At 39.9% G+C, this 44,092-nt stretch carries 36 protein-coding genes and 1 tRNA gene; 20 read left to right on the forward strand and 17 right to left on the reverse strand.

Annotated elements, in window-relative coordinates:
- Window positions 1–214: 214 nt before the first annotated feature.
- Window positions 215–940 (reverse strand): triose-phosphate isomerase, encoded by a 726-nt coding sequence (tpiA, locus tag H6G76_RS26760; RefSeq protein WP_190708019.1) that lies wholly within the window; start codon window positions 938–940, stop codon window positions 215–217.
- A 519-nt stretch (window positions 941–1,459) separates the two neighbouring features.
- Here tpiA and H6G76_RS26770 point away from each other — a divergent pair.
- Entirely contained in the window at window positions 1,460–2,941 is a 1,482-nt protein-coding gene (locus H6G76_RS26770) for a GTP-binding protein (protein ID WP_190707919.1), read from the forward strand.
- A 200-nt stretch (window positions 2,942–3,141) separates the two neighbouring features.
- Here H6G76_RS26770 and H6G76_RS26775 read toward each other — a convergent pair whose 3' ends face one another.
- Window positions 3,142–4,788, reverse strand: coding sequence for a mechanosensitive ion channel (locus H6G76_RS26775; protein WP_190707921.1), 1,647 nt, complete (start codon window positions 4,786–4,788; stop codon window positions 3,142–3,144).
- A gap of 325 nt (window positions 4,789–5,113) precedes the next feature.
- Between H6G76_RS26775 and H6G76_RS26780 the strand changes: the two genes are divergently transcribed.
- From H6G76_RS26780 to H6G76_RS26795, 4 genes are all read left to right on the forward strand, one after another.
- The gene (locus H6G76_RS26780; protein WP_190707924.1) at window positions 5,114–5,566 is read left to right on the forward strand and encodes an SRPBCC family protein; all 453 of its coding nucleotides are present in this window, start codon (window positions 5,114–5,116) and stop codon (window positions 5,564–5,566) included.
- 359 nt (window positions 5,567–5,925) lie between these two features.
- Window positions 5,926–6,171, forward strand: coding sequence for a hypothetical protein (locus tag H6G76_RS26785; protein ID WP_190707928.1), 246 nt, complete (start codon window positions 5,926–5,928; stop codon window positions 6,169–6,171).
- Window positions 6,152–6,421 carry a hypothetical protein gene (locus tag H6G76_RS26790; RefSeq protein WP_190707930.1) on the forward strand — a complete coding sequence of 90 codons (270 nt, stop codon included), beginning with the start codon at window positions 6,152–6,154 and terminating at the stop codon, window positions 6,419–6,421. The genes H6G76_RS26785 and H6G76_RS26790 overlap by 20 nt, the downstream gene beginning before the upstream one ends.
- A gap of 282 nt (window positions 6,422–6,703) precedes the next feature.
- Window positions 6,704–7,774, forward strand: a complete 1,071-nt coding sequence (locus tag H6G76_RS26795) for an LOG family protein (RefSeq protein WP_190707933.1) — start codon at window positions 6,704–6,706, stop codon at window positions 7,772–7,774.
- A 247-nt stretch (window positions 7,775–8,021) separates the two neighbouring features.
- Here the strand turns inward: H6G76_RS26795 and H6G76_RS26800 are convergent, their stop codons facing one another.
- Window positions 8,022–9,857: a HEAT repeat domain-containing protein gene (locus H6G76_RS26800; protein WP_190707935.1), complete on the reverse strand. Its 1,836-nt coding sequence runs from the start codon at window positions 9,855–9,857 to the stop codon at window positions 8,022–8,024.
- 363 nt (window positions 9,858–10,220) lie between these two features.
- Between H6G76_RS26800 and H6G76_RS26805 the strand changes: the two genes are divergently transcribed.
- Window positions 10,221–11,540, forward strand: coding sequence for a D-alanyl-D-alanine carboxypeptidase (locus H6G76_RS26805; protein ID WP_190707938.1), 1,320 nt, complete (start codon window positions 10,221–10,223; stop codon window positions 11,538–11,540).
- A 218-nt stretch (window positions 11,541–11,758) separates the two neighbouring features.
- On the opposite strand, the gene lptC is transcribed toward H6G76_RS26805, so the two are convergent.
- The 3 genes from lptC to metG all read right to left on the reverse strand — a co-directional run bounded on the left by lptC (window position 11,759) and on the right by metG (window position 15,414).
- Complete coding sequence (gene lptC / locus H6G76_RS26810) at window positions 11,759–13,012, reverse strand: LPS export ABC transporter periplasmic protein LptC (protein WP_190707941.1); 1,254 nt, start codon at window positions 13,010–13,012, stop codon at window positions 11,759–11,761.
- Window positions 13,009–13,641 carry an NYN domain-containing protein gene (locus H6G76_RS26815; protein ID WP_015112605.1) on the reverse strand — a complete coding sequence of 211 codons (633 nt, stop codon included), beginning with the start codon at window positions 13,639–13,641 and terminating at the stop codon, window positions 13,009–13,011. Before H6G76_RS26815 ends, lptC begins: the two co-directional genes overlap by 4 nt.
- 171 nt (window positions 13,642–13,812) lie before the next feature.
- Window positions 13,813–15,414 carry a methionine--tRNA ligase gene (metG, locus tag H6G76_RS26820; protein WP_190707944.1) on the reverse strand — a complete coding sequence of 534 codons (1,602 nt, stop codon included), beginning with the start codon at window positions 15,412–15,414 and terminating at the stop codon, window positions 13,813–13,815.
- A gap of 374 nt (window positions 15,415–15,788) precedes the next feature.
- Between metG and H6G76_RS26825 the strand changes: the two genes are divergently transcribed.
- The 3 genes from H6G76_RS26825 to H6G76_RS26835 all read left to right on the forward strand — a co-directional run bounded on the left by H6G76_RS26825 (window position 15,789) and on the right by H6G76_RS26835 (window position 18,934).
- A complete protein-coding gene (locus tag H6G76_RS26825) occupies window positions 15,789–16,514 on the forward strand; it encodes a 1-acyl-sn-glycerol-3-phosphate acyltransferase (protein WP_190707947.1) in 726 nt (241 codons plus the stop codon).
- 313 nt (window positions 16,515–16,827) lie between these two features.
- On the forward strand, window positions 16,828–17,655 hold the full coding sequence (locus H6G76_RS26830; protein ID WP_190707951.1) for an alpha/beta fold hydrolase: 828 nt from the start codon (window positions 16,828–16,830) through the stop codon (window positions 17,653–17,655).
- Window positions 17,656–17,782: 127 nt separating this feature from the next.
- On the forward strand, window positions 17,783–18,934 hold the full coding sequence (locus H6G76_RS26835) for a hypothetical protein (RefSeq protein ID WP_190707954.1): 1,152 nt from the start codon (window positions 17,783–17,785) through the stop codon (window positions 18,932–18,934).
- Window positions 18,935–18,951: 17 nt separating this feature from the next.
- Here the strand turns inward: H6G76_RS26835 and H6G76_RS26840 are convergent, their stop codons facing one another.
- Window positions 18,952–19,656 (reverse strand): Uma2 family endonuclease, encoded by a 705-nt coding sequence (locus H6G76_RS26840; protein WP_190707956.1) that lies wholly within the window; start codon window positions 19,654–19,656, stop codon window positions 18,952–18,954.
- A 177-nt stretch (window positions 19,657–19,833) separates the two neighbouring features.
- Here H6G76_RS26840 and H6G76_RS26845 point away from each other — a divergent pair, with 177 nt between their 5' ends.
- From H6G76_RS26845 to H6G76_RS26875, 7 genes are all read left to right on the forward strand, one after another.
- Complete coding sequence (locus tag H6G76_RS26845) at window positions 19,834–21,318, forward strand: leucyl aminopeptidase (RefSeq protein ID WP_190707959.1); 1,485 nt, start codon at window positions 19,834–19,836, stop codon at window positions 21,316–21,318.
- Between the two features lie 252 nt (window positions 21,319–21,570).
- Entirely contained in the window at window positions 21,571–22,596 is a 1,026-nt protein-coding gene (gene plsX, locus H6G76_RS26850) for a phosphate acyltransferase PlsX (RefSeq protein WP_190707962.1), read from the forward strand.
- A gap of 88 nt (window positions 22,597–22,684) precedes the next feature.
- The gene (locus H6G76_RS26855; protein ID WP_190707965.1) at window positions 22,685–23,677 is read left to right on the forward strand and encodes a beta-ketoacyl-ACP synthase 3; all 993 of its coding nucleotides are present in this window, start codon (window positions 22,685–22,687) and stop codon (window positions 23,675–23,677) included.
- Window positions 23,678–23,763: 86 nt separating this feature from the next.
- The gene (gene fabD, locus H6G76_RS26860) at window positions 23,764–24,645 is read left to right on the forward strand and encodes an ACP S-malonyltransferase (RefSeq protein ID WP_190707968.1); all 882 of its coding nucleotides are present in this window, start codon (window positions 23,764–23,766) and stop codon (window positions 24,643–24,645) included.
- A gap of 123 nt (window positions 24,646–24,768) precedes the next feature.
- Window positions 24,769–25,407 carry a 1-acyl-sn-glycerol-3-phosphate acyltransferase gene (locus tag H6G76_RS26865; RefSeq protein WP_190707971.1) on the forward strand — a complete coding sequence of 213 codons (639 nt, stop codon included), beginning with the start codon at window positions 24,769–24,771 and terminating at the stop codon, window positions 25,405–25,407.
- A gap of 99 nt (window positions 25,408–25,506) precedes the next feature.
- Window positions 25,507–26,544 (forward strand): AI-2E family transporter, encoded by a 1,038-nt coding sequence (locus H6G76_RS26870; protein WP_190707974.1) that lies wholly within the window; start codon window positions 25,507–25,509, stop codon window positions 26,542–26,544.
- Window positions 26,545–26,629: 85 nt separating this feature from the next.
- Complete coding sequence (locus H6G76_RS26875) at window positions 26,630–26,923, forward strand: DUF2288 domain-containing protein (RefSeq protein ID WP_190707977.1); 294 nt, start codon at window positions 26,630–26,632, stop codon at window positions 26,921–26,923.
- Between the two features lie 53 nt (window positions 26,924–26,976).
- Here H6G76_RS26875 and H6G76_RS26880 read toward each other — a convergent pair whose 3' ends face one another.
- The 3 genes from H6G76_RS26880 to H6G76_RS26890 all read right to left on the reverse strand — a co-directional run bounded on the left by H6G76_RS26880 (window position 26,977) and on the right by H6G76_RS26890 (window position 28,997).
- Window positions 26,977–27,531, reverse strand: coding sequence for a YdcF family protein (locus H6G76_RS26880; protein ID WP_190707980.1), 555 nt, complete (start codon window positions 27,529–27,531; stop codon window positions 26,977–26,979).
- 274 nt (window positions 27,532–27,805) lie between these two features.
- A tRNA-Arg gene (locus H6G76_RS26885) sits at window positions 27,806–27,879 on the reverse strand.
- 32 nt (window positions 27,880–27,911) lie between these two features.
- The gene (locus H6G76_RS26890; RefSeq protein WP_190707983.1) at window positions 27,912–28,997 is read right to left on the reverse strand and encodes a tocopherol cyclase family protein; all 1,086 of its coding nucleotides are present in this window, start codon (window positions 28,995–28,997) and stop codon (window positions 27,912–27,914) included.
- A gap of 333 nt (window positions 28,998–29,330) precedes the next feature.
- On the opposite strand from H6G76_RS26890, the gene H6G76_RS26895 reads away from it, so the two are divergent.
- A complete protein-coding gene (locus H6G76_RS26895) occupies window positions 29,331–30,035 on the forward strand; it encodes a hypothetical protein (protein WP_190707986.1) in 705 nt (234 codons plus the stop codon).
- Between the two features lie 592 nt (window positions 30,036–30,627).
- On the opposite strand, the gene H6G76_RS26900 is transcribed toward H6G76_RS26895, so the two are convergent.
- Together H6G76_RS26900 and H6G76_RS26905 are read right to left on the reverse strand one after the other, a co-directional pair.
- Window positions 30,628–31,461, reverse strand: a complete 834-nt coding sequence (locus H6G76_RS26900; RefSeq protein WP_190707989.1) for a metallophosphoesterase — start codon at window positions 31,459–31,461, stop codon at window positions 30,628–30,630.
- Window positions 31,462–31,701: 240 nt separating this feature from the next.
- Entirely contained in the window at window positions 31,702–34,176 is a 2,475-nt protein-coding gene (locus H6G76_RS26905; RefSeq protein ID WP_190707992.1) for a dynamin-like GTPase family protein, read from the reverse strand.
- A 426-nt stretch (window positions 34,177–34,602) separates the two neighbouring features.
- Here H6G76_RS26905 and H6G76_RS26910 point away from each other — a divergent pair, with 426 nt between their 5' ends.
- Window positions 34,603–36,438, forward strand: a complete 1,836-nt coding sequence (locus H6G76_RS26910; protein WP_190707995.1) for an alpha-amylase family glycosyl hydrolase — start codon at window positions 34,603–34,605, stop codon at window positions 36,436–36,438.
- 58 nt (window positions 36,439–36,496) lie between these two features.
- Here the strand turns inward: H6G76_RS26910 and H6G76_RS26915 are convergent, their stop codons facing one another.
- Entirely contained in the window at window positions 36,497–37,444 is a 948-nt protein-coding gene (locus H6G76_RS26915) for an RsmB/NOP family class I SAM-dependent RNA methyltransferase (protein ID WP_190707998.1), read from the reverse strand.
- A 151-nt stretch (window positions 37,445–37,595) separates the two neighbouring features.
- On the opposite strand from H6G76_RS26915, the gene H6G76_RS26920 reads away from it, so the two are divergent.
- Together H6G76_RS26920 and H6G76_RS26925 are read left to right on the forward strand one after the other, a co-directional pair.
- Window positions 37,596–39,041, forward strand: coding sequence for a DUF2157 domain-containing protein (locus H6G76_RS26920; RefSeq protein ID WP_190708001.1), 1,446 nt, complete (start codon window positions 37,596–37,598; stop codon window positions 39,039–39,041).
- Window positions 39,042–39,230: 189 nt separating this feature from the next.
- The gene (locus H6G76_RS26925) at window positions 39,231–39,968 is read left to right on the forward strand and encodes a GDYXXLXY domain-containing protein (protein WP_190708004.1); all 738 of its coding nucleotides are present in this window, start codon (window positions 39,231–39,233) and stop codon (window positions 39,966–39,968) included.
- Here the strand turns inward: H6G76_RS26925 and H6G76_RS26930 are convergent.
- From H6G76_RS26930 to fni, 4 genes are all read right to left on the reverse strand, one after another.
- Window positions 39,965–40,204, reverse strand: a complete 240-nt coding sequence (locus H6G76_RS26930) for a hypothetical protein (protein ID WP_190708006.1) — start codon at window positions 40,202–40,204, stop codon at window positions 39,965–39,967. The two genes, H6G76_RS26925 and H6G76_RS26930, sit on opposite strands and share 4 nt — an antisense overlap.
- 112 nt (window positions 40,205–40,316) lie before the next feature.
- Entirely contained in the window at window positions 40,317–40,484 is a 168-nt protein-coding gene (locus H6G76_RS26935) for a hypothetical protein (RefSeq protein WP_190708009.1), read from the reverse strand.
- Window positions 40,485–40,823: 339 nt separating this feature from the next.
- Complete coding sequence (gene sppA / locus H6G76_RS26940) at window positions 40,824–42,659, reverse strand: signal peptide peptidase SppA (protein WP_190708012.1); 1,836 nt, start codon at window positions 42,657–42,659, stop codon at window positions 40,824–40,826.
- A gap of 70 nt (window positions 42,660–42,729) precedes the next feature.
- Window positions 42,730–43,782: a type 2 isopentenyl-diphosphate Delta-isomerase gene (fni, locus tag H6G76_RS26945; RefSeq protein ID WP_190708016.1), complete on the reverse strand. Its 1,053-nt coding sequence runs from the start codon at window positions 43,780–43,782 to the stop codon at window positions 42,730–42,732.
- Window positions 43,783–44,092 lie beyond the last annotated feature (310 nt).

Consider the following 44,092-nt stretch of genomic DNA (forward strand, 5'->3'; position numbering starts at 1 on the left):
CTGCATCAGTGAAGTCGCTGGAATACGCCATTAGCATTGGATTTTAGATGCTGAGGAGTACCTTAATTCAAAACCTCATAAGATGTCAAATGGGTTCTATAAAACTTTTATTTAGATCTGCTGCATTAATACTCTTTAAACTGTCCCCTGTTCACTCTTCCCTGATTTATACCCATTCCCTGGACGAGCCAGGGAAAAGGCGTTGCACATGAGATTATTGATAATTTACAATCCGGGCAAAACTTGCAGCTTCCAGACTTGCTCCTCCCACAAGCACGCCATCAATTTCTGGTTGAGCCATAATTTCATCAATATTATTTGGCTTGACTGAGCCACCATATTGAATTGGAACATTGGGATTTTTTAACTGACTGCGAATTAAACCAATAACTCGATTGGCTTCTGTTGCTTCACAAGTATCGCCAGTACCAATTGCCCAAATTGGTTCATAAGCAATCACCAAATTATCTTGATCTATATTTACTAGGTCTTTTTCTAACTGAGTAGTAATTAGTGATTCAGTTTCTCCCGCATCTCGTTGTTGTTTGGTTTCGCCTACACAAAGAATTGGAGTCAAACCATGTTTTTGAGCAGCTTTCAGACGTAGATTAACTGTCGCGTCTGTTTCACCAAAGAATTGCCGTCTTTCGCTATGACCGACAATTACATAACGCACACCAATTTCTGTAAGCATGGGGGCGGCAATTTCACCCGTGTAGGCTCCATTATCTTCCCAATGAACATTTTGCGCCCCAAGTTGTACACGGCTGCCATGCAAACTTTTGGTCAAAATGTTTAAATCTGTGAAAGGCGGACACAATAATACTTCTCTTCCTTGGGGAGTTTCATCTAAATGAGGCAAAAACTCTCGTAAGAAATCTTGAGTTTCTGCCTGGGTTTTGAACATTTTCCAGTTACCGGCAATAACGATTTTCCGCACAGGTGATATAGTTAAGTTCCTAAAGCTAATAGATGCATTTTTCACTCTACTACTTTTTGTGACCGAAAATAATGGGATGCAAGCCCCGTCCTAGAAGGACGGCTTTTCTTGGTTTTTAATATACTCTTTCAAAACCTCTAAAAACACACCACTGACAGCAAGAGCAAAATAACTAGGACTCCATCAAGCTGCGCGTGTTGCTGGAGGGAGTCTCCCCCAGCAAACTCGCATTCGTTGTGGGGTTTTTTATATCCAGCTTGTCCATAGCAACGACTAGAAACTCTTTTAAGGCATTAACTATTTGAGAGACAGAGACCTTGGGGGATATTCAATGAGAGCCTGAATATGGTTATCCGCACCGTTAAACTCAAGTATTTAAAAATCCATCTTTTGAGCTACTTCTCAAAGCAATTTTGCTGTTAAATCAAGACTAGCAGACAATCAGCGCGGTTTAGAATTGGCAACTACGATCAGAAATAGGATCAATCTCAAATCCCAAATATACAATATTAATTTGATATGAGTTCAACATTACCCGTGCCTGAGCCTTACCAGCGTGATTCAGCTAATACTGATGCAAATTCCCTTAACTGGGAGGAAGAACTAGATAGTGCCATTTTCAGCTTTGAAGACATTCAGACAGAACTGAATTATAAACAAGCTCAAACAGCACTACGAAACTTAGTAGCTAATCTTGACCTCACACCACAAGAAAAAGCAGGGTTGGAAACAGAACTAGCTGATTTGGAAACTATGTTGGCGAAGTTAGACCGGATGGTAGTCCAAATCGCTGCTTTTGGTATGGTAGGACGGGGTAAATCTTCCTTACTCAATGCCTTGGTAGGACAACCAGTGTTTGAAACTGGCCCTTTACATGGGGTCACGCGTGCTGCACAACGGGTTAATTGGAGTATTCACGAAGAATTAATTGGAACTACAGAACGAGCTTTGCGTGTCACTCTACCAAGTGTAGGACAATCGCAGGTAGAACTAATTGATACTCCTGGGTTGGATGAAATTGATGGTGATACCCGTACCGCTTTAGCAGAACAAATAGCCAAACAAGCAGATTTAATTTTGTTTGTCATTTCTGGCGACATGACAAAGATAGAACACCAAGCCCTATCTCAATTACGAGAAGCGGGAAAACCGATAATTTTGGTGTTTAACAAAGTAGACCAATATCCCGAAGCTGATCGCATGGCAATTTATGAAAAAATTCGAGATGAACGGGTAAAAGAACTACTTTCACCTTTAGAAATTGTTATGTCTGCTGCATCACCTTTAGTCAAAACTGCGGTTATTCGCCCTGATGGTAGTAGAGGCTTGCAGTTGCGTACCGGGAATGCTCAAGTAGAAGAGTTGAAATTAAAAATATTAGAGATTTTGCAGCGCGAGGGTAAGGCTTTAGTCGCACTCAACTCTATGCTGTATGCAGACACTGTAAATGAGCAATTGGTACAGCGCAAACTGATAATTCGTGAACAAAACGCCAATCAGTTGATTTGGAAAGCTGTGATGGCTAAAGCATTAGCGATCGCACTCAACCCTGTCACAGTAGTAGATATACTCAGTAGCATCGTTATTGATATAGCCTTAATTTTGGGTTTATCCAAACTCTACGCTATGCCTATGACCGAAGCTGGTGCTGTCAAACTGCTACAAAAAATTGCCTTAAGTATGGGCGGTATCGGTGTCAGTGAATTACTAGCAAACTTAGGTTTAAGTGGTTTGAAAACCTTACTTGGTATCTCTGCACCCGCTACAGCAGGCGCAACCTTTGGGCCTTACGTAACAGTAGCAATAACCCAAGCAGGCGTAGCTGGCGTGTCTTCTTATGGTATTGGACAAGTAACTAAAGCTTATTTAGCTAATGGTGCAACTTGGGGGCCGGAGGGGCCAAAAGCAGTGATTAGTAAAATTTTGGCTAACCTGGATGAAGCTTCAATTCTCAACCGCATCAAGGATGAGTTGCAATTGAAATTAAAAGTAAAAGCATAAGTTTAGGTTGCCAATAATATTTTCTCTTCCTGTAATAACAAAAAAGAAATTAGAAATACAAAATTTAAGTTTTGAACTTGGAAACTTAATTTTTAGGATTAAATCTCCAAGTTCAAAGCTCTGATAATTTATTGGTCAGGTTCAATTACCGATTTATTAACTAGATATGGCAAGAGTAATTGCCATTCAAATCATTGAATTTAGCTCTTACTTTTAAAAGAATCCAACCACTCTTTTACTTGCTCTCTAGCAATATCTCGGCTGCCTAAGCCAAAAGCTAAAGCAATAGCAACTGCGATCGCACCAAGTAGCAACCCAAATGCTAAATTCACAATATCGCTGGCAACGCCAATTTGTTGTAATGCCATTGCCGACACTAAGGTAATGATGGCAATTCTGGCTATTTGTGCCAAGATTCGCGCTTGATGATCGCCAGAACTACTAATTAGGTTAAAAGCGAGATTTGCCAAAAATAAACCCACCGCAAACACAATTAACCCTGCTATAATCCTCCCCAAAATAATTAAAATTCCAGTAACTAGTGTTGTTAGAGCCGGAATATTTAAAATATTTACGGCTGCTACTATGGCAAACAGCATGATACCTACTAAAGTAACAATGCCAGCAATTTCTGAGGGCGTGCGGATTGGTGTTATTGGAGCATTTTCTGTGTAGACTGCTTGCCTATTTGGTGATGGTAAACCTAGCACAGAAAAAATATTGTTAAAACCTAAACTAGTCAAAATGCCAGTTACTAAATCTGCAACAAACCGCCCTATAAAAAAGGCAATAATTAAGATAGTAGCAGATGTAAAAATAGCAGGTAAAGTGTTAAGTATCTGTTGCAACATTGTAATTGCTGGCACAGATATTGCCTCAATTTTTAAAGTATTGAGAGCCGCGATCGCTACAGGAATCAAAATTAAAACATAGACAATTGTGCCAATAATTGTTGATAGAGATTGGGTACTTGTAAACGAAGAAAGTCCAAGCCGACTACCTAAGTGATCTATGCCAGTTGTCGTTAACAAATTAGTAACTATTCGCCGGACTAGATTAGCGAGAAACCAGCCAAATACTGCAATTAAAATTGCTGCCAAAATATTGGGCAAAATCGACAGAATTTGCGTAATCAGCGATTGAACTGGTAATAGAGCTTGCCTCAACCCTAGAGTATCGAGAACGGGGACAAGAAATAGTAAGAAGATAAACCAATATAAAGCATTGGCGATTGTCTCACTTAAAGAGATGCGATCAAGAGTTATTGGCTCTTCAGGCGATGGCTGATTTAATCGTTCATCCAGATTAAGAGCCTGCAAACTTCGTAAACTCACAATCTTGACGATGCTGGCTACCACCCAAGCAACTCCTAAAATAATTGCTGCACCCACCACTTTCGGCAAGAAGCCAATCAGTTGGTCAAGGAAATTATTCAGTGGTCGAGATGCTACCTCCAGCCCTAGTACTTGTAAGACAGCTACTACCGTTAGTAAAACGATGCTCCAAAAAACCAAACTGGAGATGAATTTCTCTACCTGCGGAACATCCCTGCGGCCCGTCACACCAGCAGCAATTCGATTATCTATCTTCGTGCGGTTCAGGATGCCTCTAGTCACTGCGGCAACGCTAGCAGCAATCAGTATACCAACTAATAAAATTACTGTGGCTCCTAGTAATCTAGGCGTATACTGAATCACCTGTTGCCCAATTCCTTGCATATCCGCAAGTCCTTGGTTGAGTCCTGGTTGCACTGGTGGCAAGCTGGGTGATTGTGCTAAAAGTTGCTGCCCCTTCATTGGCAAACTCATGTCTATCAACTGGGTTATTCCTGTCCAAGTTGTGTTCATGGTTTTCTGAAATTAAGATGATGTATTTACCAAAAATATTTTGTAAACCCAGTAGAGTGGATTTTTTGTCCGAACTGCTGAGTTGACGCGGATTTTGCGTATCAATTTACCAGTAAAAATCTATATGCAACCGATAGCTAGGCTAATTTGTTACAAATAACAAAATATTTTTAATTTTGAATAATATATTTTGAACAAGGCAATAAGCACAAGAGCTTTTCTCTTGTTAAGTATGGAGTCTAGAACTGTTTTAAATGAATGTAGGTTGTTGACAATACAAAATTTTGGTTTAATCTAAGTGCAGCAACAGGATTAGCAATTTGGCATGACTCAAGTTTTTGAACAATCAATTCAAATTAACGCTACTGCTGCGGTTGTAGAGCGTTGTATTACCGATTTAGCTCTGATGCATCGCTGGCTAAATCCTGTGTTACGCTGCGAACCGGTGGGTGAGGTTTGGAGTACAGAAATAGGTAGTCAAAGTCGCTTTGTAATTCAAATTCCTTTAATTAAACCGACTCTCAACAGTGTCGTTGTCGAACGACAACCTGGTTTAATTGTCTGGGAATTTCAAGGATTTTTTCAAGGGCGCGATCGCTGGGAATGTCAGCCAATAGAAAAAGGAACACGCTTATTAAATCGCTTCGAGTTCAATGTTCCCAACCCCATAGTCAGTTGGGGATTCAAGAATTTTGCAGCATCTTGGACAAAAGAAGATATGCAAGCTCAACTGCGTCGGCTAAAACGCGTTTGTGAAGAAGTTCAAATTAATCAGTAGTCATCTAAAGTCTGAAGTGTGTTCGCCCTACAGCCCTAAAGGCATCCTACGGCAGGCGTTCCCGTACCCCTACGGGGAAGCAAGCTACGCGTAGCGTCTCCCTAAGGGAGACGGGTAGAATGAAGTCTGAAATTTTATTCTTCAGACTTTAAATTTCATCTTTTATATCCGTACCTCAGTGTAAATTTATTTCTCTTCTTTTTATCTATACCTAATTTGTCTCCGTGTTTCTCTGCTCCCGATTCAGCAAATGCGCTGAAGTTCTGATTGCCCATCTTCATAAATTCAGCAAAATCACGGTTACTGAGAATTGGGGTTCTGATCAAAACTTCAAATATGCAGTTTATTAGGGTGCATTTATGTCAAGCCCTGCGATGAGATTTATTAAAGTCAATCTAGAAATGGCCAAAGAAGTAGCTCACAAGTGGGAGCAAGCTTCATATAGTCAAACCAGTGCTTACTGCTTGGATATTTTAAGTGAATTAGGATTTCCTAGTGCTGAACTCCCTGTAAACTTACAAACTCGTGAGGAACAGCTGAATTTTATTGCTGGTTTTGCTTCATACGCTTTTGGGGAGGTACAAAATGTCCAAGGTGCTAATTGATGACATTTTGGATGAGCCAGAATTAGCAGAAGAGGCGGCTGTACCAGCAACAGATTGGGAATTGTTATTATTAGCCGAAAAAATTACCAGTTTTGATATTCCTCTTCAGGTTTTTTTACAAGCTGTGGCTATAGCAGCTTACGACTGTGCGTCGGCTTTTCGTTACGCTGATAACTATCTAATCAGCCATAAAAGTAAGCGAAAAAACTTACTTCTGTTGAAGCCTTTGCGTAACTTTGAGAATAATTGAAGTTGCGACATTCCCACACTTTCTCTACGAGCATCATGGGAGGGGGTTGGTTTTTGACAATTATTATTCCTGAATCATTCTAGTTATTTTAAGTTTTTGAACCCAACATTTGCAGCTTGGTTTGCCAGTAGCACGGCGTAAATGTTGGGTTCGGCTATCCTACCAAAAGCTATCTACGGATGCCAATTTTCTAAGTAGCTGCCAGCCTAACTTATTCAGAAAGCATTGTAAATAGCACCCCAAAATTAGGTACAATGTATTCCCATTGTGCCATCTGTTCTCATGACTTCATCTGCGTCGTTTGACACACTAGAGTCTCTGCAAGCCGATATCGCTGAATTATTTGATCGCCTACCGAACTTAAAAAATCGGCAATTCATTCAACAGGCGCTTGCTACCATAGTCCGCCTAGGTAACAGTGAAATTGATCGTCTCGATTGGAAGATATTGTCTTCGTCCTTAGCGGATATGGAGCGAGGCTTCGAGTTATTTCACCACTACCGACACGTCCGTAAAATAACTATCTTCGGTTCAGCCCGTCTATCATCCCAAACGCCAGATTACCAAATGGCGCTTGAGTTTGCCCGTACTGTATCGCAGATGGGATTCATGGTAATGACAGGCGGTGGTGGCGGTATTATGCAAGCGGGTCACGAAGGTGCGGGACGAGAAAATTCCTTCGGTTTGAACATTCAGCTACCATTTGAACAGCAGGCAAACCCCTTCATTGAAGGCGACCCCAAGCTGATTAATTTCAAGTATTTCTTTACCCGCAAGTTGTTCCTGCTCAAGGAAAGTGATGCAGTTGCGTTATTTCCTGGTGGGTTTGGTACTCAAGATGAAGCCTTTGAGTGCATGACTTTAAGCCAGACTGGGAAATTTGGCCCTGTTCCTGTAGTTCTCATAGACCATCCTGGTGGAGATTATTGGCGTTCTTGGAGCGATTATATCGATCAACAACTGGTGCAAAGAGGTCTAGTAAGTCCTGAAGATCCAAACCTTTACACTGTTACTGATAACCTGGAAGTAGCTTACGATGCTATCAGGCGTTTTTACCAAGTTTATCACTCTAGCCGCTATGTATCTAATCAGTTAGTGATTCGCCTCAACTGTGAATTATCTGATGCTGAAGTTGAGAAACTTAATCATGAGTTTAGTGACATTCTGGTAAAAGGAAAAATAGAAAAAACTCAAGCATTGCCTCAAGAAGGTCAAGACGAAACTTTAGAACTGCCTCGCCTAATTTTGAATTTCAACCAACGAGATTTGGGGCGACTGTATCAGATGATTGCCGCTATTAACGAAATGGGTACACCTTCTCAAGAAGAGATAGAGCATCCAGAAAGGAAGTAGTTTTTGATGGTGGGATTGCTGGCGATCGCAAAAATTTTATAGGAATCCGGTTTGATTACTGAACATACTTGTGTAGTCAGGCAATAGGCAATAGGCAATAGGAAAGAAGGAGTCAAGGTATACTGAGTTTTTTTCCCAAATCAAATATGAGTCCTATACATGGGATAAGTATCTTGCCCGTCCCTTGTTTTTGGGAAGAAAAGATACTTGTCTCACAAGAATCATCCCTTAATTCCGCAACACCCCATTAAGAAAGCTTATTCAAGGCTTCTTGAACAATTTTACGCACGATTGAGCTTTCATCCTCTAAGCATTGATTAAGTGGTTCTACTGCACTTAAATTTCCTAAATTTCCCAGGGCTAATGCTGTTGCACCGCGAACCCTAAAATCTTCATCTTTGAGCATCTTAATGAGGGCATTCACAACCCTAACATCGTCCATTTTTTGTAGAGCATAAACAGCTGCTAAACGCACATCAGTATCTACATCCTGCAAAATATTTATGAGAGGCTCAACGGCTCTTTTGTCACCTCGCCGTCCTAGATGAGAAATCGCGCTTTGACGTAACCAGCCATTTTCATTTGCTAATGCCAAAATCAGCAAATCGACCAATAGAGGATTTGCAATCTCAGCTATTGCTGAAAGAATGTTGTTCTGAATTTGGTTTTCAGAATCCTGAAGCAACTGCGTTAATATCTCTATTAAATCTGGATGCTGACGCGTAAAAAGAGTTTCGATAACCTGATGAGTTGCTTGCTCTGTTCGTAGCCAATCTCTCTTGATTGCTTGTAACATACCTTCTCTATCCCTGAGAAATTCAACCAAAATGTCTGTTGTTCTGGAGTCGTCAATTAGCCGTAAAGCCTGAATCACAGCTAATCTGACGTGAGGAAAACTAGAAGCATCTCTCAGATGGCTACCATTGCTACGAAAAATCTCAATTAGAGGTTCTATAGCTCTGACATCGGCAAACTTTCCTAATGCTGAGGCGATCGCACAACAAGTGGTAGACTGATTTTCATTTCTCAATGCTTGGCTCAACGGTTCAATAGCTTTAATATCTCCTATTTCTGCTAACGCCCATGCTGCTTGACCACGCACAAAAAAATCTGAGTCTTGCAAGCATTGAATTAGTGGTTCAATGGCTCTCGAATCTCCTAATTTTGCCAATGATTCAATGGCATTTCTCCTCACTTCACTAGAAGGATGGGTTAAAGCTTGTAAAAGTGGCTCAACTGCTCTGGGATCACCTAATTCACCTAACTTTTTCGCCGCCAGCGCATGACCAGCATTGTCATAAATTATATTTTGTAAGGAGATCGTTAACGATTCCGCACCAACTTGTCCAGCCAATCCCAGATTTGCTAAATTTTTTAAAGTTTTGGCAGCCATTGCTTGCAAAACACCAGCCTCAGGACTCAAAGGTGCAGCCTGCAAAGCCTGTGTTAATTCTTCCAGCGCATTAGGATTAGATAAATCAACTTCACTTGCAACTGTTGGCGGTTCAGGATTATAGGATTCATTTGTAGTCGTCTCTACAACACAATAGTTATACTTACGTCGAATCTCAGCAATTTTTGGTTTGTCTTCCTCTATGTATCCCTCATTATCAATATAATAAGCACCAGTTTCGTAACACTCTGCTGTCGCCAGCATCAAGTCTGTCAAACTATCCCAGCGAATTTCTTTAATCCCACACTCTGGATCGATGAACCAAACAGGAGCAGTTTCTTCTCCCACAACAACAGCGTATCTATAATCGCCATTACCGTCTAATATCGGTAGCCAGTGAGAATTCCACTCTGAATCCCAACTTAAAGCATTCTGACGATACTCCATAGCATCTTGTAAAGAGAAAAAATTATCATAGAAAGGAATTACATAGCCATAGCTCAAATATCTGCAACCGTTATGCCACCCGTAGAATTCATATAGTTCTTCCGGCATTGCATAAGGAAAATTTTGGAGAATTGTGTCTATTTCTGCATTAGTTAGTCCTGGCTGTAAACTTAAGGCAAATTCAGGTTGATTTTTGACTAACCAAGTTTCAATTCTATCCAGGGCATCGGTTAATAGTGACATAACAATTCCAGTCAGTATATGTATATAATTCCCTGATTAAAAAGACTAAAAGCATAAATAATTAATTGCTATAGCAACCCTAAATCAGTTGCAAACCAATCTATTACCTATTGCCTCAACCCTATAACTCATATTTGATTTTTGAAAAAAATCAGTATATTTCTATCTGCTTGCTTGCTTTCTTTCCTGTTGCCTATTGCCTATTGCCTGTTGCCTTACTACACAGTAATCAAACCAGATTTCTCTAGCTACTACCAGATCAGAAAAAGACCAGTTATGATTACCCAATGCTGATGACTATAAAAAACTTTGTATATTAGCACAGTAAACTATGTATCACATTCTAGAGGTTGGGAAATAAATATGCTGGAATTATTGAGTTCAGGTTTGGTTTCTCTGTGGCTAGAAATGGCTGGGGTGCAAATCAAGCCTTCTGAAGCCTTGGATGCTTTGGCTTTGCAAGGCAATCCTAGCTTGATTCTGGCTCCAGATCCCAATCCAGCAGGGGTTAATACAGTACAACAATATTTACAAGGTCTGCTGAAATCTAAGTTAGTAGCGCAAAATTTGACTGAAAGCCAAGGAGTTTGGTTGCAGTCGGGGCCGATGCTCATGGCTAATCACCAAGGTACAACAGCTTTACCTGCTGCTTCTTTAACTAAAATTGCAACTTCCCTCGCTTCTTTGAAAACTTGGGGGCCAGACCATCAATTTGAAACTTTGATTGGCACTACAGGGCCGATAGTTAATGGAGTGTTACAAGGCGATTTGGTAATTACTGGTGGTGGCGACCCGATGTTTGTTTGGGAAGAAGCGATCGCTCTTGGTAATACACTGCATAAAATGGGCATTAAGCAAGTAAAGGGTAATTTGCTAATTACAGGCAATTTTGCGATGAATTTCCAGCGTCACCCGTTACTTGCTGGTCAAATGGTTAAACAAGCACTTAATTATAAAACTTGGACTCGTCCGGCAAATTATATCCACTCCATCATGCCCAAGGGTACGCCGAAGCCGGAAGTTGCGATCGCTGGTACTATCAAAGTTGCACCACAGCCTCCGCAAAATACTTTGCTGGTGCGTCATAAATCTTTGCCTTTGCGACAATTGCTGAAGGAAATGAATGTTTACAGCAATAACGACATGGCAGAGATGTTAGCAGAGTCGGTTGGCGGTGCGGGTGTAGTGCAAACTACAGCTGCTACTCTTGCTGGAGTACCTCAGTCAGAGATTCAATTAATCAACGGTTCCGGACTAGGCCCAGAAAATCGGATTTCTCCAAGGGCAGTTTGTGCAATGTTAATGGCAATTCAACAGTTAGCATCTGCACATCAACTTAATTTGGCAGACTTGTTTCCGATGTCGGGGTTTGACCATCGGGGAACATTGCATTCTAGACATATGCCAGTTGGGACTGTGATGAAAACTGGTACTCTCCGGGATGTTAGTGCTTTAGCTGGAGTTTTACCGACACGCGATCGCGGTTTGGTTTGGTTTGCTATTCTTAATCGTGGCCCTTACGTGTCAAATTACCGCATAGAACAAGACAAACTTCTACAAAGTCTGATTAAACAGCTACAAGTTTCACCTGAAGTTCCCGCAGCTATTACTCCCCATTCACCGGCTAACTCTTTACCAGAACTAGGTTCTCCTAGTCGCATGGAAATTGTGTTCAGGGGTTAGTTTTAGCAAGAGGCAGAAGGTAGGAAACAGGAGGGAAAAACATGAATATTCTGTCTGGCATTCACGCTTTTAAAATGTCTGAAATTTATAAGCTTTTAGCTATATCTGTCATTTGTTTAGTAGCCTAATGCGTAGCAGCTTGCTAATAAAAAAGGTACAAAAAAAAGACTCAAAAAAGACATTTTTCTTCTTCTTCCTGCCTCCTCCCTTAAAATTGACTATTGACGCTTGACCCTTGACTCTTCAGGAATAATTTCTGTCACCACTCGACCGCCGGATTTACCGCCGCTAACAACGATGTTTTCTGTTTGCAGATTGCCCACAGCAGTGTCACCATTAAAAGTTAACTGTGGGTTAGCTTGTTTATAAACTACATCTCCTTGTGCTTCTAGTAATTTTTTATCCAGATACCATGTGAGATTCTGAGATTTTAAAGATTGGCGACGTTGCCCAACGGCGTTAACATTACCTACTAAATAAACTGTTTTTTGGGGTATTTTCATCTCACCTTGATTACCCGTAACTGTCAAATTTTCAGCCCGGTGGAAGACGCGCACTGGAGAATTTGTCTTGACAGTTTCTGTATTCATATCCCAGGTCATGATGTTACTAAGTATCTGTACTGGTGGGTCTAGTAACTCTACCTGGGCATTTTGTTTAATGGTAGCAACCTTCGTTTTTAAGTCAATTTCGGCAGAATTGCCTCGGCCACGATCTGTGATTTGATTATTTTTATAGCGCTCAAATTGTAAAGGCCGATCGCCAATTAATTTTTCTTGTTTAATCTGCCAAATCAAATGATCTGTCCGCATTTGTAATTTGGGATCAGTCGCATTGGCTACAACCTTGCCAGAAAAATTTATTATTTGTTCGCGGGTTTTGACTCGCGCCTCTTGCGCTACTGCCTGTAATTGTTTATGCTGCCCATTGATTTGATTGCGGACAATTAGCAAATCTTCTTTGGGGCGCCATTCCATTTCATTCCCTTGCAAAAGCACTCCATTCTTAGGGTCGTTAGCAAATATTCTTCCTCTCAGAAACAGGCGTTCACCATCTTGCTCAATGTCCGCTTGGTCTGCTTTGATTTGATAAACTATTTTGCCATCTTGATATAACTCTCCGTAGGGATTTTCAGCTTGACCAATTTGTTTTTCTTTGGTGTATTTTGCCTTTTTTGCTTGGACTTTCCAAAGTGGTCGCCCTACTTGATCAGCTTGTTCTAAAGAAACATCAAAAAAAGTTAAGTTACTTTCGGAATCTTCTGCTGATGAACCTGGATTATTTTGATTAGAGGTTATGGGAGATTTAGCCCCACAAGCCACTAAACTAATCATTAACAGGAGAGTTAAAGGCAGGTAATACCAATTTGTGTTTAAAAAAGCAAATGAATGAAAGTGGGGGGATTTATTAATTCCTCCCCCCATAAATCTTAAATTTCTTTTTGCTATCTGCCTGCCTTGCTGATGCTTCATGTATCCTGAATTTCTAGATGTCCATCATGGTCTGTTGGGTCATCCAAAAAACCCATTCCCGATAAAGGGCGATATGGGTAACTCTGGCGTGGAGTTTTTTGGATATCTTCTTTGATGGCTTCTAAATCAATGTAGCGATCGCTAACATTAATTAAGCTATCACTGGTCATTGAGCGTAAACTCACGACCTCGACCCTTACACCACGATAGCTTACAGAATTCACGGCGTAGGCTAAATCGCCATCACCACTAACCAAAACAGCTGTATCATAAGAATCGACTAAAGCCATCATATCAACAGCGATTTCTACATCCAGATTCGCTTTTTTAGAACCATCTGGTAGCTGTACTAAATCTTTAGCAATGACGCGATAACCATTACGCCGCATCCATAACAAGAAACCTTGTTGCTTTTCATTTGTTCTATCTACACCTGTATAGAAAAATGCCCGCAACAGTCGAGAACCACCTGTTAAACGACATAATAATTTGGTGTAATCGATTTCAATTCCTAATTGCAAAGCAGCGTAAAATAGATTTGAGCCATCAATAAATATGGCGACTCGACCTCGATTCTCTAAAACTTGTTCTGGCGTAAATATCGAGTCGTTTTCTAAATTATTCAACATTGTTGTCATACCTCGATTGTTATTTTGTGATTTTTGATACGAATTTCCAACTTTTAGATTTAGTTAGAGCGTTTTATGATAATTTTCCGGGGCTAATTATTTAAGTTCAGCCCCGATAAATTTTTTGAGATTTTGAGAGATTAGAAAATGATATGAAAGAGATTAAAAAAACTAATCTTTTTTCGGGGTTTCTATGCGTTTAAAGATTGGTTGAGGATTTCCCAACTGTTGTTTATTAGATAGTAACCCCCATTTGGAATGAATGGAAAATGGGGCAGCGATCGCTGTCTTAATTTGCTCGTTAAAGTTGATTCCGAAACCTAGTTGCTGATAAATATCGCTACTGATATTGGGAATGATTGGTGAAAGCAGATAAGCTGACAGTCTGACTGATTCCAGAACTGCATAAAGCACTTTTTCTACTTCCTGCTGCTGTCCTTGTTTATATAGTGACCAAGGTGCTTGTTCATCAATAAACTTATTACTGGCTTGCACCAATGACAAGATAGCTTCACAGGCTTGATTGAACGCTAGTGCTTCATACGCTTGTTGTACCTCTTCCCCTAGACGTAAACCAATCGTCCTCAAAGGATTTTCGGCAGAAATAGTTTCTTCTGTAATAGACAAGCCATTGCCAGCACAGTATTTCTTCACCATGTTCAAGGTGCGATTGAGCAAATTACCTAAATCATTCGCCAAATCTGCATTTAAAACATTAATGAATCTACTTTCATTAAAGTCGCCATCTTTGCCAAATTCGATTTCCTTAAGGAAGTAATAACGAACTGCATCACTACCATAACTTTCGACTAAAGCGATGGGGTCGATGGTATTACCTAGCGCTTTACCCATTTTTTGACCATCTTTCGTCAAAAAGCCATGCCCAAACACTCTTTTAGGCAAGGGTAAGTCTGCTGACATTAACATTGCTGGCCAATAAACTGCATGAAAGCGCAGAATATCTTTGCCAATCAAATGCAAATTAATCGGCCACCATGTCGCTAAAGCGTTGGCTAAGGTTGGTTCAGCATCAGGTTCTAATAATGCTGTGACATAACCCAGTAGTGCATCAAACCACACGTACAGCGTTTGCTTTGGGTCAGTTGGTACAGCAAAACCCCAGTCGAGATTAATCCGGGAAATCGAAAAGTCCTGCAAGCCTTGACTGACAAAGCTTAAAACTTCATTACGACGGCTGGCTGGCTGAATAAAATCTGGGTGTTTTTGATAAAATTCTTCTAACTGAGTTTGGTATTTAGATAAACGAAAAAAGTAATTTTGTTCGTCTCGCCATTCAACTGGTTTATTAGTATGAATCGGACAACGCTTGTCCTCTAATAATTCTCTTTCTTCTTTAAATTCCTCACAAGATACGCAGTACCAGCCTTTTTGTTGTCCTTGGTAGATATCACCTTTTTCCCAAACTCGCCCAAAAAATTCTTTAACTATTGCTTCATGGCGAGGGGCTGTTGTCCGGCTAAAGCGATCATATTGAATGTTTAATTTCTCCCATAGATTCACAAAACTAGGGACAATCGCATCGCAAAATTCTTGGGGGGCTTTTCCTAAAGTTTCAGCTGATCGTTGAATTTTTTGGCCATGTTCATCTGTACCGGTTATTAGCAGGACAGGATGCCCCATGAGCTTGTAAAATCGAGCCACTACATCTGCGGCGATCGTTGTATAAGCACTACCAATATGTGGGACATCGTTTACATAGTAGAGGGGTGTTGTTAATGCAAATGTCTGGTCTGTTTTATCCACTAAGTTCATGCAAAATTAAAAATAAATTATTAAAACGTTTTTTTACTTAATTATGACCGCAAAACCACGTAAGTATATAACATTACTATCGCTTTTTCAAACTTCATCTTAATATTAGCAAATTTCTCCAGTTCAGAAATGTTTGGTAATAAGTACAAATTTGGTTAACTTATGCTCTACAAATAGAAATTAGGATTTAATTTATATTTGTGATGCTGTTTATGCCATATATTGTGACTAAAAATACACTGCTCTAAACATAGAAAAATCCTCTCCTTTTATAGATAAGTCATTTCTATCCTAAGACGGTCGTGGCATTAGTAAAGAAATGTAAAAATTAAGTCAAGTTAAACTACGATATATTCCCAAAAATATATTTAGATATGAGTCTAAATAGCCCTTTGGACATTTCTCGCTTACTCTTAGCAACTTTTTCCACACGAATGTTTCGCTATTACGAGGATCGCATTCCTGGGGATGCAAGTTTGTTAATAGTGAGCAATCATCGCAGCTTTATGGATGCGATGATTTTAATGGCAGCATTATCAAATCCGATTCGTTTTGCTTGCCATCACTACATGGGACAAGTACCAATTCTGCGAGAAATCGTCACAGGACAATTAGGTTGCTTTCCTTTAGAAGCGGTCGAAAACCGCCAGCAAAGCTTCTTTGCACAATCACAGATGCTATTAAAGTCAAAACAGCTGGTAGGGGTTTTTCCCGAAGGTGCTGAACCAATGGTGCAATCAACTCAAGCATCTGTAGTGGGGGAATTTCAGCGAGGATTTGCCCATTTAGCCTTGCGCTCTGGTGTACCAGATTTAGCAATTTTACCAGTTGCGATCGCTTCTTTAGAAGAAGTCAACACCACAGCTTTTCCCCTAAAACTATTAAGCTTATTTGACCCTTCAGAACCTTTATTTAATCAATATGGATGGCATCCATTAGTAATATATCAACGCGTAGCTGTGCTAATTGGTCGTCCTTATTGGATTACAAACTATCATCAACGTCAATATCATGGAAAACAAGCAAAAAATGTTGTAACTGAGCTAACTGAACACTGTCATAGCGAAATAGCTACTTTACTCCAACAAGGTTGTTATTAAGGGATAAAGGAACAGAAACGAAAATTTGTAACGGCAATATTTGGGGAATTTCTCATTCATCCTGTTATAGTTTTTTAGCTAATTTTGAGATATCTTGCTAATTTTTGTGTGTAATTGTCTTTTGATAAGATTGAATTATATTTATTAGCAGTTTATTTTATCTTTAAGGTAGTTTCTGTTAGTTGAGTTATAATTTTAACAGATTTTCGCCTGTACTACTGAATTGAAAGCAGCTAACGATCGCCTACATTAAAACATGATTAGAGGATGCAGGTAAATCTATAAAAGCCCTTATGAAAACGAAAATTGTACAATGCCAGAAGTTGAGTTAAAGCCGTGTTTTCTGACTCCTAAGCGAGTGCAACCAGAGTATCCATTATTTGTTTATTTACCGGGAATGGATGGCACTGGTCAATTGTTGCGATCGCAAACATCTGGATTAGAAGCCAGCTTTGATGTTCGCTGTTTGGCGATCCCCAGACAAGACTTGACAACATGGGAAGAATTAACTAAAAATGTCCTGAACTTAATTCATACAGAATTAGAAAAAAGTTCCCAAAGGTCAGTTTATCTATGTGGAGAATCCTTTGGCGGTTGCTTGGCGATGAAAGTAGCAACCAAAGCATCACATTTATTTAAACGCATTATTCTCATTAATCCAGCCTCAGCTTTTCGCCTGCGTCCTTTTTTAGATTGGGCATCCCAGTTATCATACCTAGTGCCAGAATCCCTATATGATGTCGGTGCTTTGGGTTTATTGCCATTTCTGGCATCTTTAGACCGCCTCACCAGAAGCGATCGCCACGAACTGCTAAAAACCATGCGTTCTGTACCATCAGCAACAGTTAACTGGCGCTTGGCTTTATTGAGAGATTTTGAAGTTGATAACAACGAGTTAAGCCGCCTAACTCAACAAGTTTTATTAATTGCTGGTTCAGGCGATCGCCTTTTACCTTCTGTAGACGAAGTAAGGCGCATAGCTGCTATTTTACCTGATGCTCAGGTTTTGGTACTGCCAAATAGCGGCCACGCCTGTTTGCTAGAAAAAGATATTAATCTCTATGAAATTCTCAAAAACAATAACTTTTTAGAAACTAGGGATAACAGCGTTTACGAGTTACAAGTCAAAAAAGCAGGTTGAGCAAATGCTGACTTTTATATTTAGTCGCTATATTCCAACTCAAAACTTGTACTTATTGGGAGAGGTCAAGTCACTCTCAGTTTCGCTACAAACAGACTAGAGAGACTTTAAAAATGATGGCACAAAAATGTCAGACCAATCCCAACAAAAACCAAAAGTAGAAATTACACCTCAGACATCCGCCGCAGATAAATCATCGCTGTTAGATTCTTTTGCTAACACAGGTAAAGCTTTTGTAGACACAGCCTTAGAAGTTGGTGTAGCAGCAGCCAAACACACACATAATTTATTTGGTCAAGCTACTCAAACCACTGGTGAGGTAGTAAACTACATCAGTCAAAATTGGCTGATCAGAAGGCTATCTGGATTTTTGAATCTCAATTGGCTGATTGGTGCAAGCGAAAATGTTGATTTAGAAAAAGCGGTAGCCACGGTTAAAAAACTCAAACAACAATATCCGCAGGAATCTCCTAGCCAAATTTCTCACCGCATCATGCTAGAAACAGCAACGAAAACTGGGGGAATTGGATTAGCCAGCAGTATTTTACCGGGGGTAGCAGCAGCATTATTAGCCGTTGATTTAGCCGCAACACTGAAATTACAGTCGGAAATGTTGTATCAAATTGCATCTGCCTATGACCTTGATTTAAAAGATCCAGCGCGGAAAGGCGAAGTTTTAACAATTTTTGGTTTGGGGTTGGGTGGTAATCGGCTGTTGAAAGCAGCCGGACTGGCATTGCTGCGAAATGTGCCGTTTGCTGGTGCAGCGATCGCTAGTAGTTCTAATGCTGCCTTAAGCTATTCTCTAGGGTATGCGGCTTGTCGATTTTACGAAGCCAAACTGGATGAATCTACGTCCTTGACATCAAAAGAAACTTTAAAAACCCTAAAAGTTCAGAGTGAAAATTACTTAGAAACTGCGATCGCTCAACAAGCAATCATGGATCAAGTCTTAGTTCACATGATCCTCGCTAGCCATCCTGAAGAAACCTGGGAAGAAATTGTACCCCAGTTACAAGCATTGAACCTTACCCCAAACTCACTGACAGCGATCGCCAACAATATCAAATCACCGCAACCTTTAGATACACTACTCAATCAACTCAACCGTGATTTTGCGATTCCTTTGTTAGCTCAATGTCAAAAAATCGCTCAACTTGACCAACAAACTACCACAGTAGAGCAAGAAATTATTAGGGCGATCGCTCAGAAATTTGATATTGACATTGCCGAAGTTGAGTCAATCGTTAATAGTGCTAATTCAAAAACTAGCCTCTAGTCTCTAATCCCTAACCTCTATTCCTGTTCGATTTGCTCAGGATCAATACCTAAATCTCGTAGACGTTGCTTTAATTGCTCTACTTGCTGTTCAGCTTGTTGTCGAGCTAGGGCTTCTGCCTCTGCCCGTTGTTGTGCTTCTCGTAGTGCTTGTGCTTGTTCTGTGGGATTTAGCAGCTTTTCTCCTGTATCTTCCCGATAAAAACCGATTAGTTGCCCTTCCACTTGCAGTCGCAACCCTAACGGTTCGCTGCGATTGTCTGTGATTAATTCATATGAATCATGTCGCAACCGATAACCTTGTAATTGTCCCTGCACCCATTCTCCTCTGGGGTCAAATAGCCAGTATTCTTGGACACCAAGTTGCTCGTACAAAGTCTTCTTAAATTCCTGATCGTGATTTTTAGTACCTGCCGAAGTCATCTCAAAAATCACAGATGGAACTTCGCCTTCCTCCCACACCTTGTAATTATCTCGACCACCGGGCGCGACATTAAAAATGACCATCACATCCGGGGCAACTCGCAACCGGGGAAATCCTTGGGCATAGTAGAGAAATTGATTTGCTAGGACTGTTGCCTGTTGTCCTACTAAATACTGCCGCAGAACTTCTAGTGTCGCCAGTAATACACATAAATGGGCATAGCTTTCTGCCACAGGTTCACCATCTGAACTAGGATAGAACACTTCTGCCCGTTGGGTTGAAGATAAGGCTGGAGTCATAGTCACGCCATGCAGAAGGTTTAGATGTTTCAATTATAAAATTCATTGGTCATTTGTCCTTTGTCATAAGTTGAAAGCCAGAACTATAAAAGGTTTTTTAATTCAGACTTCAGACTTCAGACTTCAAAATTTTGAGCAATACTGGTACAAGAAGGAATCTTTAAACAAAATCCCAACATGGCAGCAATTCAACTCAGTAATCAGCCTCTGCTAGAGTGGGCAGGCGACAGTTTGGCAATTGGATTATTTGAAGACGCGGTAGAGTTAACCGGTGAACTGGCGACTTTGAATGACAAGTTTGCTGGCATCTTAAAAGAAGTTATTGCCGAAGAAGAATTTACAGCCAAACCCAACAGCACTGTCTTCACCCGTGTCAGTGGTGGTGGTTCAGTTAAGAAAGTAATTTTAGTAGGCTTAGGAAAACCAGACGCACTGAAAATAGATACTCTGCGTCGGGCGGCGGCGGCGGTGGCTAAGGTAGCCAAAAAGCAAAAAAGCAAAACTCTAGGATTTAGCTTTCCCTTGTGGAATAACGACCCAGCCGCAACAGCCCAAGCGATCGCTGAAGGTGTACAGTTAGCGTTATACCAAGATGTGCGCTTTAAATCAGAACCAGATGATAAAGGCTCAAAAGTCGAAACCATTGAATTACTAGGTTTTGATGGTCAAGAAGCCGCAATTACCCGCGCTAACCAAATTGTATCCGGGGTAATTTTGGCGAGAGAATTGGTTGCAGCCCCAGCTAACAGCGTCACGCCAATTACAATGGCCGAGACAGCCCAAGCGATCGCCAACGACCACGGTTTACAACTGCAAATCCTCGAAAAGGAAGATTGTGAAAGGTTGGGTATGGGTGCTTTTTTAGGAGTTGCCCAAGCCTCTGACTTACCGCCCAAATTCATTCACATCACTTACAAACCAGAAGGCACAGCCACAAAGAAACTAGCCATTATTGGTAAAGGTTTAACCTTTGATTCTGGTGGACTCAATATTAAAGGTGCAGGTAGCGGCATCGAAACTATGAAAATTGATATGGGTGGTGCTGCTGCTACCTTGGGTGCAGCAAAAGCGATCGGTCAACTCAAGCCTAATGCAGAAGTTCACTTCATCTCGGCAGTAACCGAAAACATGATTAGCGGTCGTGCTATGCACCCAGGCGACATCCTCACTGCATCTAACGGCAAAACCATTGAAGTTAATAACACCGATGCCGAAGGACGTTTAACCTTAGCCGATGCGTTAGTTTACACCGACAAATTAGGCTTAGATGCGATCGTTGATTTAGCTACCCTCACAGGTGCTAACGTAATTGCTTTAGGTGAAGATATTGCAGGTTTATATACTCCCGATGATGCACTAGCTTCTCAGTTAGAAAAAGCTTCTGCCACCTCAGGCGAAAAAATTTGGCGAATGCCAATGGAAGAAAAATATTTTGAAGGCTTGAAATCTGGCATTGCGGATATGAAAAACACTGGGCCTCGTCCTGGTGGTTCCATCACTGCGGCCCTATTCCTCAAGCAGTTCGTTAAAGATACCACTTGGGCGCACATAGATATTGCAGGCCCAGTTTGGGCAGACAAAGAAAATGGCTACAACGGCCCCGGCGCAACTGGCTACGGCGTGCGGATGTTAGTTGATTGGGTACTCGATCAAGTTGGTTAACTATGGATATAGGAGTGTAAAAGTTTAGGGTGTGGGGTGTAAGAGAATTCCTCGCCTCATACCCTTTACACCCTTACACCCCGATATCAACTCCCAATTCCTCATTCCCTATTCCCCCCACATTCGTGTTATCTTGGGCTTGCCGCCAAAACAGGTTGTAATAGTCACAATAGTAATTTGGCAGTTGGAAAGTGAAGGTTTTTTAACAAAGCCATCTGGTAAAATTTGTAAGGTTTCTAGAAGCTCTGAGCAATGGGATCGACTTGCGCACGGATAGCAATTGACGCGATGGGGGGGGATCACGCACCCAAAGAAATCGTTGCTGGTGCATTACGCGCCAGTGAAGAATTGGGTGTGAAAGTCTTGTTAGTGGGTGATCCCCAACAAATTCAAGCTGTCATGCCGCCAAAAACTACTTTGGAGCGGGTGGAGATAGTTCCTGCTGAAGAAGCGATCGCTATGGATGAGGAGCCTTTGAATGCGGTGAGACGCAAACGCAAGGCTTCTATTAATGTGGCGATGGATTTGGTAAAAAATCAGCAGGCGGATGCTGTTTTTTCTGCTGGACACTCTGGGGCAGCTATGGCAGCAGCACTGCTGCGCTTAGGACGATTGCCAGGAATAGATCGCCCAGCAATTGGTACAGTTTTCCCCACAATTATGGCTGGCAAGCCAGTATTGATACTTGATGTGGGTGCAAATGTAGACTGCCGTCCTAAGTTTTTAGAGCAGTTTGCAGTCATGGGTTCGATTTATAGCCAATATGTTTTAGGGACAGATACACCCAAAGTAGGTTTATTAAATATTGGCGAAGAAGATACCAAGGGTAATGAGCAAGTACTCCGCGCCCATCAATTATTAAGGGAAAACTCTAATATAAATTTTGTTGGTAATGCCGAAGGGCGTGATGTGCTTTCCGGCCAATTTGATGTGATTGTGTGTGATGGGTTTGTGGGTAATGTGTTATTGAAGTTTGCCGAATCTCTAGGAGGAGTAATTCTGCAAATCTTACGCGAAGAACTGCCCCAAGGATTGCATGGTCAAATTGGTACAGCACTTTTAAAACCAAATCTCAAGCGAATTAAGCAGCGTATGGATCATGCGGAGCATGGAGGTGCTTTACTGTTAGGTGTGGCTGGAGTTTGTTTTATCGGCCACGGCAGTTCACAAGCACCTTCAATTTTTAGTGCCATACGTATGGCAAAAGAAGCAGTAGATAATCAAGTACTGCAAAGACTTCAGTCTCAGTACGAAATTCTACAGCGTGATAGTGGTTAGTAATGGGTCATTTGTCATTAGTCATTTGTCCTTGGTTAAAAGACAGAAGGGCAAATGATAAAAATGCTGAGAGCTTGGGAGAGCAGGAGTGCAAAAGTTAGGCATCGCATTTACAGGAAGTGGCTCGGCAGTTCCCGAAACTTCCCTCGACAACCAGGCACTAACAGCACTGGTTGAAACATCAGATGAATGGATTACCACAAGAACGGGGATTCGTCAACGACGAGTATCACTACCATCAGGTTCTTTGAGTTCGTTGGCAGCAGAGGCTGGTAGGAAAGCGATCGCATCTGCTGGGATTCAAGCAACTGACCTGGATCTGATTTTGTTGGCAACATCTACCCCTGATGATTTGTTTGGCACTGCTTGTAAAGTGCAAGCTGAATTGGGAGCGACGAAAGCAGTAGCATTTGACTTAACCGCCGCTTGTTCTGGCTTTGTGTTTGGGCTGGTAACAGCTGCTCAATATATCAGAACAGGTGTATATCAGAATGTACTTTTAATAGGTGCAGACATCCTCTCTCGTTGGGTCGATTGGCAAGACCGAAGAACTTGTATATTGTTTGGTGATGGGGCGGGAGCCGTCGTCTTACAAGGTGCCGAAAGCGATCGCTTGTTAGGATTTGCACTTAAAAGTGACGGTACTCTCAATCATCAGCTCAACCTTAGCTATGCAGCCGCTTCTCAAGAAATACTCCCAGGCATCAACGTTTCTCAAGGCACTTACCAACCTATCACCATGAACGGTAAAGAAGTTTACCGCTTTGCTGTGCAGAAAGTGCCAGAAATTATTGATAAAGCTCTATTTGAAGCTAACCTCACTATTAACCAAATAGATTGGCTAGTCTTGCATCAAGCAAATCAGCGCATTCTGGATGCTGTCGCTCAACGTCTAGAAATTCCTGAACAGAAAGTTATTAGCAATCTTGCCAATTATGGCAATACCTCTGCTGCTTCTATTCCCCTAGCCTTAGATGAAGCAGTACAACAAGGCAAAATTAAACCCAATGACATCATTGCTGCATCTGGTTTTGGTGCAGGCCTCACCTGGGGTGCCGCAATTTTTCAATGGGGACGTTAATAAGTTGTCCTTTGTCATTAGTTATTTACCAAGGACAAATGACTAATGACCAATGACCAATGACCAATGACTATTGACTATTGACAATGACTAAAACCGCATGGGTGTTTCCCGGACAAGGTTCCCAAGCACTGGGAATGGGAACAGACTTATTAGATTTACCAGGTGCTAAAGAAAAATTTACTCAGGCTGAGACAATCTTAGGATGGTCTGTGACTGATATCTGCCAAAACCAAGAAGAAAAGTTAGGACAGACACTTTATACTCAGCCCTGTCTTTACGTAGTGGAAAGTATTCTGGCTGACTTAATGCGAGAACGGGGACATCAACCAGATTTGGTCGCTGGCCATAGTTTAGGTGAATATATTGCCCTTTACGTTGCTGGTGTTTTTGAGTGGTCAGCAGGTTTGCGTTCAGTTAAACGTCGTGCTGAACTTATGGATAGTGCCGCAGGTGGGATGATGGCGGCTTTAATGAACTTTGACAAAGAACAATTAGAAAAAGCGATCGCCGAAACGCCAGATGTAGTTTTGGCAAATGATAACAGTCCGGGACAGGTGGTAATCTCAGGTACTCCTGATGCTGTACAAGCGGTGATGTCGCAAGTTAAAGCCAAGCGTGCTACTCCCTTAAAAGTTTCAGGGGCGTTTCACTCACATTTAATGGCAACTGCGGCGGTTGAATTCCAAGAGGTTCTGGAAACTGTAGAATTTCAGTCTGCAACTGTACCTGTGATGTCTAATGTTGAACCTGTACCCGCAACTGACGCAGAAATTTTAAAACAGCGTCTAACTCAACAAATGACGGGTTCAGTACGTTGGCGCGAAATTTCTCTGCAATTACCAGCTAACGGCATTGAACAAGTAGTAGAAATCGGCCCTGGCAATGTTTTAACTGGTTTAATTAAACGTACCACTACTGATTTAATCTTAAAGAACGTCCGTAATGCCGGCGAATTACCGGAATAATAGGGAATAGGGAGTAGGGAGTAGGGAGTAGGGAATAGAGAAATTATTAGTTATTGTCTACTCCCCATTCACCGCTTCCCATTCACTACTCACCACTCACCACTCACCACTCCCCAATTTCTTATGTCTCGTAGTCGTGAACCGTTTATCAGTCTGGCACTTTACCACGCCTTTAAATGGTCGGTTGTCAGCCCCATGCTTCATGCTTACTTTCGGGGCAAGATTTATGGGGTTGAAAATGTGCCGCCATCAGATCCTTTGGTGGTTGTCAGCAATCATGCTAGTTACTTTGACCCGCCAATTGTTTCTAATTGTGTGCGTCGTCCGGTAGCGTATATGGCTAAACAAGAGTTGTTTGAAATTCCTGTTTTGGCACAAGCCATTAAATTGTATGGTGCTTACCCCGTGAGTCGAGGTAGTGCCGATCGCAATGCAATTCGTGCCGCTTTAGAATGCTTAGAAAATGGTTGGGCTGTGGGAGTTTTTTTACAAGGTACTCGCACCCCTGATGGTAAAATCAATGACCCAAAAAAAGGTGCAGCACTCTTAGCAGCAAAGGCTCAAGCACCTATTTTACCTGTAAGTTTGTGGGGAACCGAAGGGATTTTAGAAAAAGGCTCGTCGATACCGCGTGCTGTTCCCCTCACGATCAGAATTGGCAATGTCATCGCCCCGCCTAGTTCTACTAATAAAGATGAATTAGACACTGTCACCCAAAAATGTGCCAGGGTAATTAACGAAATGCATGATTTAGGACGTTGATGAGAAATATGCTTTTAGGTAGTAGCGATCGCTACTGTATTTTTATATGTTGCTAATGTCTACTAGCGATCGCTAAACTAGCTATTTTTTAAACATCATATGAGCGGCTTGGATGCCAAGAATTTTTGGAATCGGTTGAATAATTCGGCGTTAGTCCGCTTTTTGCTGTTAGTGGCTGCTGGCTGGGCTTTTGTGCAACTGTTATCCTACTTTGAAGCAGTCATTGTTATTTTTACATTCGCTGCAATTTTAGCTTTCTTACTCAGCTATCCAGTATATTGGCTACGGCAGTTTTTACCTCATAGCGTAGCTGTGATTGTCGTCTTCTTACTCAGTATTGTAATTCTGGGAGGATTGATGATCACGGTTGGTATAGCCGTTTTATCCCAAGGACAGCAATTAATAAATAGTATTTCTGGATTTTTAAGTTCCCTGGCGCCCTTTTTAGAAAGAGTAGAAGAATTTCTCCGTAACCGAAATCTGCAAATAGACTTAACTGTCATTGAAGAGCAGTTGCGTAATCAAGCCATATCAGGTTTAGTAACTAGTTTAGCCTTTTTGCAACAGTTATTGACCAATTTCGTAACTTTTATTTTGATTGCTGTTGTGGCATTTTTTATGCTGTTGGACGGCGAAAAACTTTGGAATTTTATTTTAAAAATAGTACCTAAACAACGTCGGATTAGATTTACCAATATTATTAGGCGTAGCTTTTTAGGTTTCTTTCGAGGTCAGCTATTATTAAGTTTATTTTTAACAGCAACTACTTTTGTTGTATTTGTAGTGTTACAAGTACCTTTTGCTTTATTGTTATCTATAATAGTTGGTTTGCTAGATATTATTCCTGGGATAGGAGCAACTTTAGGAGTTGGGATAATTACGTTAATAGTGTTATCTCAAAATGTTTGGTTAGGATTAAAAGTATTAATAGCTTGTATTGTTCTTCAGCAAATTCAAGACAATTTGATTGCACCTCGGATTATGCAAGGTGCGCTGAATCTCAATCCTGTTGTAGTATTTTTTGCGTTGTTAGTAGGTGCTAGAGTAGCTGGTTTATTAGGCGTTTTTATCTCTATTCCGATTACAGGAGTAATCGTATCTTTATTTGAAATTGATGAGATGAAGGCAGAAGTTTAGCCATTTTATTTCTTCTTTAGCCTCTAGCCTCCAGCCACTAACCTCTAATGTAAAATCAAATGTATACGCAGAAAAACTTGGAATTATGTCAGATTTAAGAGCAGAATTAACAGAAAGTTTGGATGAAGCAGAATGGGAGTGGTTAATTCCTCATGTACAACGCGATGCGGTAATTTTGGTAGCGCAGGGGCTAAACTTGTTAGATGTAGGAGAAGCGATCGCTAATGATAACACTCAGTCCGTACAGCAGTGGATTGATGAGCAATTAATTACCAAACCTTCAGTAGATCAAGTGGGAGAATGGAATGGCGATCGTCAAAAACGATTTAACACCTTGATCATACAACCCTATGTTCTAGTCCAAGAAATTGCTGCATAAGCAGGTAATAGAGTAAAAAAGTAAAAGATTGTGTTCTTTTGCCTTTTTACTTGTTACCTCATACTCTCAATTCTTGATTTACCTGCTTTTTTTCCGTCATCAGCCCCTGTATAACCAGTAGCTACCCATATTAAAGCTCTCGCTCCATCACGGATGGATTTTTCTAAAGGTTCAGGTGGTTTTTCTGACGGAACTGCTACTGCTTGGAAGTCAATTCCTCGGCTACCTAAGACTATCTCACCGATAACACAAGCACGACGCATATGGAAATCTGAAGTAATCAAATAAACTCTCTTAATACCGCGAGCTTTCAAATCGTCTACTAAACTGGTAAAATTGGTAACTGTATCTACCGCTTCATAGTCTAAATGTAAACGCTTAGGATTAACACCTGCTTTGGCAAACACCTTGCGAGTTGAGCTAGGTGGACTACCACCAGTAATCCAAATTGGCAAGTTTGGATACTTACGCACAAACTCTGCTGTAAATTTTTCTCTTTCTAATTTTTTGGTTGAACCACCCAATACTAATACCGCTTGAGGTTGTGTGTTTTGTTTTTGGGCTTCTTTATAACCAAACCACATTAATAAAGGTAAGGCAAGAACCATAAATCTAAAAGATTTACCTGTAAACAAGAAATTATTCTTCAAGGCTCTATGATTTTGTATACTTAGACGCAATATTCTCTAAATAAGTTAAAAACATATGTTAGGTTAGCAGATTTTTGCCAAATCCACCTTATCCTAGCTGAGAAATTTTTCTGTTGATATAGGCTACATTTTGCATAAACCTTATAGGCAAGAATTTAGGAATTAGCTTCAGATAACTTCGCAAGATTCCACAAGACTATCGACTAAGTTTGTTTGAATTTTTATATAACGACGGGACTGGTGCGTCTCGAACGCACGACCTAGCGCTTAGGAGGCGCTCGCTCTATCCAACTGAGCTACAGCCCCAACTACGAGGCATAAATATAATAGCAGTAGTTTTAGCTAGAGTGCCAATAGTTATCCCAAGAACCGCCGCCTATTTCTAAACCACACAAAGAACTTTGCGATTTTAAGATAATTTTAGATTGTCTGTCATTTACTTGTCGCAATTCCAAATTCAGTGTCCCTTGCATGGTATCCCGACAACAAAACATTAAACCATTTGTAGTCGGCGCACGGAGGGGTGTACCTGGTAGATGCGTGGTTCCTGTTAATTCAACCTCGTAGTTTAAGTTTTTGGCTTGCATTTGCCATCCACCCCAAGGCTGAATCTGCCAATCTACTTGCGAATTCCAAGGGACAAATTCATAAAATTTGCCTTGATAATGTACTCCAATCATGGCAACAGATTCCATCCACCACAATACACCTCGTCTACCACCACCAGCAGTTAATGCCAAGTCAGGTTCGTTATCAAAGCAATTACAGTTTAGCCAAAACCATTTTTGCGGAAAAGCACCACCCCAATTTTTTTCTCCGTAGGCTGGCGCGTTGGTGAATTCATAGATTTTGCCATTCCAGTCTATCCAGCCGCTAGCCAAGCCATGAGCCATCAAAATTTGCCATCCTGGTTCAAAAATCTGTAAAAATGACAACCAGCCAGCAGTTGATTGCTGAAGGCTATTTTGATTACCCCAACCATATATCGGCTGAATTTCATACAACCAACGGCAATAAAAACCAGTGGCAGGATCACGAATTATGCCCTGATTTAGGGTAGCTGTGGCTTGATAACCTTCTTGAATATGTTGTTCAAATTCTCCTGGTAAGAGATAAAGAGGTTGTGTGTTGAGGTTGGTTTTACCCCAATGCCCTAAAGCTAATACATCACGACTAGCCCAAAATTTTTCCACATCTGGAAAAGTTCGGCATAAGTACTCATCATCAGGGCCGAGGACTTGGGCTGCACCGCCACTATAAGGTTTACCTCCAATGGGATCTTCAATAGAGTACATGAAGGCAAAGGTTTGCCCGCAATCTGGCAAAGTTACACGGTAATACCAGCCTTCAAAAAAACTACGACTACTACCATCCCAATGGTAGCCGCTATGTGGTGTTTGAGAATTTACAGGCCAGGAGAACATCAATTTAATATGTTTGCTAATTGACTATTTTTTAGTATGCGCGATCGCCTGTAAGCAAGTTTGAGCATTTTTCAGCTTCAACTAAAATATCTATCTAATAATTAGCAAATAACTGCATATATCTACCATATACTCTTTCTTTTGGCAGATGATAAACTCCCAACTCTAGATAGAACCATCTGAGCAATTACAGAGAGTATGCTAAATATCATTAAAAGCTAAGTAAAAAAAAGAACCCAAAAAACTTGAGTTCTTTGCATATTTGTATTGCAATTTCTTTTGTAGCAAGGGTTTAGCTTTAACAATACAGTTAATAGGAGTGTAATTAATAATATGACAAATTCAGGCGATCGCGAAAGTCATAACAGCGAAACGAGACAACAAACGTACACCGATAGTTACGGTAACACTCACACTAACCTGACACGTACCAGTGAGACAGTCAACAATAATCCCAACAATGTGAACTCCTATAGAAATGGTTACGTAAATGGTCGAGAAATTGAGCGTAACTACCAACAAGCTAATTTAGCTGCGCGTGATGATGACAATGCATCTCGTGGTTTACTATTGGGAATTCTGCTCACTTCTATTGCTGGTTTAATTGTTGGTGCATTTTGGTATTTTAATCAACCCAAAGAAACCGTAATCGAACAGACTCAACCAGTAGTGGCTCCTTCACCTAGTAATGACGTTTCGACTCCTAGCTTTACCCCACAACCGCAACAAACCACAATTATTGAAAAAACTAGAGAAGTACCTGTTGTCATTCCCCAACCCCAGCAGCAAGCTCCGTCTGTAACTGTTTCTCCTTCCTCACCAGAGATTAACGTTACTGTTCCGCCTCAGCAGCCTGCAACTTCAGAAACTCAAACCACTTCTCCAAGTAAGAGTTCTACCGATACGCCTGCTGCTGGTAGTAGAAGTAATACTTCTGAAACTTCTGTACCTCAAAGCTCAGAAGAGTCTAAAAGTACATCCAATAGAGATTCTTCTACCACTGATGATGGGCATACAGATAAGAGTAACCCTCGATAAAAATTCCTAAATGTGTAGAGACGTTGCAATGCAACGTCTCTACTTTGACTGTTATTGTCATACTTAAGAAAACTTAATATAAATGTGACCAATTAGTTTAACCATTCTTAAGGTAATTTTCCTGAATATTGCGAGACATTAATGGTGTTCAACTTTAGTAAATAGCTCTACCCATCAAAAATATAGCGTGCTAGATTAAGAGCAAGGTACAGAAAGGTTAAGTGAAGTTAACAACTTGAAGTTAGAGCCTGTACCTCCTGCTCTAAGTTCATTGCGATCGCCACTCAACTATTGCATCCTAATGTAAATGTTTTCGCCTTAAGTCTATTGATTTTTTTGGAGGTTTTGAACGTACAGCCAGAAATGCCTGCCTATTAGAATCAAGGATGCTGAAGTCTGAGTACAACGATTGCAGAATTTGTCCACATTATTTGAGTTATTTCTTCTGTTTTTTCAATTTTCTCAAACCATTGCATTGTTAATAAGCCGCCAATAAGTTACTGATGTTTATCTGTCGTAACTTTTGGCGGTTTAAAGTTTTGATATTGAGTTAAAAGTAGACACAGGGAAGAGAAGAATTAATCACAAATGACTATTGACTAACTAAAGTAATTACAGTTACTTCAGGCGGACAAAAAAAGCGTCCTGGTCGATAAGTACCTAAGCCACGATTGACATATAACTGATTATTAGATACTTGATGTAATCCTTGCGACCATTCCCAATAGCGTACTACTTTTGAGCAGTCTCCAAATAAAAATGGCACCCAACGCCGTAGTTTTTTCGGTACTTGCTTGAGTAATTTTTTATAATAAACAACAAGAGGCCCAATCCCTGGAATGACAATATGACCACCGTGAGTATGACCAGATAACTGCAAATCTACTCGCCACTGTTCTAAAATTTTGGCAGTATCTGGGTTATGAGATAAAACAATGCGGGGTGTCAAAGGGTCTACTTGGTTCATCACTGGTGTAGGATTAAATTCCCACGACCAATAATCAGCTAATCCTACTATTGGCAACTCTTTACCTAGTGGATATGCTATTTCATTCCACAGAACATTTACACCGATACTAGAAAAAGCATTTGTAACTTCTGCTTTAGAGTGACTGTAGTGTATATCGTGATTACCAAGTACAGCATAAATACCACACCGACTTTGTAAATGTTTGAGTCGCAGGACAAGTTGATGAATTGGCGTAGGATCATCGGTTATGTAGTCACCTGTTAAAACAATTAAATCAGGTTCTAGTTCATTTGTCACTGCGATCACCTCTTGTAGCAATTCTTCTGATAGCCGCAAACCATCGTAATGAAAGTCTGATAACTGAATTAATCTTGTACCTTCTAAAGATAGTGGCAGTTCGGCAATTTTAACCTTTAATTCATCTACACTTAAACGTCCTGTAAACAACCAATGCATAGTACAACATAAACTCATAAATCAGCGTTTACAGCTTATCAGATATAAAAATCTATATTAAAAAAGTGTAAAAAATTAATTAAAATTGTTTTAGTTTATACGGTTATAAATATTACTTGTAGCATTGAGTGGAGCCGGAGATGCTCCGCCTCTGGGCAATATTTAAAGATTGTAGGACTGCGGGTTATAAGATTGAACCTTTGTAAAATAATTAGTTCTGTGTTGAATTATTAGTTATACCTATGCTAATTCGTCTGATAAACTATCCGAAATCAAAATACCGTTAGCAGCCGGAATATTACCAGCCACTTCTGGCTCACTAGAGAAGTTTAAAAATTCTTCATTACTAATTACAGGCAATAATCGGTCATATAATTGCATAGCTTGCAAACAACTATTGATATTAGTAACGGCTGAATTATAAGCATGAATCTTTTCTTCAACAGCACTAAGCAAGCGGCGATTATTCAAAATTTTCTCCTCGGCTTCTTGTTGCAAAGTCTGTTCTAAATAAACTCGCGCCTGTGGATACTGCTGTAAAATTTCATCAGCTTGTTCTTCCGCCATTGGTAGCAACTGTGTTTTAAGAATTTGGTTAATAGTTTGACGGAAGGATTTACGAATAGTATTGGAAACTTTGGCTTCAAAATCTAACTTTAATAATTGCCTAATTGCTGGTTCAGCTTCTACCATGCTTTCGCAGTCATAACTTTGAGAAGTTTGCAGCAAAGTTTGACGAAATTGATAGATAGAAAAAGTGCCTTCATCATAAAATCTGGGACTTTCTCTAACGAAGCGATCGCATTCTACCCGTGCTGCATTTACTAAAGCTAACGATACTTGTTTTTCTACAAGTTTTAACTCTTGTTCAATCCCACTATCATTACCTAATAAGCGATACAACTGGCGATAATATTCAGATTTACGAATTTTCTCCATTAAATATTGGAACAAATTCGTAACTACTTGTTCTGAGGAATTTACTAAAATATCTTCTAACTGATTAGATAAATAGTAAAAAGCCTCTACTAAAATTGCAATTAATGGTGCTGTAGCATTGCGTGGATGGCTGAGAGTTGCACGTCGATAAGCATCAGCAACAGAAAATGTATCTAGCAATTCATCTAAACGCCGAATCATGCGTGATTGCAATTGTCGGAAGTCAGTTTCAAAAGCATCACAAGCACTGTTAATAATTTGGTTGACTTCTTGTGTAATATGTTGGTTAAAGTCTTTTCCAATTTGCTGTAGTTGCTGATTAAGTCGCTGTAATTCCTGCGACTTCATAGCTTCGATTTCCCTTGGCTGGCTATCTAACTCTCGATAAGTTGACTGATAAGATTTTTTTAACTTGATACAAATATCTTCTAAATCATCAGCGAGATTTTGAAAAAGCATCGGATGCTTTTCTTCAGTTAGATAGCGAGTAATTGCTGTACGGAATTCCTCAATACCACTATCTAAAATCAACTGATTAATTAAAGGTATTCCTTGTTCGCTTAAAATTCTTATGTAGTTTTCATTGGGACTTTCATACCCATTTAGAGAAATCCGAAAATTAGTAGGTGAAAGTTTCCCAGAAGTTACACAATAGTTATTGAATGCATAGACAAACTGTGGTGTTTCTTCTTTACCATTTAAACTTTTAACACTTTCGGCAAATATAGAATCTAAACCAAATCTATTGTGTAAATTGGTCTGCTTAATTAGACTCCCATAAAATCCGAGTAAACCGCTAGTTTTGTAAACTCTGCTAGTATCCCGAAACTGGCTACTGATTAAATCATCAAGTCGCTGCCTTAGTTGGGTATTGTACCAAGTTTCGTCGATGCGGTTAAAGACATAAAAGACGCGATCGCGGATTCCGCCATTTCCCCGCATTGTTTCTAAAAGCGCAGTTTCTTCTTTTGTCATATCCCCAGCAGATGCAGGTTTCAGTACACACACAACTGCTGATGTATCAGGATGTTGAATTTTAGCGTAGGTTAATTCGGCATCTTTTTCTACTGGTGCATCAATTCCTGGCGTATCAATAATGACATTTCCATCTTCTAAAAGGGGATGATTACAATAATATTCAATTCGTTTTAAAACTGCGCTATTACTACCACGTCTTGCATAACTAGCCGCTTCTTTAAGATTAGTAAAATTAAACTTCTCCATTGAATATATAGCATTATCAACTGTGTGGATATGGTCGCGGTTTGCTTCATATCCTTGTAGTAACAATATTAGTGCCTTTGCTTGCTTCGCACGTTCTGATTTGCTTTCACCACCCTCTTGTTGAACAATTGCATCACAGCCTTGATGCAATAAGCTAATTACTTCACTTTGATTAATATTAGCTGTTGTTTTAAATCCCAACTGTTGACATAAATAACTTGCTTGTTCACGAATTTCAGCTTCACTGAGAAATGTCAAAACAACTCGTTCTTTCCCTAGTTCAGCATACTCAATTTTGCATTCTGTACCTGTAGCGTGTCCTTCGGCACTATAAAGTAATTCTTGCTCTAGTAATGCATTAATTAGCATAGATTTACCAGCACTAAACGCACCAGCAAACACAATTTCAAATTTCGGAGAAATTGCCTTACCCAAAGAAGTTTGAGCAGGTGTAATATCTTGAGAACGTAAAGTAGGTTCTTGCTGTAAAAGTTGTAATATTAATTCAACTTGCTCTTTTAGATTTGTACATTGAGCAGGTAGATTTCCCATATAAAATATACTTAGTAGTTTTAAGTATATTTTAATAAATATCGAATCAATACAACCTCAGTAATTATTCTGACAATTCAATATTTAAACTGATAAATATCTATATGAGAATTTAATTACTTTATTATTCGTCAATAAGATAAGACTAATCTGTTCTCTGGTCGTGTAAATAAAAAAATAATTAAATTTATAATTTACTATTTTAATAAGTTATTTTTATGAACCATTGATGAGCATTAATGAAAATAGTAAGTAAAATTTAAACTAATAAACTTCAGGTTTGTCCGAAATATAAAAACAAAGTTTTGTATGTCTCTATATCTATAACAAGTTTAGATGTACTGCTTTTACATAGAAGTTCATCACTTGTCTATAGATAAACTCTATATTCAGCAACCATTCCAATCATTAATCTAAAATCTTCCCATGCCAGTAAAGCAACTATCACAACTAAATCTAGCTTCTCTTATATCTGATAAAACATTCTATCCATCTCCCATAGCTTGGGAAGATCAGGTCTTCTATTTTATGATGCTTGACCGATTTTCTGATGGTAAAGAAAATGGATATAAGGACAACACAGGAAATATTGTTTCTAGTGGTAAAACCCCACCTTTTTCAGGAGATCAAAACAACGCTACACGTACCCCAGAAGACGCTGCACGTTGGCAAGAAGCAGGAGTAAAATACGTTGGTGGTAATCTTAAAGGATTAATTAGCAAAATCGGTTACTTAAAGCGTTTAGGAGTAACAGCGATTTGGATTAGTCCGATTTTTAAACAAGTATCTTTTCAAGAAACCTATCACGGCTATGGTATTCAAGATTTCCTTGAAGTTAACCCTAAGTTTGGCAGTAGTGAAGACTTGAAAGAATTAGTAAAAACTGCTCATGATAATGGTATTTACGTCATTTTAGATATTATCTTGAATCATTCTGGTAATATCTTTAGTTATGAAGCAGGTAATGTTGATTATAATGGTACACCTTATAAAGTTAAGGGATTTAATGACGAAAATGGACAAGCTAACATACCATTTGTCAAAACAGATCCTAAAAATCCTGCAACTTGGCCTAATGAGAATGCATCTATTTGGCCAGTAGAATTTCAAGACCCATCCATATATACCCAAAAAGGACGTATTAGAAATTGGGATGGCTACCCTGAATTTTTAGAAGGAGATTTTGAGGATTTAAAAGATATCCGCCACGGCTTCGGAACTCTTGATGATTATGTTTCTTCTCCTGCACTTCAATATCTAGCTCAGGTTTATAAATATTGGATAGCATACGCCGATATTGATGGCTTCCGCATTGATACTGTCAAACACATGGATAAAGGAGCAACCCGCATTTTTGCTTCTATGATTCATGAGTTTGCTCAAAGTATTGGTAAGGAAAAATTCTTCTTAGTTGGTGAGATTACAGGCGGAAGACGCAAAGCTTTTGAAACATTAGAAGAAACAGGTTTAGATGCTGCTTTAGGTGTAGATGATATTCCTGATAAACTTGAATATCTTGTCAAAGGATATCGTAGTCCTAGCGATTACTTTAGCCTGTTTCGTAATTCCTTACTTGTACAAAAAGAATCTCACATTTGGTTTAGGGATAAGGTCGTGACGATGTTTGACGACCATGACCAAGTTCGTAAAGGGCAAAATAAAGCTAGATTCTGTGCAGATAAGGATGCGTCAAAAGTGGTACTGAATGCGTTAGCACTTAATGCTTTAACGCTGGGAATTCCTTGTATTTATTATGGCACAGAACAATGCTTTGATGGTAATGGAGGAAGCGATCGCTATTTGAGAGAAGCCATGTTTGGTGGCGAATTTGGTGCATTTGCTACCAAAGGCGTTCACTTCTTTAATGAAGAAAATTATGTCTATCAAGAAATTGCCAAAATTCTGAAAATCAGAAGAGAGAAAAAAGCTTTAAGTCGAGGTCGTCAATATCTCCGTCCTATTTCTGGCGATGGCGTAAACTTTGGCTTACCTCAGATGATTGGTAACGAAATTCGTTCTATTGTACCTTGGTCACGAATTCTTAGCGATCAAGAAATAGTTGCAGTCATCAACACCGATTATTATCAACCTCGTGAAGCTTGGGTAACTATTGATAACGAGTTACATCAAGAAGGTAGTTTCCTTACTTGTATTTACTCGACTAATAAACAACAGCAAGGTCAAAAAGTAAAAATTGAAGCGAGAAATGGTAAATCTGTGAAAATTACTGTTCCTGCTGCTGGATTTGTCATTTACGAGTAAATCTTTTAAATATTTTTCCTCCCCTTGGGCGCATAAATATGCGCCCTTTTATTTAGCTTTAAGTATTACTCCATACCGCAGTTAACGCACTTGAGTCTATCTCTTTTCTTTCGCCATCATTAATATTTTGAAACAACGCTGTAAACGCACCAGCACCCAATCTACTTTGAGGGAACATCCGGTAACAAGGAATACTACTTAGGTGGGATTGGTACTCTTGTAAATGTTTAACACTTACTGCTTGAAACTGTGGAAAGCGTGATAAAAACCATTCACATACTTGCTCGTTTTCCTCTGGAGAGTAAGTACAAGTCATATAAGCAAGATATCCTTGAGGTGCAACTATTTGAGCAGAGTTAGCTATAATCCGCTTTTGGCGATTGGCACTTTTATTAATTGCAGTTGGATGAAAACAACCAGGTGCTTTTTCGCCTTTAGCTAATAAAGACTGTCCTGTACAAGGCGCATCTACAATTACTAGGTTGCTAGATTGAGGAATAGTTTCCGCAAAAATACTAGAATCTCTATTTACAATAATAGACGGACTAATCTGACAACGTTTCAAATTAGAAATTAGCATACCTAAGCGTTTGCCAATCACTTCATTACTAATAAGTAACTCTGGCTGTAAAGCTTTCCAAGCAAAAATACTCTTGCCACCTGGGGCAGCACACATATCAAAAATTAACTGTATTGGCTGAGTAATAGCTAACAAAATAGAAGCTGAAAATACAGATGAAAAATCTAAACAATAAAAATATCCTTGATGATGTAGGGAATCTTGTCCTGGTTTTTCGCCTAAACATAAACGGTCAATAAATTGCGGTTGCCAGCTTAAGGATGTGTCCGTTGAAAAAGGTAATATCTCTGGTTTTTCCTGACACCAAAGAATACAAGGTTGAAAAGATTTAGGGTTAATTAAGGCTGCGATAAATTTTTCTTGCTCATCGGAAGTTTCAAACAAACGCCGTGAAAGTTTAAGTAGCAAATTTGAAGGTTTTTCCATTGTATATGTCAAGAAATATACTTATTTCTAATAGTCAAATTGTTAACGAAGAACAATGCCATCAACTGCCTTGGCTGCATACTGAAAATACAATAAATAACCGCTATTCTGACGATGACCGTAAAGCTAACTCACTACATTGGAGATGGTCATGATATTAGATAATTTCCATCGGAAATTACGCCGAGAAACACAACTATGGCGAGATGAAGGACTAATTAGTTCTTCCCAATATCAACAAATAGCAGACCGTTATCAATTTAATAACCTGGAAGCTGCTGTGCGCGATCGCTCCACGATGACTGCGGTAACTCTCGGTATTATCCTATTAACTTTAGGAATGATTACTTTTGTCGCCGCAAACTGGCAAGGATGGTCACGCGATGTCAAATTCATCATTATGATGAGTTTGTTTATAGCGACAACAATCACGGGTTTTTATACCTGGAGACAAGCAGCAATTGGCATTCCAGAAGGTAAGAAACCAAAACGCAGTCAACGTATTTTAGGCGAAGGATTGTTAATTTTAGCCGCGATGGTTTTAGGTGCAACCATAGCGTTAATGGCAGATGCTTTTAATCTTAACGGTTCTACTCCTGAACTATTTTTTGCTTGGGGTTTTGGTGTTTTGGTCATGGCTTATAGCCTGTCTTTAAATTCTCTCGGAATCCTGGGAATTATCCTAATACAAATTGGGTATTGGATAGGATTAGAAGGAGATTTAAGATACTCTGCTGGTGATTGGAATTGGGCGCAACTTGTAGTCAAACATATGCCATTGCTGTCATGGCTATTGTTTGTACCCTTAGCCTATTTTTGCCGATCGCGGTGGATTTTTGCGATCGCCGCTTTTGTTTTTGCAACTTCTTTACAACTCAACCTCGATCCCCTACCACTGTCGAACCTTTCTGAAGCAGCACCTTGGGTAGCATCTTTTGCTTTTACATTGCCGCCAGCAATATTTTGGAGTTATGATGACCTGCTGTTTCCGACAATCAATTACAGGCTATTTCAACCCCTAGCCCGTGACTTGGCCTTGATAGCCTTCGGTTTAGTTTTTTATGTTTTGTCCTTCCGTTGGGTATGGGCAACAACCAGCTACAATTTCTCTTCTCCAAGCGGTAACATGAATGTATTCATGTCTCGGCCGATTATTGATTTGGGAATTCTAAGCGGCTTGGCAGTTTTGCAATGGTTGTTTTTGATGCGCCAGCGCAACAACCCTACCCGTCGAGAAGTAGTCTTCAATCTACCCATGATTGTCACCTTTTTGGGTTTCACAGCCATAATGCCTTTTTGGCATCAAGCTATCAACCCTATTGAGGATTTAGGAGTTTTTGCTTTCAATGTACTTTTAGCAGTATTAGCTTGGGGACTAATTCGTGAAGGATTGAAGTTAAATGACAGGCGTTGTTTTTGGGGCGGTATGCTGTTGTTAACATTGCAAGTAATTAGCCGCGTACTAGAGTATGACACTGAACTTCTATTCAAGTCACTAGTATTAGTCATGTGTGGTTCTGCATTGATTAGTGCTGGACTTTGGTTTGAACGCCGCTTAGGATCTGGTTCTAAATCTTCAGGTGCAAAATCTTCGTGATTTATATTGCATTACCTGAAATCTGTTTTTTCTTCCTCTGTTCCCTACTGTAAATATTCAACCCTTGGCAAGAGATTACCTAGATGTCTCATTGCCTTTGTTCATAATCTCTGTGCATCAGTTTCTCTGCGTCAGTCCTAATAATTTTGTTTGATTCTACCCACTACCCTGATTTTTAGGACTACGCCAATGAAAAGTGACTCTCCCGAATCTACCAAAAATTCTGAATCTAGTAAGAATAAGCCATTATCTCCCGAAGCAGAATTTTCAGGCAAGTTAACTTTTCGGGATTATTTATTAGCGACAGAACAAAAAGCGAATAAGCCCTTACCCGGCTCGCGGTTATTCATTCCTTTAGCAATTCAAGCCGGAATAATCTTTGCAATACCATTTCTATCAATGTATACAAGCATCACAGGTAAAGAGATAATTCTTCAAACTGTACCTGTGAACTCTAGAAATGTGTTGCAAGGTAATTCTTTAGAGCTTGACTATAATATATCTCGAATTTCTGCACTTAGAAGATTGCCGGGATGGCAAGAATTGCTCAGAAGAAATCGCGGTAGAGGTGGACAATTAGTAGAAGGAACCAACTTGTATGTGATTTTACAAGAACAACCTTCCTTCAGCCGTGGTGTTCCCAGAGCTTGGAGACCGGTACGAGTGACTAGCAACCAACCCAGATCACTCCCGAATAATCAAGCGGCCTTAAAAGGAGTGTATCAGGATGGCTATGTACAGTACGGTCTAGAAAACTATAATGTGCCAGATGAAGAACGGCAACAGATCAGTAATGATGTTTCTCAAGCAGTTCGGCAAACTAGAGATGGACAATCACGATCAATAGTAGTTAAAGCCAAAGTAGACTCACAGGGTAAAGCTGTACCTGTCAGTCTATGGGTGCGCGATCGCAATTATCAATTCTAGTCATGATGGCGTAGATTCCAGCCTACCCCAAAAGCTGCCCCTGCGCCCGCTATCAGCCCAGCACTCATACCTTGGATAGTTTTTTGAATAGGGTCTTGGGTAAGACAATCATTTGTAACTTGACTAGCACGTAAGCAAAGATTGCTCTCTGCCCAACTGCTAGTACCTCCTAAAATTACCCCAGTAATACTACAAGAGGCAACAAGCAGCAACAAGCGTTTAGTTTTTCTATCCATAGATGGATGCATAAAAGTTTAAAATATTATTCCTAAACTACTTTACACATCTATGCTGTTGTTGTCAGCTGGTTTTAGAAATTTAGAACTCGCAGGGTGAACCGAACTTCTATTAACTACTTGGGGAAGCCAACTGCCAAGCTCTACAATACTCTTTGATTAACTGCTGACCTTCCTTGGACATATAGTTAGTGGCGGTTTGGGCTGCAATTTTCGCTGCATCTCGCCGACTCTGAAATTCATCTTGGTCACTATGGTAAGCTTTCGCAAAATATACCATTGAATTAGTCACATAATGCTTGTTAATTAAATGGTAATTGCAACGTAGCAACATAAGTATAATAAACAGATTGTTTGATATCCCGTCTTCAATCTCCTCAAATTTAGTTACTACTTGATATGAATAAATAGTCGCATGAGACACATGACAGAGTGCTTCCCACAGGATTTTTATTTCTTCATCAAATCGCATAGCTTGGCTATAAACTCAACTCGAATATAATAGCTGCTATGAACACTTAGCAGCCTATTTCTCTCATTACATTTTTATATTTAATACTAGGAATTTAAAATCTATAGAAGCATTTCTTAGTATTCAATACCTAGTATTCTGACTCTTCTATTCAATTTTGATATTGAATGGTAAACGAGCATAAACCCCTTGCGGATCATTCATATTTTGCAGCACGGCTAATTCCTGTTGTAGTTTACGAAATTCCACAGTCAGTAAATCTGATGGTTGATTTTGTGTCTTCTTCATCCCCAAAGCAGTGCTGACATCCTCAATTGCTCCGCCAAAAAAGCGTTCTTCTAAACTGCCTTCTCTAGGATATTCTTTTAATTGCCAATTTTCTCCAAGTTTCGCTTCCTTAGCAGCATACTCAACAGCAGCATTTAATCCACCAATTTCGTCAACTAAACCAATATCTTTAGCTGCTATACCCGACCAAACTCTTCCTTGGGCAATCTCAGCAACTCTTTTTTCTGGTAATTTTCGACCTTGGGAAACTTTATTTAAAAATAGATTGTAAACGCGGTTAACACTGCGTTGATAAATTGCTATTTCTTGAGGTGATTTTGGACGGGCAACTGTTTGAGTATCGGCATAACGTGCAGTTTTGACTACATCCCAAGTGATACCATTATCATTAGCTAATTTTTGCCCATTCAACAATATTCCAAATACACCAATAGAACCCGTAATTGTATTTGGTTCAGCAAAAATTCTGTTAGAGTCACTGGCTATCCAATACCCACCAGAAGCAGCGACATCACCCATAGATACTACTACAGGCTTTACCTCACGAGTTAAGCGTACTTCTCGCTGCATAATCTCAGATGCAGTAGCACTACCACCTGGACTATTAATCCTTAATACAACTGCCTTAACATTTTTATCTTGCCGTATTCTGTTGAATATCTTGGCAAAGCGATCGCCTCCTACTTGGCCTTCATCACCATTGCCATCAACAATTTCGCCTTCAGCATAAACTACAGCAACTTTATTTTTTGATTGCCGTTCTGCACTCAGGGATTTATTTGGAACTTGGGCATATTCATCTAAATCAATTTGCTTGAAAGTTTTATCGTCTTTATCACTACCTGTAAGTTTTTTCAAATCAGCAACTACTTGATCGTGATAAGCAACTTGATCGACTAAACCACTGCTCTTAGCTGCGGGTGCTTCTATTATTGCCTGATTATCTGCGATCGCCTGCAACTTTTCTGGATTCATTTTCCGGCTTGTTCCTACCGTAGTCCGCCATTCAGTCCATACATCATCTAGTAACTTCTGTGTTTGTTCCCTGTTTTCTGGGCTTAACTTATTCAAAATCAACGGTTCTACTGCACCCTTAAATTTACCAACTCTGACAACCTGTACCCCAATACCAAACTTTTGTAACGCACCTGCCAAAAACATAGGTTGGCTACTCAATCCGTTCACTTCCATTGAACCTAATGGATTTAGCACAACAGTATCAGCGACTGAACTCAGGTAATATTCCTTTTTACCCCAGTCTGTGCCATAAGCCACAATCTTTTTCCCAGATGCGCGAAATTCTTCTAAGGCCTTGCGAATTTCTTTTAGAGAAGCGAAACCGATGTTACTAACTCCACCTCCCTTTGTGGCATCTAAATAAATCGCTACAATTTTTGGATCACGTTGTGCTTTTTCTATAGAATCTAGAATCTTGCGGAGCGTTAATCTTTCTTCTGCGCTACCTGATAAAGCTTCTTGTAACACTTCTCCAGAACTAGGTTCCCTATCAGTAATAGTCATTGACAAGTCAAAAACTACCACCGACTTATCTTTGACAACTGGGCTAAGATCTTTAGAAGCAGCGATCGCAAACAACAGTAATAACAGCCCTGTCGTGCTAATACCACAGAAAATAAATAGTCCTAACAAACTGCCTATTAAACTAGCAAAAGTTTGTTTAAAAAAATTATTCATTAGTCAATACTTATTACTCAAAAATGATTAGTCACCAGTAATTTGCTACAGAACTCAAACTACTATTTTTTTATTGTATGCGTTGTAAACTTCCAGAAGTTTTTAACTGATGCAAGTTCTCGTTACCTGTACAAAATAATACCGTAATAATTTCTGCTATTAAAACCTCTGCCAACTCATAAACTGCTGCTTCTGATAACGCTGCTGCTTGTAGAAAAGGCATTGCTAAACCTGCAATATCTGCGCCAAGAGTGATCGCTTTAGCAACATCCAAGCCATGACGCAAACCACCAGAAGCAATTAAGGGAATGTGAGGTGCGATCGTGCGAATATCAACAATACACGCTGCCGTAGGTAAGCCCCAATCAGCAAATGTTTTCCCTAAACGTCGCTGCAAAGCATTTTCCGCCCGTTCACCTTCCACCTTTGCCCAAGAAGTACCACCTGCACCAGCGACATCTATTACACTCACCCCCGCAGCAATCAACTTTTCTGCCATTACGCCTGAAATGCCATTACCAACTTCCTTCGCAATCACTGGCACTGATAATTGATTGCATAACTTGGAAATTTTATCTAGCAATCCCTTGAAATTCACATCTCCTTTCGGTTGAATGCACTCTTGTAAGGGATTAATGTGCAAAATTAAAGCATCTGCTTCTAGCATCTCGATAATTCGCAGACATTCATCTAAACCATACTTATAGTTAAGCTGTACTGCACCAACATTGGCAAACAGCAAAATATCAGGCGCATACTTACGGACAGCAAAAGTATCAGCTACTTGAGGTTTCTCAACGGCTACCCGTTGCGAACCAACACCCATTGCGAATTTGTAGTGTTGGGCGACTTCAGCTAAACGTCGGTTAATAATTCCTGCTTGTTCAGTTCCCCCAGTCATCGAGGAAACTAACAAAGGTGCGCCTAAGCGTTTATTTAAAAAAATTGTACTGATATCAATATCGTTGCGGTCTAATTCTGGTAAACAACAATGAGTAAAGCAATAACGTTCTAGTCCGTTAGTGGTTTCATGGAATTGAACATCTTCTTCCAAACAGATGCGGATATGGTCAGCTTTACGCGACTGAGTTTGTGCTGAGGAGTTATTAGTAGGAGCGTTCACTAGTATTTACAAGATATCAAAGCAGTTGCATCACTATTGTGGCAGCGTTCAGAACCATACGAAATAGTATTTGTCCCCTTATTAAACGCTCTTGTCTCCCACCCAACTAACGACTGAATGTCATTACTCTAAACGAAAGTTTAGGGAAAAGCCTTGATTGATAACCCTTATAAACGCCTTAAAACCAGTTCAGCCAGAGCTAAAAAAATTTTTTCTGTTACCCCTTGACAATCCAGTTGTGGGTAGTTAACCTAGATAAAGTGTCAAGGCGAAAGACAAGCGCCGCGACAACTGAACCGCGACAAACAAA

The organism is Nostoc sp. FACHB-152 (genome assembly GCF_014697475.1).
GTDB lineage: Bacteria > Cyanobacteriota > Cyanobacteriia > Cyanobacteriales > Nostocaceae > Nostoc_B.

Coding starts and splice junctions, on each gene's coding strand:
- metG (WP_190707944.1), bottom strand. CDS start 15,414: ATGAACTTAGTGGATAAAACAGACCAGACATTTGCATTAACAACACCC.
- H6G76_RS26815 (WP_015112605.1), bottom strand. CDS start 13,641: ATGTTGAATAATTTAGAAAACGACTCGATATTTACGCCAGAACAAGTT.
- H6G76_RS26780 (WP_190707924.1), top strand. CDS start 5,114: ATGACTCAAGTTTTTGAACAATCAATTCAAATTAACGCTACTGCTGCG.
- H6G76_RS26825 (WP_190707947.1), top strand. CDS start 15,789: ATGAGTCTAAATAGCCCTTTGGACATTTCTCGCTTACTCTTAGCAACT.
- H6G76_RS26845 (WP_190707959.1), top strand. CDS start 19,834: ATGGCAGCAATTCAACTCAGTAATCAGCCTCTGCTAGAGTGGGCAGGC.
- H6G76_RS26880 (WP_190707980.1), bottom strand. CDS start 27,531: ATGGTTCTTGCCTTACCTTTATTAATGTGGTTTGGTTATAAAGAAGCC.
- lptC (WP_190707941.1), bottom strand. CDS start 13,012: ATGAAGCATCAGCAAGGCAGGCAGATAGCAAAAAGAAATTTAAGATTT.
- sppA (WP_190708012.1), bottom strand. CDS start 42,659: ATGAATAATTTTTTTAAACAAACTTTTGCTAGTTTAATAGGCAGTTTG.
- H6G76_RS26775 (WP_190707921.1), bottom strand. CDS start 4,788: ATGAACACAACTTGGACAGGAATAACCCAGTTGATAGACATGAGTTTG.
- H6G76_RS26770 (WP_190707919.1), top strand. CDS start 1,460: ATGAGTTCAACATTACCCGTGCCTGAGCCTTACCAGCGTGATTCAGCT.
- H6G76_RS26840 (WP_190707956.1), bottom strand. CDS start 19,656: ATGACTCCAGCCTTATCTTCAACCCAACGGGCAGAAGTGTTCTATCCT.
- H6G76_RS26870 (WP_190707974.1), top strand. CDS start 25,507: ATGAGCGGCTTGGATGCCAAGAATTTTTGGAATCGGTTGAATAATTCG.
- H6G76_RS26875 (WP_190707977.1), top strand. CDS start 26,630: ATGTCAGATTTAAGAGCAGAATTAACAGAAAGTTTGGATGAAGCAGAA.
- H6G76_RS26900 (WP_190707989.1), bottom strand. CDS start 31,461: ATGCATTGGTTGTTTACAGGACGTTTAAGTGTAGATGAATTAAAGGTT.
- H6G76_RS26805 (WP_190707938.1), top strand. CDS start 10,221: ATGCTGGAATTATTGAGTTCAGGTTTGGTTTCTCTGTGGCTAGAAATG.
- plsX (WP_190707962.1), top strand. CDS start 21,571: ATGGGATCGACTTGCGCACGGATAGCAATTGACGCGATGGGGGGGGAT.
- H6G76_RS26915 (WP_190707998.1), bottom strand. CDS start 37,444: ATGGAAAAACCTTCAAATTTGCTACTTAAACTTTCACGGCGTTTGTTT.
- H6G76_RS26890 (WP_190707983.1), bottom strand. CDS start 28,997: ATGTTCTCCTGGCCTGTAAATTCTCAAACACCACATAGCGGCTACCAT.
- H6G76_RS26800 (WP_190707935.1), bottom strand. CDS start 9,857: ATGTCACTATTAACCGATGCCCTGGATAGAATTGAAACTTGGTTAGTC.
- H6G76_RS26925 (WP_190708004.1), top strand. CDS start 39,231: ATGAAAAGTGACTCTCCCGAATCTACCAAAAATTCTGAATCTAGTAAG.
- H6G76_RS26835 (WP_190707954.1), top strand. CDS start 17,783: ATGTCAGACCAATCCCAACAAAAACCAAAAGTAGAAATTACACCTCAG.
- H6G76_RS26790 (WP_190707930.1), top strand. CDS start 6,152: ATGTCCAAGGTGCTAATTGATGACATTTTGGATGAGCCAGAATTAGCA.
- H6G76_RS26830 (WP_190707951.1), top strand. CDS start 16,828: ATGCCAGAAGTTGAGTTAAAGCCGTGTTTTCTGACTCCTAAGCGAGTG.
- H6G76_RS26910 (WP_190707995.1), top strand. CDS start 34,603: ATGCCAGTAAAGCAACTATCACAACTAAATCTAGCTTCTCTTATATCT.
- fabD (WP_190707968.1), top strand. CDS start 23,764: ATGACTAAAACCGCATGGGTGTTTCCCGGACAAGGTTCCCAAGCACTG.
- H6G76_RS26795 (WP_190707933.1), top strand. CDS start 6,704: ATGACTTCATCTGCGTCGTTTGACACACTAGAGTCTCTGCAAGCCGAT.
- H6G76_RS26895 (WP_190707986.1), top strand. CDS start 29,331: ATGACAAATTCAGGCGATCGCGAAAGTCATAACAGCGAAACGAGACAA.
- H6G76_RS26905 (WP_190707992.1), bottom strand. CDS start 34,176: ATGGGAAATCTACCTGCTCAATGTACAAATCTAAAAGAGCAAGTTGAA.
- H6G76_RS26865 (WP_190707971.1), top strand. CDS start 24,769: ATGTCTCGTAGTCGTGAACCGTTTATCAGTCTGGCACTTTACCACGCC.
- H6G76_RS26930 (WP_190708006.1), bottom strand. CDS start 40,204: ATGGATAGAAAAACTAAACGCTTGTTGCTGCTTGTTGCCTCTTGTAGT.
- H6G76_RS26785 (WP_190707928.1), top strand. CDS start 5,926: ATGTCAAGCCCTGCGATGAGATTTATTAAAGTCAATCTAGAAATGGCC.
- H6G76_RS26935 (WP_190708009.1), bottom strand. CDS start 40,484: ATGGTATATTTTGCGAAAGCTTACCATAGTGACCAAGATGAATTTCAG.
- H6G76_RS26920 (WP_190708001.1), top strand. CDS start 37,596: ATGATATTAGATAATTTCCATCGGAAATTACGCCGAGAAACACAACTA.